We start from the raw sequence: 57276 nt of genomic DNA, 5'->3' as shown, positions 1-57276 counted from the left end.
ACAGCGCGAGAAACTGTTGAAACCAAAAGTCATTATTCCCATTTCCGGCGTCAGCAAAGTGGTCGCCCAATCCGTTCAGTACGCCCGCAGCATTTCCGACGACATTACGGCACTGTCGATTATTTTCGACGAAAAAGACGAACAAAAGCTGCGGCAAAAGTGGGAGAAGTTTTATCCGGACATTCCGTTGAAAGTCATCTATTCACCGTACCGAACCATTTTGTCGCCATTGTTAGAATACATCACGAAAGCGGAAAAAGAAGCAGACCGCGCACCGGTGACGGTGCTCTTGCCTCAATTTATCGTGAAAAAATGGTGGCATACATTTTTGCATAACCAAACAGCCATCATTTTGCGCTTTTTCTTGATCATGAAAAAAGATGTTGTCATTGCGACGCTGCCGTATCATTTGCGGGAATAATGTCGAGAAAAGGGGAAACATTTCCCCGGAAATCGATGCGTGTCGAATGGCAAGAAAGTCCCCTCTCCGTACGGAATTGCATATTGTACGGCAGGGGGGATTCATATGTGGTTATGGGTGTCCATGATTTTGCTCGCTTTCAGCGTGAGCATGGACAGCTTGAGCGTAGGCATTACGTATGGAATGGGTGGTGTCCGTTTCTCCTTTGTTTCGTTGGCGCTGATCGCATCCATGTCCGGGGCGGTGGTGTTTGCATCCATGAACATCGGCCGCCTGTTGGCGCTTTTTTTGCCGTTGCAAGTCGAGCGAGGGCTTGCTTCGGTCATTCTCATGGCGCTTGGCGGTTGGGCGATTTATAACGTCTATAAACCAAAGGGAGACGGAAGCGAGTTTTCGATGGAGCCTGATCGAGCAGGGGAGGCTAACCGATTCAGCGGCGCTGTTCAAGTATTGAAGCGCCCCGAACTTGGCGATCTTGATCGTTCAGGCACGATCAGTCAAAAAGAAGCGTTATTAATCGGCATTGCTCTTTCGATGGATTCATTTGGCGCCGGGGTCAGTTCGTCGCTTTTGCATTTTCCGCCGCTTTCGTTTGCCCTGCTGGTTGGCGTGTTTAATCTTGTGTTCATCCGGCTCGGCTTATCGTTGGGGTATATGGTGTCGAAAACGGGAATCATGAAAAGGGCGACCATGCTGCCTGGGGTTGTGTTGATCGTCTTGGGGTTGATCAAATTATTTCGGTGACACCATTTTGGCGGCTTGTTCGTAATTCAAGTGTGAATAGGATGAAAAAAGGAGAGAGGTCCGATGTGGAAAAAGTTTTTATCGAGACTCGGCATTGGCGCTGCAAAAGTGGATCTCGTGCTGCATCGCCCGCATGTGCGCCTTGGCGAAACGTTGGAAGGGGAATTTTTGCTGGAAGGTGGTTCAGTCGCCCAACACATTCGGAACCTAGATGTCGTATTGCAATTTGGAAGTGCACGCGGAAGGAAAGGCATATCGCAAAACCGCGGCGGTGATCCCGGTCGCATCCTCGTTTGCGATTCAGCCTGGCGAGCGGAAAGTGCTGCCGTTTTCGTACACACTGCCGCACCATTTGCCGATCAGCCGCCCCACGGTCCGTTATACGTTCGTCACCCGGCTCGATATTGCCGATGGGGCGGATGCATATGACCAAGACGCCATTCACATTTTGCCGCCGACCGCCTTGGAGCAAGTGTTTTCCGCATTGGCAGCCTTGGGTTTTCGTGAGAAACCGGCATCTGGGAGCATTACACCGTACGGACAAGAATTTTCATTCTTCCCAACGGGTGAGTTTCAAGGGATCGTCCAGGAGGTTGAGTTTTTTGCCCTTGTCGAGGGAGAAGGGGTGCGTTTGTATATGGAGGTCGACGTCCGCCACGGCTTTGGCGGGGAACGCGAAATGAAACGGGAGCTGTTGATGACTCACGAACAGCTTCGCGATTCGGCGACGGCAGCCCGTCTGCTTCGAGAAGCCATCGAAGAGGCGGTGCAGGCGGCTGGGGCGTTCGCCCAGCTGAGCGGGCATCCGTTGGCAACGCCGCATTCGCCAATCTATAGCCATCCCGTAGGCCATGATTCACCCGTCCATCATTCGCGCCATGGCGGACATGGGTGGGCTGGCGCCATTGGCGGATTTGCGGCCGGGATGTTGGCGGGAATGGTGGCAGAGGAGCTGCTCGATGATGTCATTGATGATGTGGCTGACGGTCTGGATGTCGATGACTGGTTTGACGGCGGCGATGGATTTGATGGCGGGGATTGGCTGTAAACAGGATGGAAGAAGGCGTTTCGCCTGAGGCGGGACGCCTTTTTTGCTGGTGCAGAAAGCTCGGACATTGCAGCGGGGAGGAGCGGATGGACCGACGGCGAATACATAAAAGCGGAGAAACAGCTAAGCCGAATGGAGCTAGAAGAGAGGAAAGATAAAAAACGAAGGAGGCGTCATCGGTGCGTTACTATATCGTTTTTGATATTGGCGGCACATATGTCAAACATGCCGTCATGAACGAGCATGGCGACTTTTTCGAAAAAGGGCGTTACCGTTCGGAGCGGCATGACTTTCATCAATTTCGCGATGACTTGCTTAACGTCGTCCGCCAGGCGCAGGCCAACTATCCACTTTCCGGCATTGCGATCAGTTCCGCAGGAAGCGTGGATAGCGACATCGGCGTCATCGGCGGAAGCAGCGCCTTGCCTTGTATTCACGGTCCCAACTTTAAAGACGTATTCGGCGGGGCAACGGGCCTGCCGGTAGAGATGGAAAATGACGCGAATTGCGCGGCGCTTGGCGAGTTATGGAAGGGGGCGGGCCGGGGCTGCCGCGACATCGCCTTTGTCATTGTCGGCACCGGCATTGGCGGGGCGATCGTGAAAGACGGACGTATCCATAAAGGGGCGCATTTGCACGGCGGGGAATTTGGCTATATGGTGATGGATGTCCGCTATGAGAACGGAAGGATCGAATGCAAAACATGGAGCGAACTGGCGGCGACAAGCGCGTTGATCCGGATGGCGGCTGAGGAAAAGGGGATGCCGGAGAGGGAGTTGGACGGAGAAAAAGTATTTGCGCTGGCCGAGAGCGGCGATGAAGCCGCGCAAAAGGCCATTGACCGGTTTTATTTTTCATTGGCCCAAGGGATTTTTAACTTGCAGTACGGATATGACCCGGAAAAAATCATTTTAGGCGGAGCCATTAGCAGCCGCCCCGATTTCGTCGACGAAATCAACAAGCGGCTTTCGGTGTTATTGTCGCTTGTTCCCATTGCCAAAGTCCAGCCGGTGGTGGAGACGTGCCAATTCAAAAACGATGCGAACTTGCTCGGTGCTTTGTATCATTACTTAGAGCGGCGTGGGGAGTTAGGGGAAGCGTCCGGTCCGTCCCATTAAGCAGCAACGGGAAGTCGACTGTTCTGTCTTGAAAAAAAGGTCGCTGACTATATACATGCTCATTGAAAAATTAACATTTGCTTTCTCCTTCAACTAACTTCCTCCCCCCATAGCTCAGCTTGTAAATTGAGCCCACAGGATCTTTGAAGGAAGTGCTGCAGCGCTTAGGGTGTGCAGGATAACGGAGAGGTTAACTCTTCATGTTGCATGTATGTAGAAAAAGCGCGGGTAGTACAAGACAAAGATTTGTAGTACAATAGAGCAGGCGCGGCCAAAAGCGGAGTGCTATTCCACCCGCTTGGCCCATATGTATAGAAAGGACGACCTCGCGCAGAAAGGATGGAAGGACATGCACTGGATGGAATTATGGAAGGCGATTATTTTAGGGATGGTCGAAGGGCTGACCGAGTTCGCTCCTGTTTCCTCGACCGGCCATATGATTATGGTCGACGATCTTTGGCTGAAATCCACAGAGTTTTTAGGCAAGTACGCGGCGAATACGTTTAAAGTCGTCATCCAGCTCGGCTCGATTTTAGCCGCTGTGGTCGTGTTTAAAGACCGATTTCTCGACTTGCTTGGCGTTCGCGGCCGTCATCCGGGCGGACATCCGCGCCTTAACCTCATTCACGTCATCATTGGCCTGGCGCCGGCTGGGGTGCTCGGCGTCTTGTTTGAAGATTACATCGATGAACATTTGTTTTCGACCAAAACGGTGCTGATCGGCCTTGTGCTCGGCGCGTTGCTTATGATTGCCGCCGACCAATTCGCCAAAAAAGCCGCGCGGACGCAGACGGTCGACCAAATTACGTACAAGCAGGCGTTTTTTGTTGGTTTGATGCAATGTTTATCCCTGTGGCCTGGCTTTTCCCGCTCCGGCTCGACGATTTCTGGCGGGGTGCTTGTCGGCATGAGCCATCGCGCCGCCGCCGATTTCACGTTTATTATGGCTGTTCCGATCATGGCGGGGGCGAGTGGGCTGTCGCTGTTGAAAAACTGGCAATACGTCACGGCCGCCGACATCCCGTTTTTCATTGCCGGCTTTTTGAGCGCCTTTGTCTTCGCCTTGCTCGCAATCCGCTTTTTCCTTGAGCTCATCAACCGCATCCGCCTCGTGCCGTTTGCGTTGTATCGGATCGTGCTGGCCGTTGTCATTTATTTCTTATACTTTTAGTCGCGCCGCCTGGTGGGGTTGTTCCGCCGGGCGGTTGTTTATCATCCTCCTTCACTCTGTTGGCTTGTGTACATTCCGCCTAGGAGGATAAAAGATAACGGATGGATTGTAAGGAAAAATATGCTTAGATTGGGAATAGCAAGTTGTTGAGAAAAGTAGAAAAAATGGTTGTTGCTTATCTGTACTATGAGTTATAATACAGATAAGCAGTTTAGGTGAGCCGTTTATTGGTCATTCCCATGCAAAACAAGGCGATGCCGAAAAACGGCCGTGGTTGGCCGCATCGGGCATCGCTTGTTTTTACCGGCGGGCGGTGTCTTGAATGATCGCAAGCAACGTTTGGAGCGGATCGCTTGCGCCGGCTTTCTCCATGTTTTTTCGGTAGCGGTCTTTGTTTTCATATAGGCGGTGAATGGCGGCTTGCAGCGATTCGTTCGTCAAGTCCTCTTCCATCAGCACTTCCGCATAGCCTGCTTTTTCAAACGAGCGGGCGTTTAGGATTTGGTCGCCGCGGCTTGCCGCTTTCGAGAGCGGGATGAGCAGCATCGGCTTGCGCAAGGCGAGCAGTTCGAAAATGGCGTTCGCCCCGGCGCGGGAGACGACGATGTCGGCTAAGGCGAGTAAGTGGGGCAGCTCTTCGTTGACGTATTCGAACTGTTTGTATCCGTTTTGGCCTTCGAGGTTTCGGTCGATGTTCCCTTTGCCGCAAATGTGGATGATGTCAAATTCGGCAAGAAGCGTCGATAGGTTGGCGCGCAAGGCATCGTTGATTGTTTTTGAGCCCAAGCTGCCGCCCATCGCCAGCAAGACCGGTTTTTTTCCGTCGAACTGGCACATCTTCCTCCCTTGCTCGGCGTTGCCATCCTTCAACTCTTCGCGGACAACGGCGCCGACATAGACGGCTTTATCGGCATTGACGTATTGTTTCGTTTCCGGGAAGGTGAGGCAGATTTTGGTCGCAAACGGCATGGCGATTTTATTCGCAAGCCCTGGGGTTAAGTCAGATTCATGGATCACTGAAGGCACGCCGTTCAGCCAAGCGCCGAGAATGACGGGAACGGAGACGAACCCTCCTTTGGAGAAAACGACGTCCGGTTTTTCTTTTTGGATTAGGCGGTACGCCTGCCAAACGCCTTTCAGCACGTTGAATGGATCTTTAAAGTTTTTCCAGTCAAAATAGCGGCGCAGTTTTCCGGTCGAAACCGAATAGTACGGGACGCCGTCGATGCGGCCGATAATCTCCCGTTCAATCCCTTGATGAGATCCGATGTAAACGATATCCCATCCAAGCTCTTTCAATTTTGGGATGAGGGCGACGTTGACCATCACGTGGCCGGCTGTGCCGCCGCCGGTTAAGATGATTTTTTTTGCCAATGCGGATCACCTGTCTTTTTTAATGGCTCATGTATCGTTTATGTATTATAGCAGATTCCACTTCGCTTTGGGAGGAAACCAAGCGATGGCGGTTTTCGTATAGGAAATAAAAAGACTGGACGGTCTGCATGAAATTTTCATGATTTTCTTTTCGGTTTCTCATTTGTTTGTTATATGATAAAACACCTATATCGTGATGATCGCGAATATAGAAAGTTCATTTTTCTATTTTCAGAGAGAAGAAATATTGGTAAAGTACAATCAAGAGGTGAATGCCATGTGGGCTTGGCTGTTTGTCTGCTTCATAGGGGGAATTGTCATTTATGGGATTGTACCGACGATCATTATTCGCAAAAAGCGGGTGCGTTTGTTTCGGGAGGGAACGGCATCCGATTGTCTGGCGCTGACGTTTGATGACGGCCCCGACCCGTATTATACGCCAAAGTTGCTTGATTTATTAAAGAAATATGGCGTGAAGGCGACGTTTTTCGTTGTCGGCCGCAAAGTCGAGCGCTATCCGGATATTGTGCGGCGGATGGCCGAAGAAGGCCATGAAATTGGGATTCATAATTACCGCCACATCAGCAATTGGCTGTTGCCGCCGCTTTGGTTGGATTGGGGGGTGCGCCGCGCCGCTAAGGCGATTGAGCGGGCGACAGGGAAACAGCCGATGTATTATCGCCCGCCGTGGGGGCATTTTAACGCTTGGACACCAATCGTGCAAAAGCGGTATACAACGGTGTTATGGTCGCATATTCTTGGCGATTGGAACGAAAAAATTGGTACAATGGAATTGTTCCGCCGCTTGCGTTCGTCCATACGCGGCGGGGCGGTGATTGTGCTTCATGACAATGGGGATGCGCTAGGTGCTGACAAACGCGCGCCAGAGCAAATGTTGTCAGCGCTCGAGCTGCTGTTTAAGGATGAAGCAGCGAAAAAGATGCGTTGGGTGACGATTACGGAATTGAGAAATGTGCAAACTAATACACAAATCTCGGCAATGTAGCGGGGGAGCTATGGATACAAGCGTATGGTTGCCGTATGTCCAGTCATACGGATATGTGATGCTGTTTTTCTTTTTGTTTTGCGGCATTGTCGGCATTCCGGCGCCGGAGGAAAGTTTGCTGTTTTTGGTCGGCGTGATGGTTGCCAAGGAGCAGTTGCTGCTTGGACCGTCGCTCGCTTCATGCTGGGGCGGGGCGATGGCCGGCATGGTGACGGCATACGGTGCCGGCCGGTGGTGGGGGGCGCCGTTTGTGCAAAAGTACGGCAAGTGCGTTGGAATTACGGCTGAACGTTGGGAGCGGGCTCGCCGATGGTTTGGCCGCTATGGCAAATGGGGGATTTTGTTCGGCTGTTATGCTCCCGGGGTGCGGCAAATTTGCCCGTATATGGCGGGAGTGAGCCGGTTTCCGTTCGGGCCGTTTTTGTTGCTGTCGGCGCTTGGAACGGCAGGTTGGGCCGTTCCGTTGACCGCGGCGGGGCTTTGGCTCGGCCAGCGCATCCATATCCCCCTGATTTCTTTTCCGCTTGCTGGTTTGGCGTTGTTTTTGCTTTTTTTGCTTGCGGCATGGGTTGGGCAGCGGAGGCGCAAAAAATCTTTCGAAAGCTAAAGGGTGCGATCGATGATGAAAGTATTGTTTTTGCCGCTGTTTCAAATGAATACGGGACACCATAAAGTAGCCGATACGTTGATGGATTTTTTGCGCCGCCAGTTTCCGGCGGTCGAAAGCAAAAAGATCGATTTTTTGAGCTATTGCAATGAACTGATGGAAAAAATGGTGTCAGAGGCCTACTTGCGCTGGATTCGCTCGCATCCTGCTTCGTACCACCGTGTGTACAAAACGCTGATGTACCAAGATCCGCCCCGGTTTGAGTTCATTTCGTTTGAGCCATGGCTGCCTTATTTTGAAAGCAAAATGAAAAAGATGGTGGAAGAAGAACAGCCGGATTTAATCGTCTGCACCCATTCGTTTCCGTCGCGCATTTTGCAGCGGCTGAAGCGAAAACGGGTGTTGACGGTTCCAGTTGTCAATGTCTACACCGACTTTTTTATGAACAGCATCTGGGGGAAACGGTTTATTGACTATCATTTTGTTCCCCATCAAGAGGCGAAATGGGAGCTGATCACAAAGTACGGGGTTGACAAAGGACGCATCATCGTCACTGGCATCCCAGTGCACGATGTGTTTATGAATCGGTCGGAAGCGAGACGCAAACGGCAGCCTGCTCATGTGCTTGTCGCCGGTGGAAACCAAGGGCTTGGCAATATGCTGGCGTTTTTGCGGGCGGCCCGCACGTCAACGTTGTTCCGCTATTCGGTGCTGTGCGGCGCCAATCGCCAGCTGTACGAGGAAATCGCCAGCTGGCAGCTGCCTCATATTCAGCCGCTTCCATACATCGCTGACCCGGAAGAGATGAATCGGCTGTATGAAGAGGCGGATGCCGTCATTACGAAACCAGGCGGGGTGACGGTCAGCGAGTTGCTTCATAAGCGCATTCCGATTTTTACGATCGATTGCTTGCCTGGGCAGGAGCGCATCAATTTGCAATATTTGCAGCAAAATGGTCTCATTTATCATTTGGTCGGGCCAGAAAGCAGCGAGCAGCACATGCTTCGCTTGTTGATGGATGACGTGGAGAAAAACCGGTTTTTCCGCCGTGTGTCCGATTATTTTGCCGGTGTGGAAAAAACGGCGCAAGAAGCGCTCGCCGAAGTGGTAGCGGCCATGCCGCAACGCATGGCTTGGCGCGTGTTGCATCCGTAGCGACAGAAGGTGTCCCAAAACGGTCGGGGCACCTTTTCTTATTCCTGTATATACGTGTAAAACAAATGCTGGAAAACGATATGTTGTGCTTTGTTGAAAGAAGAACCACCTTTTTAGACACCCTCACTTTTTTGTTCCTTATCGCTTATGGGGGGTGGCGAAACAACCTGCATCGTACATATAAAATATCAGACCGTTGGGCGCGAAACGTGTTACAATAGGAACGATGGCCAAGGAAAGAGGAGGAACGATGATGAAAACGAGAGTTGGCGTGTTATACGGCGGCAAATCACCGGAGCACCAAGTATCGTTGTCGACGGCGATGGCGGTGATGAACGCCATTGATCCTCATAAATTCGATGTCATTCCGATTTATATTACACCGGAAGGTCAATGGATCAAGGGCGAACAACTGACCGGACCGATCGAGGAAATCAAGCAGCTGCAATTCACTTCGGCGGCGACCGCCTTGATACCGGTTTCCTTGAACCAAGTTCCGGCTGCCGATTCGGCTGCGGCAGGAAACGAGGAAATGATCGATGTCATTTTCCCGCTTTTGCATGGGCCGAACGGCGAAGACGGAACGGTGCAAGGGTTGCTTGAGATATTGAACATTCCGTATGTCGGCAACGGGGTGCTTGCTTCCGCGGTCGGCATGGATAAGGTGATGATGAAAAACTTGTTTGCGCAGGCCGGGTTGCGCCAAGCAAAATATATCGCCGTGACGAAGTACGATTGGCAAAAAAGCGGCGAAACGGTGTATGACCGGATCGAACAAGAGCTTGGCTACCCGTGCTTTGTCAAGCCAGCCAACGCCGGTTCGAGCGTCGGCATTTCCAAATGCAAGCAGCGCGGCGATTTAAAAGCCGCATTTATCGAGGCATTTCAGTATGACCGAAAAATTATTATTGAAGAGGCGATTGTCGGCCGCGAAATTGAAATCGGCGTGATCGGAAATGATGAGCCGATTTGTTCGGTCGTTGGCGAAATTGTTCCCAAAAAGGAATTTTATGACTATGAAGCGAAATACGAAGACGGGCAAACCGAATTGATCATCCCAGCGGACGTAACGAAAGAACAGTATGAGACGATCAAACAAATGGCCATTACGGCGTTTCAGGCGCTGGATTTGTCTGGACTTGCGCGCGTCGATTTTTTCCTCGCCGAAGATTGCGCTGTTTATATCAACGAAGTGAACACGATGCCAGGCTTTACGCCATACAGCATGTTCCCGCTTCTTTGGCAGCACAGCGGTGTGCCGTACCCGGAGCTGATTGAACGGCTTATCGCGCTCGCATTGGAACGACATCAAGAAAAGCAGACGATCACGTACACGTTCAAAAAAGAAAAGAGGTGAGAGCCGATGATCAAACGGACAGTGCGGCAAATCGCCGAAATGGCTGACGGACAGTGTTTAAAGCCGGAATGGGAGAATATAGTCGTAAGCGGTGTGTCAACCGACACAAGGACGATCCAAGCCGGCAACTTGTACATTCCGTTGCGTGGTGCGACCTTTAACGGCCACGATTTCGTGCAAGAAGCGGCGCAAAAAGGAGCCGCCGCCGTACTCTGGGCGGAACGAGAAGGAACGCCGCCGGAAGGTGTGCCAGTGGTCGTTGTGGATGATACGCTTTTGGCATTGCAGCGGCTCGCCGCCCGCTACCGCGAGCAGCTTGGACTGAAGGTGATCGGCGTCACTGGCAGCAACGGCAAAACGACGACGAAAGATATGATTGCCGCGCTGCTTTCGACCCGCTATCGGGTGCAAAAGACCGAAGGGAACTTGAACAATCACATCGGCGTGCCGTTGACGCTTCTGTCGCTTGAGGAAGATACGGAGATGGCTGTCGTGGAAATGGGAATGAGCGGGTTTGGCGAAATCGAGCGGCTGACCATGATCGCCCGTCCGGACGCAGCGGTCATCACGAATATCGGAGAAGCACACTTGCAGGAGCTCGGGTCGCGGGAAGGCATCGCCAAGGCGAAGTTGGAAATTTTGGCGGGTTTGCACCATGATGGTTTATTCGTCTACCATGGTGATGAGCCGCTCTTGACGGAGCGCGTGCCGAAGCTGCCGCTTCCCCGCCATGTCGTGACGTTCGGGGCGGGCGAACAGAACGATTACTATCCGACCGATGTGCGCATTGAAACTGGAGGAACATCGTTTGTCATCAATGCGCTCCCTGACCGGACGTTGTTTATGCCGGTATTAGGCAAACATCATGTATACAACGCGCTCGCCGCCATTGCGGTCGCCCGCTTTTTTGGCATCGATTGGGAAGGCATTGATGCGTCTCTCTCCCGCCTGCAAGTGACGCGCATGCGTACGGAAGTCGTCAAGACGAAATATGGCTTTACCGTCATTAATGACGCCTACAATGCCAGCCCGACATCGATGCGCGCCGCTTTGACGCTGCTTGGGGAATTAGGCGGCTACCGGCAAAAAATCGCCGTATTGGGCGATATGCTGGAGCTTGGCGACGAAGAAGTGGCGTTTCATCGAGAGATCGGGGAGGTGTTGCGGCCGGGAATGGTGGACTATGTGTTCACTTACGGGCCGCTTTCGCACCATATCGCCGCGGCGGCCGCCCCATTTTTTGATGATGGACGGGTGAGGGAGTTTGACGATAAAGCAGCGTTGGCCGAGGCCGTGCGTTCCGTCGCAACTTCGGATGACATTGTTTTATTGAAAGCATCGCGCGGCATGAAATTGGAAGAACTGCTCCGCTATTGGGTGTAAAATTAGGCCAACCGCGAAAAACGAAAAGCGGCGTCATGGGCGCCGCTTTTCATTCCAGCGGGGGTGGGGGGATCATGATTGGCTGCTTATGCATTCATGGCTTTACCGGCAGTCCGGAGGAAGTGGCGCCGCTGGCCGACTATTTGCGGGAACGGACCGATTGGGTCATTGAAACGCCGACATTGCCGGGCCACGCATGCCCATCATTGCAAATCACCGCATAACATGGTATGATAACTGTCAAACCTTTCTCTCGGATAAAGGGACGATTTTTTATAAGGAGTTTGGATAACATTGACGACATTTCAAGAATTAGGATTAAGCCAAGAAGTGATGAAAGCGATCGAGCGGATGGGGTTTGAAGAGACGACTCCGATTCAAGCGAAGACGATTCCGCTCAGTCTGCAAAATAAAGACGTAATCGGTCAAGCGCAAACCGGAACGGGGAAAACGGCGGCGTTTGGCATTCCAATCGTAGAAAAAGTGGATGTGAAAAACGGCGCCATTCAGGCGCTTGTGGTCGCGCCGACGCGTGAGCTCGCCATTCAAGTATCAGAAGAGCTGTACAAAATCGGCGCCGTCAAGCGCGTGCGCGTCTTGCCGATTTACGGCGGCCAAGATATCGAGCGGCAAATCCGCGCTTTGAAAAAACATCCGCACGTGATCGTCGGCACGCCTGGCCGCATTATCGACCATATTAACCGTGGGACGCTCCGCCTTGACCATGTGCATACGGTTGTGCTCGATGAGGCGGATGAAATGCTCAATATGGGCTTTATCGAAGATATTGAGGCGATTTTAAGCCATGTGCCGGTCAAGCGGCAGACGTTGCTGTTCTCGGCGACGATGCCCGATCCGATTCGCCGCATCGCCGAGCGGTTCATGAATGAGCCGGAGCTTGTTAAGGTCAAGGCAAAGGAGATGACCGTGCCGAATATCCAACAATATTATTTGGAAGTGCATGAGAAAAAGAAATTTGACATTTTGACGCGGCTCCTTGATATTCAGGCGCCGGAGCTCGCGATCGTGTTCGGCCGCACGAAGCGTCGTGTCGACGAGCTGGCGGAGGCGCTCAACTTGCGCGGCTATGCAGCGGAAGGCATTCACGGCGATTTAAGCCAAGCGAAACGGCTGTCGGTGTTGCGCAAGTTTAAGGAAGGTGCGATTGAAATTTTAGTGGCGACGGATGTTGCGGCGCGCGGCTTGGATATTTCTGGCGTAACGCACGTGTACAACTTTGATATTCCGCAAGACCCGGAAAGCTATGTCCACCGGATTGGGCGCACCGGCCGCGCCGGGAAAACGGGTGTGGCGATGACGTTTGTCACTCCAAGGGAGATCGGCCAGCTTCACCATATTGAGCGGACGACGAAGCGGAAAATGGAGCGGATGAAGCCGCCGACACTTGATGAGGCGCTCGAAGGCCAACAGCGTATCGCGATCGAAAAGCTTCTCAACGTCGTGGAGACCGAAAACCTGTCATTTTACAAACGGGCGGCGGAAGAATTGCTTGAAGAGCATGATTCGGTGACGATTGTCGCCGCCTGCTTGAAAATGTTGACACGCGAGCCAGATACAACGCCGGTGCAATTGACGGAAGAGCCGCCTTTAGCGGTCAAGCGGGAGAAAAAACGGGGCGGCCGCCCGGACGGCTCAGCCCGCAGCCGGACGAAAAAACGGCGGATTACGGCGCATTAAGCGCCGTTTTTTCATAGTCGAGGCATGTAAAACGACGGTCGCTTCGGGCGAATGGACAAAAAAGGGGCAAGCAGGCCGCCGACAGCGAAGCCAAATAGATGGGCCAATAAATTCCCATCTGGTGTCATGATGCCAAGCAGCAAATGAACCGCCATGACCGAAAGCAGCAACTGGGCGTGGCGGGGGGCGACTAAGTCGCGGCGGAATAGGGCGAGGTAGCTGTACATGCCAAACAAGGCAAAAATGGCGCCCGACGCCCCGACATGGGTGTACAGCGGCGGCAGAAGGAATAAAGTGGCGACATTGGCGCCGATCCCGCCTCCGATATACAGAAACAAAAACTTTCTTTTCCCAAGTGCGCGCTCTAGCCAGGGGCCAAACAGCCATAAGGACAAACTGTTGGCGGCCATATGGTGGAAATCGCGATGCAGCACGATGGGGCTGACAAGCCGCCAGCACTCTCCATGGCGGATCGCGCCGTTCGTCCCGACGGCGTATTGCCAAATGGGTTCAAGCGCTGTCAAGGAAAGAGAAAACAACAGCCATGCGGCGATATGGACCAATAATAAGGCGGCCACGACGGGATAAAGGCGGACAAATGAGCGGACATCGCTTGCATGTTGAAACACGGGTTGGTCTCCCTTCTTCGCGGAAATGGGGCGTTTTTTATAAGCTATCTTATGCGGGTCTCTCATAAAAAATTTGTCCGACCATCAGGGCGGATAGGATAGGTGAGGAAGCAGTGATCGTCGGCATTGGCATTGATATTGTCGAGTTGGAACGGATCCGCTCCCTTCTTGAGCGGAGCCGCAAATTTCCAGAGCGAATTTTGACGCCGCGTGAAAAAGTGCAGTTTGGCGAGTTGCCGCCCGCAAGACAGGCAGAGTTTCTCGCTGGGCGATTTGCGGCGAAAGAAGCGTACGCCAAAGCGCTCGGAACGGGGATCGGGCGGCATCTATCGTTTCAAGACATCGAGATCGTTTCCGATGAGCACGGAAAGCCGAGCATTGCTGCCCGCCGCGATGGCGAGACGGTTCATCTGTCCATTTCCCATAGCCGCGATTACGCCGTCGCCCAAGTCGTCATTGAGCGCCTTGGACCGATCACGCCGGCTGATGCTTGCCACAGCTAGTCTGCATATTCCCGAAAGTTGTCTCATATATTGTAGTGCATGGGTAGAAATCGATATATGAGGCAAAGGGGTTGAAGCGATGGGCAGAAACGTGCTGATGGCGTTAGTCGGCATCATTTTTCTGTTTGCTTTGGCTGGCTGCGGGTCGAAATCGCAGGAAGAGGTATTAAAGGCGCTTGATGAAAAGGTCGATGAGATGACGGGTTACCAGGCGGAGGCGAAAATGACGTTCCGCACCGGGGAGAAGCCGCAAGTGTATCATGTCGAAGTGTGGCACAAGCAGCCGTCCTACTATCGCGTCAGCTTGAAAAACGCTGACAAAAGGCAAAGCCAAATGATTTTGCGCAATGACGAAGGGGTGTTCGTCTTCACGCCGGCGCTCAACAAAACCTTCAAATTTGTGAGCGACTGGCCGAAAAACAGCAGCCAAGCGTATTTGTACGAATCGCTCGTCAAAGACATTTTGAGCGATTCGAAGGCGAAGTTTAAGGCGACGGACGATTACTATGTGTTTGAGACGAAAACGAACTACCCGAACAGCGAAGTCGTTCCCACCCAAGAGATTACACTGCGCAAAAAAGATTTGGCGCCCGTCTCGGTCAAAGTGATGGATACGGACCGGAAAGCGCTGTTGACGGTCGAGTTTTCCAACATCGAGTTTAACAAAAAGTTTGATGATGACGCGTTTGATACAAAGAAAAATATGACTGGCGCCCGTCTTGAGGTGCCGACGATGGCCGAAGGAAAAGAGCAAGTGATGGCCGTCATGTACCCGAGTCAGCTTCCGAAAGGGGTTCAAGCGCTTGAGGAAAAAGAAGTGAAAGGTGAAAACGGCACGCGCGTCATTATGACATTTGGCGGCAAAAAATCGTTTACGCTCGTGCAAGAAAAAGCGGATGTGCTTCCGGCGACAAGCATGCCAGTTCTTGTCAACGGCGACCCGGTTGATTTAGGATTCACCATTGGCGCCCTCACCGACCGAACGTTGACATGGTGGTACAACGGGGCGGAGTTTACGCTCGCCTCAGACGATTTGACGCCGGAAGAAATGGTGATGGTCGCCAGCTCCGTGCAAGAAAAAGCGGCAAAATGACAGTGCGGTTTTGCAAACAGGCGGCTCTCCGCGTTGAAGCGGAGAAGCTGCTTTTTGTTTTTGTGCAGAAGCAGTGAAGGCAGGCCAGTGGACGAATCGTGGCGATCTCCAATGTTTTCCGCCGTTTTTCTCATTTTTCCGCCGCTCATCCTATTCCTTCTTCCCTAGGAACATGGTAAACTAAAAAAGGAATCCAATCGATTCAAGCGCTTTCAAACTGGCTATGACTAGAAAGGCAGCGAGAGAGGATGGACGAGTTTCACCGCGATACGTGGGTGGAAATTGATTTGGATGCCATTTACGACAACGTCGTGAATTTGCGCCGCTTTTTGCCGGAGGGTACGCAAATTATGGCCGTTGTCAAGGCGAACGCCTACGGGCACGGCGATGTCCAAGTGGCGGCAACGGCGCTTGAAGCGGGCGCTTCCCGCTTGGCCGTCGCCTTTTTGGACGAGGCGCTTGCCTTACGAAAAAAAGGCATCGATGCCCCGATTTTAGTGCTTGGAGCGTCTCGTCCCGAGGATGTGGCGTTGGCCGCCGAACACCGCATCGCCTTAACCGTATTTCGCTCTGATTGGCTCGAGAAGGCGTCATCGCTGTATAACGGTTCGACCCCGATTCATTTCCATTTAAAGATGGACACAGGAATGGGACGGCTTGGGGTGAAAGACGAAGAGGAGACAAAGCGAATAGCGGCCTTGATCGATCGCCATCCGCCCTTTGTGCTTGAAGGGGTGTATACGCATTTTGCGACCGCTGATGAAGTAAATACGGATTACTTTTCTTATCAATACGCCCGCTTTTTGCATATGCTTGACTGGCTGCCGTCGCGGCCGCCGCTCGTTCATTGCGCCAACAGCGCGGCGGCCCTTCGTTTTTCCGATCGAGCGTTTAACATGGTTCGCTTTGGCATTTCGATGTACGGGCTCGCCCCATCGCCGGACATCAAGCCGCTCCTCCCATACGAATTGAAAGAGGCATTTTCGCTCCATAGCCGCCTCGTACACATCAAAAAACTGCGACCAGGGGAAAAGGTGAGCTACGGTGCGACGTACACCGCGCAGACGGAAGAGTGGATCGGCACGATCCCAATCGGTTATGCGGACGGCTGGCTGCGAAGGTTGCAGCACTTTCATGTGCTTGTTGGCGGGCAGCGGGCGCCGATCGTCGGCCGCATTTGCATGGACCAATGCATGATCCGCCTGCCTGGGCCGCTGCCTGTCGGGACGAAGGTGACATTAATTGGCCGCCAAGGGGACGAAGTCATTTCCATTGATGATGTCGCCCGCCATTTGGACACAATCAATTATGAAGTGCCGTGCACGATCAGCTACCGGGTGCCCCGTATTTTTTTCCGAAATAAGCGTATAATGGAAGTGAGAAACGCCGTTGGCCGCGGATGAAGCGATGCATAATTTGCTTCGGAAGACAAAGGATAGAAAATGGAGAAATGACTTTGCAGCGCCGTTGTTTAATGGTATCATGAAGTGGAAGCAATCGGTTGCAGTTCGTGGAGGTGTATATTTGTGTCGGAATCTGGCGCAACAACGGAAATCGTCGTTCGTTTGCCGCAGTCGCTGCTGACAGAACTGGACGTGCTCGTAAAGCAGGAAAATGGCAACCGCAATGAACTCATTTATCAGGCGACGAAAATGTACATTCGCGAGCGGAAAAAGCGGCAAATTCGCGAGGCGATGAGACGAGGCTACATGGAAATGGCGAAAATCAATTTATCTATCGCTTCTGAAGCGTTTCATGCTGAATACGAGGCCGACCACACCGTTGAACGCTTAGTTAGCGGGGGGTAATGCTTTGATTGTCAAACGTGGCGACGTGTATTTTGCGGACCTTTCCCCGGTTGTTGGCTCGGAGCAGGGCGGCGTGCGCCCCGTGTTGGTGATCCAAAACGATATCGGCAATCGTTTTAGCCCGACGGTGATTGTCGCGGCGATTACGGCGCAAATCCAAAAAGCGAAGCTGCCGACGCATGTCGAGATTGACGCGAAACGCTACGGGTTTGAACGCGATTCGGTCATTTTGCTTGAGCAAATTCGCACGATCGACAAGCAACGGCTGACCGATAAAATCACTCATTTGGACGATGAAATGATGGATAAAGTCGATGAGGCGCTGCAAATTAGCTTAGGACTGATCGACTTTTGATAGAGCGAAAAACCTTTGCTTTTGGCATAACAGCGAACAGGAGAAACGGCGTTTTCGGTTGCCAACGGGCGGGCCGAGCGGATGGGGAAAGCGGCGTTGACGTGCGGCATCGGTCTTGATTATCGAGTGTTCACGTTGGTGAGACGGGCAGATCGGCCTTTCCGGAACGGTCTGTCCTTCCATTTTCATCTATGTATACTGTTTCACAAAGCAGCTGCGTACAGGTAGCGCTTTTTTATTTTCCATGTCATTAAGGAGGGAATCGCTTGGCTAACGAACAGCGGCTCATTGAAGTCATTGCCGCCGAGCAGCAGCTGGCAGCGAAGCAAGTCGAAAACGTCATTGCGCTCCATCGAGAAGGAAACACGATCCCGTTTATCGCCCGCTACCGGAAAGAAATGACTGGGGCGCTCGATGAAGTGCAAATTCGTGAAGTACTGGAGAGATGGGAGTATTTGCAGCATTTAGAGCAACGGAAAGAGGAAGTGATTCGCCTCATTGATGAGCAAGGGAAGTTGACGGAAGAGTTAAAGCGCGACATTCTTGAGGCCACGAAGTTGCAACAAGTCGAAGATTTATACCGCCCATATCGGCAAAAGCGGCGCACGAAAGCAACAATCGCAAAAGAGAGAGGGCTTGAACCCCTTGCCGAATGGCTCCTTTCGTGTCCACCGGCCCCAACTCCGGAACAACAGGCCGAAATGTTTGTCAACGAAGATAAAGGAGTCGCAACCGTTGAAGAGGCGCTTCAAGGTGCGAAAGATATCATCGCCGAAAAAGTGGCCGATGACGCTGCTCTTCGTCAATGGGTGCGCGATGAGACGCGGCGGAAAGGAACGATTGCTTCGGTTGCCAAAGCGCCGGAAAAGGACGAAAAGAGTGTGTACGAAATGTACTACGACTACGAGGAACCCCTCGCTAAAATCGTTCCGCACCGCGTGTTGGCGTTAAACCGCGGTGAAAAGGAAGAGGTGCTGCGCGTCTCGATCAAGGCGCCTGTTGAGGACATCATTCGCTATTTGCGGCGAAAAACAGTCGCTGATGAATCGTCCCCGGCCGCTCCCATCGTGGCAGAAGCGATCGAGGACGGATACAAGCGGTTGATGGAGCCTGCCATTGAACGCGACATCCGCAACGAGTTGACGGAGAAAGCGGAGGAGCGGGCCATCCATATTTTCGCTGAAAACTTGCGCAAACTGCTTCTCCAGCCGCCGCTCAAAGGAAAAACGGTGCTCGGCATCGACCCAGCCTATCGGACTGGGTGCAAGCTCGCCGTTGTCGACGAAACGGGGAAACTGCTTCGCATTGATGTGATCTATCCGCATCCGCCGCAAGAGCGAAAAGAAGAGGCGCGCGCGAAACTTCTTCGCCTGCTTGATGACGATCACGTTGATATGATCGCGATTGGCAACGGAACAGCCTCTCGGGAAACCGAACAGTTTGTCGCCGACACGCTGAAGCATGTGCAACGCGATATCTTTTATTTGATTGTCAATGAAGCAGGAGCGAGCGTCTACTCTGCTTCCGACCTTGCACGCGCTGAGTTTCCCGACCTGCAAGTCGAAGAGCGGAGCGCCGTCTCGATCGCCCGCCGCGTCCAAGACCCGCTCGCCGAGCTTGTCAAAATCGATCCAAAATCGGTCGGCGTCGGCCAATACCAGCACGATGTGTCGCAAAAAAAGCTTGCCGAGTCGCTTCGTTTCGTCGTCGAGACGGTCGTCAATCAAGTCGGTGTCAACGTCAACACTGCCTCCGTCTCCCTGCTTCAGTACGTGTCCGGGCTCACGAAAACCGTTGCAGAAAACATCGTCAAGCGTCGCGAAGAGCAAGGGAAATTCCGCAACCGCGAAGAGCTGAAAACGATTCCTCGGCTCGGAGCGAAAACGTACGAGCAGTGCATCGGTTTTTTGCGCATCGTTGATGGCGACGAACCGCTTGACCGCACGCCGATTCACCCCGAGCGGTACGCGGAAGTGAAGCAACTGTTGCGTAAGTTAGGATTTACGACCGCCGCCATTGGCAGTGATGAACTGCGCCAGGCGCTGCAAGCCATCGAGGTCGAGACGGTGGCTGCCGAGCTCGGCATCGGAGAACTGACGTTGCGCGACATCATTGACGCGTTGTGCCGCCCAGAGCGCGACCCGCGCGACGAGCTGCCCAAGCCGCTATTACGCAAAGATGTGTTGAAGATGGAAGATTTGAAGCCAGGCATGGAGCTGGAAGGAACCGTGCGCAACGTCGTTGACTTCGGCGCCTTTGTCGACATTGGGGTCAAACAGGACGGGCTCGTGCACATTTCCAAACTAAGCAAACAATACGTGCGCCATCCGCTCGATGTCGTTTCGGTCGGCGACGTCGTCAAAGTATGGGTCGAGCATGTCGATGTGGCGAAGGGAAGAATATCGCTGTCGATGGTGCCGCCGAAAGAGTGAAATGGAGAAAGCACTGCCTTAGGAGCAGTGTTTTCTCCGATAAAAAAACCAGCATTGGTTCAACAGTTTAATTTGCTCACGGTTTTTCTCATAGTAGGCTCGTCTCATCTGATTTTTCAGCCATGTAGGCAAAATCAGTCACCTCCCTGACAGTGGAAAGGTAATATATTGTATGTAGTGGTGAATTGTCCTGTGCCAAAAGATGAAGGAGAGACCCGCCATGGACCAAAAGCAGCTGCAAGCCCTTGTCGAACAAATTTCCATTCGCGTGTTCGGCAAGCCGTTCCGCCATACCGCTTTCTTCAACCCTCGTTTGCGCACCACCGGCGGGCGCTACATGTTGCAAACGCACAACATTGAGCTCAATCAAAAACATTACGAGCAGTTCGGCGAGGAAGAATTGATCGCCATCATCAAACACGAGCTTTGCCATTACCACTTGCACCTTGAGGGAAAAGGCTACCGCCACCGCGACCGCGACTTCCGCGAACTGCTGCAAAAAGTGGGGGCGCCCCGCTATTGTCGTCCAATCGGCCAAAAAACAGACAGGTCGAAAACGATCTATACATACATTTGCACGTCATGCGGCTTGACGTACACTCGAAAAAAGCGCATGAACACCGCCCGCTACGTCTGCGGGAACTGCCGCGGGCGGCTTACCCTAACAGGATCGAAGCAGGGGGATCAACAACTTTTGCAAAGTGTGAGTAAAAGATTTGTGGATGACATTCTGGAATGATCCCCGATGAGAGGAGCGAACTTTTGTCCGTTGTACTCGTCAGGGCCACCAAGTGAAGTGCGGTAGAAAAAAGCAAATGTCATGCCAAAAGGACTCTCTCCCTGCTCTGAAAATGGTTTCACTAACCGGTGATTGACGACGTCCGAGTGAGCCGGAAACATGTTCTCCACAAAGTCTTGACTGACTCCATCCGAAACAAGTTTTTCCATCAAATTCGGGAGGGTGGTATGCTTGTTTATAGAGAGCATCTCCTAGGGTTGTTTGTGTCGTTACTCACATTCTACAGGAAAGCATTCCTGTTAGGACCTTTTCCGTGAAAATCCCCACCACTTGGTGAGTGCGGTATACGCTCCTGATCCGGGTGGGTATACTGAAAATGGCCAAAAAAGGCAATAGGAAAGCAGAGGTGCCCAATTTTTCGGCATCTCGTATAACCTGTCTGCCTTTTGGCTAGACTAAATCAGTTGTGGTTGGCGGAACGGCTCTTTGCGGGAGATCATGCAAAAGATGATCACCAACATTCGTCGAGCCGTGGCGATGAGGGCTTTTTTCTTCCCGCACCGGGCCGCCAACGACCAAAATTTTCGGGACAAAGGATGCGTCTTGGATCGAGCTGCTGACCATGCCGCCTCGCATAACGCCGATCGGAGATGGGGATTGCCTTTTGTCGTGCGCGTGCTCTTTCGCTTTCCGGCGCTTTCATGGTTGCCGGGGGACAACCCCGTCCATGAAGCCGCCCGTTCCGGCGTTTCAAAGACGCTCATATCGGTTCCCATCTCGGCGATGATGACGGCGGCGGTTTGTTTTTTCACTCCGGGCATGGTCATCAGCAGGTCCACTTCCTCGCGATACGGCTCGAGCAGGCGGTCGATGTGCTGGTCGACTTCTTCGATGAGCCGCTCCAATTCCTCAACGTGTTTCCACAAGAGGCGAAGGAGACGGAGCTCGTGTTCGGTCAAGGTGCCCAGCAGCGAATCGTACACCGCCTGCTTTTTCGTTTTGAGCCTGCCGCGCAGGCATTCATCCAACTCGTCCTTGTCCACGCATCCCTTCTCCAGCAGCCGGGCAAGGATGTTTCTTCCGGAAACGCCGAAGAGATCGGAGAGGACCGAGCCGAGTTTGACATTGGAAGACTCGAGCACTTTTTGAATCCGGTTTTTCTCCGACGTCAGCTGTCCGACCCATTTTTTGCGGAGGCGGGTAAAATCCCGCAATTCGCGAATATCCGCCGGGGGGGACGAAACTTTTTTCAACGAGTCCATGGCGAAGCAGCTTGGCGATCCACTCGGCGTCCGAGACATCGGTTTTTCTTCCCGGGACATTTTTGATCCGCTGCGGATTGGCCAGTGTCAAGTCGACATCACCCTCGAGGAAGGCGAAGAACGGTTTCCAATACACGACGGTGGATTCCATGGCGACATGGGTGACGCCATGTTCTTCGAGCCATTCGAGCAGGTCGCCAAGCCCCTTCGAGAACGTGGAGAAGGTTTGAATGTCCTTTTGAATCTTTCCCTCTTCTTCCCATAGCGCGCAGGCGACGATGGTTTCGGCATGAACGTCCAATCCTGCGCAGCGGGGATAGATGACATCCATGATGAAAATCCACCTTTTCGATGATGGAGTGCGCAAACAGTGAATCCACGGGAGACATGCGGCAGTTTTCCGTTCGTCGTCACCTTTCCTGTGCATCGGGAAAGGTCGGACAATGGGTGGTGCACCCAGTGGATTCAAACACTTTTCCGTACAGGGTCCAAGCCACCATTAAGCACAACGTCCTATTGAGCTGTTTGCGCCTACTCTTCATTATGGGAAGAAAAGGGGGATTTTCATCCCCGGGTGGAGGGCAAAGCGTGCTGCCCATGGACCTTTTCCGGGGACTTGATCAAAAAAAGCCCTCTTTTTTCTATCCCTTTTGGATTTTTATTGGATAATTAATACTCTTGAAACAGGAGAGTACTGCAATATGCGAAAAATGTCGAATATTTATACATAAAAAATACTTGTTTTTTTTTTGTTTTTTTTTAGAATAGAACTGAATTTTTACCACAAAGTATTTATAGTGGAAAGGAAATCCTTCTGCTATCCTTTTTAGCCTAAGCGCTACATCACCTACTGAGAAATATAGTGGTGATGGCAATCGGTAGTTGGATATAGAAGAAAGAGTTAGTTGTGAGAGAAGGCAAATGTTAATTTTTTAGTGATTTTGCACTAAGAAGAGTAGAAGGAGGGAAGCGCTTTGTACAAAGTTTCACAATTTAATGTCCCGTTTAAGCGGGGAGGTATTTACTTTTTGTACAATAGTCATACGGGTGCTTTTGTTAAGCTCTCTGAAGAGTATAGGGAATCTATTAGAAAAATAAATCAAGGTCGGTTTAATGAGGTGCCAGATAAACATCTAGATGATTTAAAAGCAGCTGGATTTGTGGTTGAAAAGTCTAAAGATGAGATAGGTTTGTATAAATATTTAATAAATTTATATAGATTTGGTAATAGCTCTTTTGGACTAACAATTGCAACTACTTTACAATGTAATTTTCGATGTCCTTATTGTTATGAAAAACACGAGGACGAATATTTATATACATGCAACATGAAGAGTTAACTTCTCAGTCATCCTGCACACCCTAAGCGTTGCAGCACTTCCTCCGGACGTTCGTGGATGTCGTCCACAAACCGAGCAATGGCCTGGACGATATCGTTTCGATTTTTGTGAAACACATTGGCGATCACGGTGTCTTTCAGCCATTTCCACAAGCGTTCGATCGGGTTCAGCTGTGGCGAATAGGGAGGAAGGGAAAGAAAGTGAAAACACGGCCCTTCTTCCCGCCAAAACTCCTTGACCATGTTGGCATGGTGAATGCGGGCGTGATCCAACACCAAGACCATGAGACGGTCTGGATACGCTCTTTGAGCATTCTCCCAAAATCCAAGAACGTCGCAGCATGGACAGCGGTCGTTGGATGAAGCACCGTTTCGCCATCGTGGATGTTGACCGCGCCAAACAGCGATACGTGGGTATGATGGCCGAACGTCGGCACTTGTTTTTGGCGGCCGACTTCCGACCATGTGGACCGCAAGACATGGTAAGAGCGGATATGGGTTTCATCGATGTACAGAAGAACGGCATCTTCTGTCTCCTTGGTGATCAAGTTTTTTGATCAGATCCATTTGCTTTTCCAATTGCTTTTGTCGATCCGGATTTCCTTTCGCCAGTGTGTACGTCGGGCGAGTCCATGACAGACCTTGACGGTGCAGGAGTTTTCGCAGCGCTTCACGGGAAATGGAAACGCCGAAGTGCTGTTCCACATAGGACTGCAGAAGTTTGGTGTTCCACGCCGAAGCGACGTCCCAGCCCAGTTCCGCGGGAGTGGTGGTCAACACAAGCTGTTTGATCTTTTCCTGCTGTTCTTCGGTGAGAAACGGCTCCCGCCCGGGGGCGAAATCCCGATGAAGCAAGAGCTCCAGACCGCCTTCGTTGAACAGCGACACATAATGGGAAACGGTTTGTCGGCACACGTTGACCATGGAGGCCACCTCTTTGCCCAAATAGCCTTCCATGACCAGGCGAACGGCCATCACCCGTTGACGAAGAAGGGCATTTTTGATTTTCCGTTCCTGTTTGCGAAGTGTCCGAGGTGTCCATCCGTGATCGTTGGTGATGCGCGGACGTTTCATAAATGATCCCGCTTCTTTTCCATGGGTTTCCTTCGAAACAGGATAACCGGAGTGGGCACTGGTTATACGAAGGTTAATCTTTTAATGAGCATGTATATAGAAGGAGTGTTTAGCAATGATTCATTATCAAAGAAAAATAGATATAAAGAACTTTACTATTTTTTTTATTATTTTTTTATTCGTAGTGTTAGTATGTTCATTTTCCTTTACACGTATTGCGTACCGCTCAGTAGGATTGTTCTCAGAGATTCGAAAAATGCTCGTACTCAAAGATGAATTCACATTTGTAATTTTACTAATGATATTAATTGTTATGTTGAATATAGAAAAAAGGGGATTTTATTCTCGTCAAAGGAATCTAATTTTTTATAGTTTAGTAGGCGCTTGCTGTGCCTTTTTCTTCATTGGTTCCTATATTTTTAAATTCATTACTGTATATCGTACGGATATTATCATTGATGCTTTGGTATTATTACAGATCATTTTTATGGTATTGGCTATTTGGGAGCTCCCGATCGGTAAACCATTAGAGAAATCTTCTTTCATTGGCTTGCTTGCTATCGCTATGGTAGATTTTTTTTTCACAATGGCAATTGTCATGTATAAAGAAGAAATTTCCTTAACAATCGAATACTTGAAAAACAAAACTTTTTATTTTGTTCAACCCATTTTGGTAATCGGTATTATTCACTTTGTTATACTTTTAATAAGCATAAAGTTGTGTGGTAAGTTAAATATTAGAAGTTTAGGACTATTTAATACATTGAATTTTATGAATGGCGTCGCCATATTTCTTTTTGTTTGGGTTTTGATTCAGTTCACTCAATTTGTTGTTGTTTATTTGTTGACGAATAGAGTTGTTTGGGTATTTACCCATCATGATATCATACCTGTGGAATGGCTTGGAAATTATTTTGCGTATATTTTGGGGGTGGGACTACCTGAGGAACTTTTGATGCGTGGAGTTATGTTCACTCAACTTTATGCACTTTTCTTAATTAAATTTCCATTTAAGAAAAAGCAGAGTATTTTAATGTCTTTAATAACATCACAGGTTCTTTTTGGGATGAATCACTTGCCTAAACTGGAGTTTGAAATGGGATGGGATTATTTGATTCGAACTTTTATGCTTGGTATATTTTTTGTGCTTGTTTATCTCAGAACAGGTAGCATATATGTGTCTATTTTCGTCCATGGTTTGATGGATTATCATGTTCCGCTCTTTTATTCAAAAGAAATGATTCCGTATACTGAAGATATTGCGACGTTAGTACAATTTTATACTTTAATAGCATTAATAGGTTGGCCGTGTATTACAAAAAAAATAGTATTTTGTCAAAAACCTGAACCCGTGGCAGGAGCATATTGAAAATGCTGGAGAACCCAATCATGCCGTTCAACTCAATTTCAAATCTTCACCTACACTTAGGCGAAGAACCCCAAGGGCAATATTTGTTCATTCGGAAAAGTTCTCTTAACAATTTTGAACGCATCTTTATCGCCCGAGTTTCGACAGTCACTAGGCAAACCAAATGCTTCTCGACCCTTGACACAAAAGGGATGAGAGGCATTTGAGCACACTTTGGGCGTGTATCTAGGCGCGAGGATGGATGCCTAGGATCTTCAGAGGAGGATCCAGCCCTAGAGCCGCAAAGAATGGAGCCTGTTTCGCCGTCAGTTCGGTTCGTTGATCAAAATGTCCAAGCATGAGACGCTCGCTTTCGTCTCTTACTGTCGACCACGATTCATGAGTCAGGAGAAAGGAATTAGGGAGAAAATGGTCGAATGGTACCGTTTCTTTTGAAAAAACAACATCGCAAAAACTATCTTTGCAAAAGAAGGTTGACAATCAAGATGATTGTGTGCTAAATTATAGAAGCCGTCGCTGAACGGTGGAAACAGCAAAGCAAGTTGCGGAAAAACGTATTGACAAACGACAAGTTGCTCAATATAATAAACAATGTCAATTGTCGAACATCATTCCGCAATAGCTCAGCGGTAGAGCAACCGGCTGTTAACCGGTAGGTCGTAGGTTCGAATCCTACTTGCGGAGCCATTTCTTTGGAGAAGTACCCAAGCGGCTGAAGGGGACGGTTTGCTAAACCGTTAGGTCGTGTCTTTACGGCGCGCGGGTTCAAATCCCGCCTTCTCCGCCACTTCAATACGTATATGCGTGGCCCGTTGGTCAAGTGGTTAAGACACCGCCCTTTCACGGCGGTAACACGGGTTCGAATCCCGTACGGGTCACTGAATAGCGCGGGGTGATCCCCGCGATTTGTGGTCCCGTAGTGTAGTGGTTAACATGCCTGCCTGTCACGCAGGAGATCGCGGGTTCGAGTCCCGTCGGGACCGCCATTGCACTAAATCGCTGGGCCATAGCCAAGCGGTAAGGCAACGGACTTTGACTCCGTGATGCGCTGGTTCGAATCCAGCTGGCCCAGCCATTTTTATATGTTAAATAGCCATTAGCTCAGTAACGAGCGTTACATCTTCGAGTTTGCTTCGAGTTGTCCCGACGCATCCTGCATATTCGAATATGCTAGTAGAGGAAGGGACATCGTTCACTGTGAGTGTATACCCAACCATGAGCCATTCGCTCAGTAACGAGCGTTGCATCTTCGAGTTCACTGCGAGTTGCCCCGACGCATCTCGCTTCCTTGAACAGACTGGCAGAGGAAGGGGCAGGTAGAGCTAGGTAGTACCTAGAGTGTATACCCAACCATGAGCCATTAGCTCAGTAGGTAGAGCATCTGACTTTTAATCAGAGGGTCGGAGGTTCGAGTCCTCCATGGCTCACCATATTAGCGGGTGTGGCGGAATTGGCAGACGCACCAGACTTAGGATCTGGCGCCTCACGGCGTGGGGGTTCAAGTCCCTCCACCCGCACTGATTAGTCCATATGCGGTCGTGGCGGAATGGCAGACGCGCTAGGTTGAGGGCCTAGTGGGGGCGACCCCGTGGAGGTTCAAGTCCTCTCGACCGCATTTTTTAAATAAACTATTGACACCAGCGCAGCAAGTCGCTAAAATGAAATTCGTCTTTATAGTGCAATAATGTATTGCGCTCGTAGCTCAATTGGATAGAGCATCTGACTACGGATCAGAAGGTTAGGGGTTCGAATCCTCTCGAGCGCGCCATCATCGGGAAGTAGCTCAGCTTGGTAGAGCACATGGTTTGGGACCATGGGGTCGCAGGTTCAAATCCTGTCTTCCCGATTTTGTTAAACTAAATATTATGCGGGTGTAGTTTAGTGGTAAAACCTCAGCCACGAGCCGTCACTTCGCCGAATACGCTTCGAGTTGCCCCGACGCATTCAGCTTCTTTGGAATGGGCTGGCAGAGGAAGGGGCATGAAAGATTGTGATAGGTGTTTCGTCAAAAATTATGCGGGTGTAGTTTAGTGGTAAAACCTCAGCCTTCCAAGCTGATGTCGTGGGTTCGATTCCCATCACCCGCTCCATGAAGAGTCCATAGGATTATTTCGTTCCTTGAAAACTGAACGAAACGAAGCGCGACGAAAAGCGGAGGCCGCATGGGCCAAAGCAAAAGCCAATCAACTTTCTTTTGGAGAGTTTGATCCTGGCTCAGGACGAACGCTGGCGGCGTGCCTAATACATGCAAGTCGAGCGGACCGAACGGGAGCTTGCTCTCGTTTGGTCAGCGGCGGACGGGTGAGTAACACGTGGGCAATAATGAGTTAAAGAGTGACGGGTTGGAACAGCCAAGATGGTATGGATTTCATCGATATGTACTGCATGTGTTATGTTGCATCCTTATGCATAACTTCGAGTTTTTACTCTAGTTTTGCAACACCATCCATAAACTTAAAACGGATGCATCTATAATTTTAAACACTGAATTAAACAGAATATATATAGAAAAGTGGGAATATATAGACGAGATTTCACAAAAAGTTAACGGGAGGAGTTATGTAGATTTTTATAAAGAGTATTTTGGAGAAATAATGAATTTTGTTTACTCTAAGAAAAAAGAAATACTTGAAACATTAAGAAGAAAGTTAAATGAACAGTCGAAAAACTATCTTCATTCTGATTTGAATTTAAACTCCATTATTAGGGATATAGAAGTAACCACTAAAGAAATGAGGTTGAATTGCAACTTTAACCAGATTCAAATCCTATATAATTCAAATCGTTTTTCAATGTATTTTAATTATAAAGAACAAAAATCGTTCATATTGTTAAAAACACCCAAAGATTATATAGATGTGCTAAAAATTTGGCATGAATTTGGGCATGCTATTCATTATCAGAATATGGATAACTCTCTCTCTTTTGTATTTACTAAATTACATAACCTACACAATATGGAAGGGATAGCAATACTATATCAATTATTAGGAAATAAATATTACAACCATCCATTAGATTATAAAATATACAATATGATGTGGTGGGCATTTGTTGAGTTTTTTTCCTTATTCGAATGGCTAAATGCAATCAAACAAAAGAACATATCCGACATATTTATGCGTAATTTACAATTTATTTTTGAAAAGGTTCCTACTTATCCTTGTCCTATAAGATATTTCAATAGAGGGTTTAAGTCTTTCAGATATATATTGGGATTGTTTCTTGCTCTTGGTATAAGTGATTATTTACATGAAAACCCTCGCATTTCAGGAGAATACATTAAAGAAATAATGTATAGTGGGGGAATCAATAAAAATAATGAACTCATTATAAAAGGTTATCAAAATATGGTGAATTCGTAATACTTACCCATAATAATGGTGTTTCTAAATACCCGAGTTCGACAGTTTTGAGGCCATTTTAGGCAAATGAAAATGGTTAAAATGCTGTGATATCAAGGATTTTACGATGCGGATCCTAGAAAAAAACGCTGAATTCCATAGGCACACGAATCATTTATTTTAACTTTTAAAAAAACTGAATATCGGTTATAATATAGGCATGTACATACGGCGAGTCACACGCAAAAACAAAGATGGAACGACCGTGGCGTATCTCCAGCTTGCTCACAACGAATGGGATCCGAAGGCCAAATATGCGAAAGGAACGTGTTGCAAAACGCATAACAAATGCATAAATGCACATAAAAATCCACCACCTTGGAAATCATATACAGTGACCAAAAAAACAACTCTCCAAGGGGTGGACACTATTATGATTTCCAATTGGAACAGCGAACATGCATGGACTTATGAAATTGACCCAATTTTAGAAGCATTATTTCGGTATATTGACTCGCTATCATTGCCGGAAACACCGTATGTGACAGGAAGACCGCCGGTGTCGAAAAAATCGTTGTTGAAATGTTTCTTTTTGAAAACCTATTTTTCCATTGATTCCTTGCGAAAATTAGTGCGCATCCTGCATCGTTTTCGCTGTTTTCAACGGGCCTGTGGGCTTGGTGAAGTCCCTCACCTTTCTACGTTTTCCCGTGCGGCGAAGTGGTTCCGGGAACAAGGATTTCCTGTTTTTCATGCACAGCTGCTCAAAGATCTAGAAGTACGTTATCCGCAAATCGTGCTGATCGACAGCACGGCCCTTCGAAGCAGTCTTTACGATTCACAGGCGAAGTGGGGAGTGTCCACCCGATATCACTGGTTTAAAGGATATAAACTCCATCTCTGCACCACCGCCGAGGGAATCATTTTATCTCATGTGTTGACCACAGCGAATCGAAATGATGCGGCAGTAGCACCAGAATTGCTTGTTTCTTTAAAGCAGTGGGATATCGAATTTGTATTGGGCGATGCCGCGTATGACAGTGAAAAGGTTCGTCAAACAGCAGAGCAGTCAGGAATCCTATTCATTTCCCCTATCAACCGCCGCAATAGCGAGGAACGAAAAGATGCCTATGGCCGGGTTCTTCCTGTCTTTTTGAAAACGAGATTTGGCCAATGGCTGTTTGGACTTCGTCGTGAGATTGAACGAGTATTTAATGAGTTAAAGAGTGACGGGTTGGAACAGCCAAGATGGTATGGATTTCATCGATATGTACTGCATGTGTTATGTTGCATCCTTATGCATAACTTCGAGTTTTTACTCTAGTTTTGCAACACCATCTCCAAGATGATCACCATTGCCTAGTGGCTATGGCGGAGGGGAAACACCCGTTCCCATCCCGAACACGGAAGTTAAGCCCTCCAGCGCCGATGGTAGTTGGGGCCAGCGCCCCTGCAAGAGTAGGTCGCTGCTAGGCAGCTTCATTCACCAGGGAGTTTCGACACGCCTCATTCCCTTTTCTTTTTTAGGGGCGATTACGCAACAGGGCGATCTGTCAGCGAGCCAAATGGCTATGCGGGATCGTCCTTTTTGTTTTCCCTTTTCTCCTATGCCTATTTTTCGTTTTGGAAGTGGCGGCAAGATGTTCGAATATGATACAATTTCAAAAGCAAGAGTGAAGATGATAAAAGGGGATAAGGTAGAACAAAATGAAAAAAATTGAAATTTTGGTGCATTCTCCGGAAGAAACGAAAACGGTGGCCCGCCGGTTGGCGGAACATCTTGAGCCGGGAATGGTCATCGCATTAGAAGGTGATCTCGGGGCGGGAAAGACAACGTTTACGAAAGGTCTTGCTGAAGGACTGGGCATTACGCAAACGGTCAATAGCCCGACGTTTACGATTATTAAGCAATATGATGGTCGGCTTCCGCTTTATCATATGGATGTATACCGACTTGAAGATGAATGGGAAGATCTTGGATTTGACGAATATTTTGCTGGCGATGGCGTTACGGTTGTTGAATGGGCGCATTTGATCGCCGGCCAGTTGCCTGAGGAACGGCTGACTGTTTTCTTGTTTCATCGAGGCGGTGATGAGCGGTTGCTTCGCTTTGAGCCGTCGGGGGAGCGTTATGAACAGTTGTGCAAGGAGATTTTTCCGTCATGAAAGTATTGGGAATTGATACATCGAATATGCCGCTTGGCATTGCGTTGGTAGATGGTGATGTCGTGAAAGGGGAATTCATCACCAATGTGAAAAAAGACCATTCATCTCGGGCGATGCCAGCCATTGAGTTGTTGCTTCGACGATGTGACGTTGCTCCAAAAGATCTCGATTTAATCGTTGTAGCGAAAGGGCCGGGGTCGTATACCGGGGTGCGGATCGGCGTGACGATTGCGAAAACGCTTGCTTGGTCGCTCGGTATTCCGATCGCCGGGGTGTCGAGCCTTGAGGTGCTCGCCGCCAATGGCCGTTATTTTCCTGGGGTGATCGTTCCGCTGTTTGACGCACGGCGCGGACAAATTTACACCGGTCTTTATCGCTACGAAGGCGGCGCGCTCCGCTGTCTTGAGGAGGACAGGATTGTGGCGGCGGATGAGTGGGCGCGTTGGTTGAGCAAGCAGGAAGAGGATGTATTGTTCATTGGTGCGGATGCACCGCTATATCGTGATTTGTTTCGAAGTCATTTAGGCGAACGGGTTCACGTGGCCCCGCCGTCTTTGGCGTTGCCGCGTCCGAGCGAGTTGGTGATGCTAGGCAAACAAAAAGAGCGCGAGAACGCCCATCTGTTTGTGCCGAACTACCTCCGCCTTGCCGAGGCGGAGGTGAAATGGCTCGCGAAACAAAAAGGGGAACAGAACGATGGGGATCAATGTTCAATTTCGGCCAATGACCATTCATGACATTGATGAAGTCGTGCGAGTCGAGCAGGCATCGTTTACTGCGCCTTGGAGTCGTGAATCGTTTTATAACGAGCTCATGTACAACCGCTACGCCAAATATATCGTCATGGTGTACAACGGGCGGATCATTGGGTATGGTGGGATGTGGCTTGTCATCGATGAGGCGCATGTGACGAATGTAGCCGTGTTGCCGCAGTTTCGTGGGCAAAAGCTTGGTGAAGCGCTCATGCGATGCTTGATGGACATGGCCAGGCAGCGCGGGGCGGCGACGATGACGCTTGAGGTGCGTGTGTCCAATCATGTGGCTCAGTCGCTGTACCGAAAGCTTGGGTTTCGCAACGGAGGCATTCGCAAACGGTATTATCCGGATAACTTTGAAGACGCGTTAGTCATGTGGGTGAAGCTGATATGAATGAAGATGTATATATGTTAGGTATTGAAACGAGCTGCGATGAAACGGCCGCAGCAGTCGTGAAAAACGGAAGAGAGGCTTTATCGAATGTAGTGGCGTCGCAAATGGAAAGCCATCGGCGGTTTGGCGGCGTCGTGCCGGAAATTGCTTCCCGCCATCATGTGGAGCAAATTACGCTTGTGATTGAAGAAGCGATGCAGCAGGCCGGCGTATCGTTTGCGGACCTTGATGCGGTGGCGGTGACGGCCGGACCGGGGCTTGTTGGAGCGCTTCTTGTCGGGGTCAACGCGGCGAAAGCGTTAGCGTTTGCCCATGGATTGCCGCTTATTGGGGTGCATCATATCGCCGGTCATATTTACGCCAATCAATTAGTGACCGAAATGAAGTTCCCGCTGTTGGCGCTCGTCGTTTCCGGTGGTCATACGGAACTCGTGTTCATGAAGGAGCACGGGAATTTTGTGGTGATCGGTGAAACGCGCGATGACGCTGCCGGTGAGGCGTATGACAAGGTGGCGCGGGCTTTAGGCCTTCCGTACCCAGGAGGACCGCACATCGACCGGCTGGCTCATGAGGGCGAGCCCGTGATGGATTTGCCGCGAGCGTGGCTTGAGGAAGGTTCGTATGATTTCAGCTTCAGTGGTTTAAAATCGGCGGTTCTCAATGCGCTCCACAATGCGAAGCAGCGCGGTGAGGAGATCGATCCGAGACAGATGGCCGCGAGCTTTCAGGCCAGCGTGATCGATGTGCTGGTGACGAAAACGGCGCAGGCCGCCAAAGAATACGGCGTACGGCAAGTGCTGCTCGCCGGCGGGGTGGCGGCCAACCGTGGGCTGCGGGCTGCACTGCAGGAGAAAATGAAAGAGCTTCCCGACGTGGAGCTTGTCATCCCGCCGTTATCGCTATGCACCGATAATGCGGCGATGATTGCCGTTGCGGGAACCGTGTTATATCAACAAGGAAAGCGGGCTGATTTGGCGCTCAACGCCAATCCAAGCTTGCCGCTTGTCTAGGCAGTTGAGCTGAAACGAGAAAGACACAAAAGGGCGATCCGTTTGCCTGCCGCAAACGGATCGCCCTTTTTGTTTTCGTGTGAAAAAAGGTTGTGTATATTTTTATCCACAAATCTGTGGACAATGTGGAAAAAGAGGTAAAACACGATCAACATAAGAAAAACAATACACAGCGATTTTTGTGCAAAAGGAAGATGCTTTTTGTGGATAGTGTGGAAAAGTTGGTGAATAACTTATATTCCATGGTGGAAATTGTGGATTCTTTTGTGGATAATGTGACTAACTAAAGAACAACCCGCCTCTAGTTTCGGCGGGTTGTCGTTTATAGTGAAGTATAAAGTTGTTCCCATTCGGCCAATAACATTTCGACTCGTTGCTTTCGCTCGTCGTTTTCTTGCGTCAATCGTTGCATCGTCTCATAGTCGCTGTAAACGGATGGATCACAAAGTTGCTGTTCGATCTCCGCGATTTGTGCTTCAAGCGCTGCAATCTCGGCTTCGATTTCATCCAAGCGGCGCTGCCGTTGGCGCCGTCGTTTTTTTTCCTCTTTTTCTTGCTCGTACGTTGTTTTGACAGAATCGCTTGCCGTTTCTGCCGGGCGGACGTTCAGGAGCGCCAGTTCGCGCATTTCTTCTTTTTTGGCGATGTAGTAATCATAGTCGCCTAAGTATTCCGTTAGGCCTCTGCTGGAAAGTTCAAACACCTTTGTTGCGATTCGGTTGATGAAATAGCGGTCATGGGAAACGAACAAAATCGTTCCCGGGTAGTCGATGAGTGCTTGCTCGAGCACCTCTTTGCTGTCGAGGTCGAGATGGTTTGTCGGTTCGTCCAAAAGAAGGACATTTGCTTTTTGCAACATCAGCTTGGCGAGCGAAAGGCGTGCTTTCTCCCCGCCGCTTAAAGCGGAGACCGGTTTTAAAACGTCATCGCCGGAAAACAGGAAGTTGCCGAGCACGGTGCGAATTTCTTTTTCCGTCTTTTCGGGGTAGGCGTCCCACAGCTCGTCAAGCACCCGTTTGTTCGATGACAAATCAGCTTGGTCTTGATCGTAATAGCCGATTTGGACGTTTGCGCCGTAGCGGAGCTCTCCTGTTTGGATAGGGAGTTTTCGGGCGATCGCCTTCAGCAATGTCGACTTGCCGATGCCGTTTGGCCCGACTAGAGCGACGCTTTCGCCGCGCGTGATGCGGAAGCTGATTTGGCGGATGATGGGTGCACCGTCGCCATAGCCAACGGCTATGTCTTCAGCGGTGAGCACTTCATAGCCGCTCGGCCGATCGATCGAGAACGAAAAGGAGGCTGATTTTTCATCGCCGACAGGCCGTTCGAGCCGTTCTATTTTTTCCAGTTGCTTTCGCCGGCTTTGCGCCCGTTTGGCCGTCGAGGCACGGGCGATGTTGCGCTGGATGAAGTCTTGGAGTCGGGCGATTTCTTCTTGCTGTTTCTCGTATCGTTTTAGCTCTTGTTCGTATTGCTCGGCCCGCAACTCCAAATAGCGGCTGTAGTTGCCGGCATAGTGTTTGAGCGTGGCATTCGACAGTTCGTATACGTCGGTGACGATTTTGTCTAAAAAGTAGCGGTCGTGGGAAACAACCAGGACGGCACCGGGATAGGCTTGCAAGTACTGCTCCAGCCAGGCGAGCGTCTCAAGATCCAAATGGTTCGTGGGCTCGTCCAAAATCAATAAATCCGGCTTGGACAACAGCAATTTCCCAAGGGCAAGCCGCGTCCGCTGTCCGCCGCTTAACGACGAGATCGGCGTTGTTTTATAATCATAGGAGGAAAACTGCAGCCCGTGCAAAACGGAGCGGATGTCGGCTTCGTATTGGTAGCCGCCTTGTTCTTTATATTGTTCTTGCAGTTCGTCATACGTTTTCAACGTTTTTTCATAGCGAGCGGGATCGGCGAGTACGTCTGGGTCGCCGAGTTGCATGCTGAGTTCGGCAAGCTGTTTTTCGAGTCCTAGAAGCGGGGTGAATACCTCAAGCATTTCGTCCCAAATGGAACGCGGCGAGTCGAGCCCGCTGTTTTGCGCGCTGTTTTGCGCCAAATAGCCAATTTTGATATGGTTTGGTTTGATGATGTTGCCGCTGTCGAAAGAGAGTTCACCGGCGATGATTTTCAACAATGTCGATTTTCCCGCTCCGTTGCGGCCGACAAGGGCCATTCGGTCGCGGGACTGTATTTCTAGTTTTATATTCGATAAAATAAGGTCAGCGCCGAAATATTTCGTGAGCCCGTGCACTTGCAAAATGATCATGTCAGTTCACCTCGCGAATAGTTTAACGTAAGTCGCAAAAACGGTCAAAGACGAATGATGAAAAATCGTGTATAGTGTATAAATGGAGGAGATTGTCTTGTCGTCATTCACTCATTTCAATGAACAAGGGCGCGCGAAAATGGTTGATATTACGCACAAAGAAGATACCGTGCGAGTGGCTGTGGCGCAAACGAGCGTGACGGTCAGCCGGGAAATTTACGAAAAAATGACGAGCAATGCGATCGAGAAAGGGGATGTGCTTGCCGTCGCTCAAGTGGCGGGGGTGATGGCAGCGAAGAAGACAGCTGACCTTATTCCAATGTGCCACCCGCTCATGTTAAAGGGGGTGGACATTGCTTTTGCTTGGGAAAACGATGGAGGAGCGCATAAGCTCGTCATCACGGCAACGGTGAAAACGAAAGGGAGCACAGGGGTGGAAATGGAAGCGCTGACGGCTGCTTCGGTCTGTGCGTTGACGGTATATGATATGTGCAAGGCGCTTGATAAAGGAATGGTCATCGGTCCGACGTATTTGATCGAAAAAACGGGCGGGAAGTCTGGCCATTACCGACGAAAAACCGATTAGCTAGGGGATGAGATCATGAGCAACGAACAACCGAAAATTCCGCAGGCAACCGCCAAACGGCTGCCGCTTTACTATCGGTTTTTGAAAAACTTGCACGCTTCCGGCAAGCAACGCGTCTCCTCTGCCGAGTTGAGCGAGGCGGTGAAAGTCGATCCGGCGACGATCCGCCGTGATTTCTCCTATTTTGGGGCGCTTGGCAAAAAAGGATACGGGTATAATGTCCATTATTTGTTGTCGTTTTTCCGCCGGACGCTTGAAGAGGATGAGGTGACCGAAGTCGCCTTGTTTGGCGTCGGCAATTTAGGCACCGCCTTTTTAAACTATAATTTTTCGAAAAATAACAATACGAAAATTGTGATGGCGTTTGATGTTGATGAGCGGAAAGTCGGGACGACAGTCGGCGGAGTGCCGGTCTATCATCTCGATGAGTTGGAGGAACGGCTTCACGAAAACATCCCGGTCGCCATTTTAACTGTGCCGGCCGCCGCGGCTCAAGCGCTGACCGACCGCCTTGTCGCGCAAGGAATTAAAGGCATTTTAAACTTTACTCCGGCGCGGTTGAACGTCCCTAACCATATTCGCGTCCATCATATCGATTTAGCCATTGAGCTGCAGTCGCTCGTTTATTTTTTGAAAAATTATCCATCGTCATCGTCAAAAGGAGAGAACCATACATGAAATATTTATTGCTCGTTCTTGTCATTTTGTTGCTGTTTGGCACGAAAAAGCTGCCGGAGTTGGGGCGGTCGCTCGGCCAGTCGCTTCGCGAGTTTAAAGATGCCACAAAAGGGCTTGCTGATGAAGAAAAAACGAAAACCGACCGATGACAAGGCAGGATGAGGAAACAATGAATGACAAAGAAATGTCGGTGTATGAGCATCTGGGCGAACTGCGGAAACGGCTCATCATCGTGCTCGTCTTTTTTGCTGCGGCGCTTGTCGTTAGTTTCTTTTTTGTCGATGATGTCATTTTGTATTTGCAGCGAACGGCCGAGGCGAAGCATTTGACTATGAACGCCTTCCGCCTCACCGATCCGATTAAAGTGTATTTTCAGTTTGCCTTTGTCATCGCAGCTGTGCTGTCGGCTCCGGTGCTGTTGTATCAAATTTGGGCGTTTGTCAGCCCTGGTCTGTATGAAAAAGAGCGGAAAGTGACGTTAAGCTATATCCCAGCGTCGATCGTTCTTTTTTTAGCAGGCGTCAGCTTCGCTTATTTCGTCTTGTTTCCGTTTGTCGTTCGATTTATGAGCCAGCTGGCTGACCAATTAGGGGTTCAACAAATGATCGGCATTAATGAATATTTTCAGTTTTTGCTTCAGCTCGTGCTGCCGTTTGGCATCGTATTTCAGCTTCCGATTGTTGTGCTGTTTTTCACTCGCTTAGGGCTTATTACGCCGCAGCTTCTTGTTCGCATCCGCAAGTATGCGTATTTAGCGCTGCTTATTTTAGCAGCGGTCATTACGCCGCCGGATGTGCTATCGCAAGTGATCGTCATGATTCCGCTCACCATTTTGTATGAAGGAAGCATTTGGGTGGCGCGCATCGGCTATCGGAAAGCGCAGCGAGCAACTGAACAGGAAGGCAATGAGTGAGGCGGAACGAAAAACATGGAGGGGAAAGCGAGCAAGGCCGGGCCAAACGAAGGGGCTGTCTCAAAAGCCACAAAACAGGGCTTTGGGGCCGGCCTCTTGTTTTTTGTTTCCATATATGATCGCCGCCATGAGATCGATGTTCTGGCCCCCTCCCGTGCGAATCACGAGAAGGGGGTCAGCGTTTTGAGGCGAAAAGAAGACGAAGGGCGGTGCCGAAATCAAAGGCAGCGAGCGCCGCCAACGCGATGGTGGAGACGTTCCAAATCGTTTCATGAACGCTTTCGATCGCCAAATACGTAAACAGGAAGCCCAAGATGAAATACGGAAGAGAAAACAGCCGCGGATGGCGCGTCATAGCCAAACCCTCCAAACGGCCAGCGGCAGTTCGGCCTGGCGCATCATTTTCTCAAGCTCGTCGGCCAATAGCGTCTGGATGGCGACGACGAACGTATTCATGGCGACATGGGCGAAAATCGGCACGAAAATGCGTCCGGTTTTGGCATATAAAAACGCGAAGACCATTCCCATAGATGTGTACAGAAGCAAATGTTCCGGTTCCATATGGACAATGGCAAACAGAAGCGAACTGACAACTGCAGCAGGCCAAAAGTTGTATTTTTCATAAAGTGAGCCGAAAATGATTTTGCGGAAGATGAGCTCTTCCAAAATCGGGCCGATGATGGACGTGACGACGATAAGCAACGGCGTCAGGCGGATGATATCGATGATTTGCCTTGTATTGTCCGACCCTGGTTTGATGCCGAGCAGCCGCCATTCGATGTTGGCGGCGATGCTTTGGGCAGCGAGTGCCAAAAAGACGCCTAAGACCGCCCACATCCATGACGAGGCGAGCGGCAGCCGCCGCATCGTTCGTTCGTCGCGGTCACCGCGGAGCAGCCATAGGATCATAACAAAAGCGAGCAGGAAACTAATGATCGCCCAATACCCAGAAGCCAGTTTGGCGGCTTCGACACGGTTTTCCGCTCCTTGGCCGACGCCGAGGGCGCGAAGAAGCGGCACGCCGACAAAGGCGGACAGCTGCATGACGATATACGTGATGATGACGTACCAGTAGTTGCGTTTCAAACCTTCTACCCCTTTTATTTCAACATTATATTCGTATTGTAGCACATGTAGGGAGGAAATAGTAAGGAAAGTGCGCCTCGAAGCCCCCTGCCGCCGTTGTCAAAAAATTGGCCGAAGCTGTTTATCGACTTTGGAAATGTGCAATAATGAAAAAGGGCTCCGCAAGACAAGAAGCTTAAGACAAAGCCGGCCGGCTTAATGTTGCCCGTTCTTCTCTTGAAAGAGAAAAATAGTTATTTTTTTGCATTTCCTACTTGCAAAACGGAAAGAAGTTCATTAATATTATAAGTGTGTTAGCACTCAATAAAGATGAGTGCTAATAAGAACGGCGAAAACTATCGTTAAGGAGGTCGTTTCCCGTGTTGAAGCCATTAGGCGATCGCATTGTCATTGAAGTCGTGGAAACAGAAGAAAAAACGGCTAGCGGCATCGTGCTGCCGGATACGGCGAAAGAAAAACCGCAAGAAGGCCGCGTTGTCGCTGTCGGTGCAGGCCGCGTGCTCGATAACGGCCAACGCATCGCGCCGGAAGTCGAAGTCGGCGACCGCATCATCTTCTCGAAATATGCGGGCACAGAAGTGAAATATGACGGCAAAGAATACTTAATCTTGCGCGAAAGCGACATTTTGGCTGTTGTTCGCTAATATATGCGCTGATCACATAAATATTCCAAAAACATACTTTGATGCTTATTCTTCATACTTAATCTGATTTGTGGCGTTGCAATTCAATTCATAAGGAGGTAACGGGGTATGGCAAAACAAATCAAGTTCAGCGAAGAAGCGCGCCGTGCGATGTTGCGCGGGGTGGACAAACTTGCAGACGCAGTGAAAGTCACATTAGGTCCGAAAGGCCGCAACGTCGTATTGGAGAAAAAATTCGGTTCGCCGCTGATCACAAACGACGGGGTAACGATCGCGAAAGAAATCGAACTCGAAGACCCGTTTGAAAACATGGGCGCGAAACTGGTCGCTGAAGTCGCCAGCAAAACGAACGACATCGCTGGGGACGGTACAACAACCGCTACCGTATTGGCTCAAGCGATGATCCGTGAAGGCTTGAAAAACGTCGCAGCCGGCGCCAATCCGATGGGCATCCGCCGCGGGATTGAAAAAGCGGTTGCGGTTGCTGTTGAAGAATTAAAAGCCATCTCCAAACCGATCAAAGGGAAAGAGTCGATCGCCCAAGTGGCTGCGATTTCGGCTGCTGATGAAGAAGTCGGTCAATTGATCGCTGAAGCGATGGAACGCGTCGGCAACGACGGCGTCATCACGCTCGAAGAATCGAAAGGCTTCACGACAGAACTCGACGTTGTCGAAGGGATGCAATTCGACCGCGGTTACGTTTCGCCGTACATGATTACGGATACGGAAAAAATGGAAGCCGTTCTCGAAAATCCGTACATCTTGATTACGGACAAAAAAGTATCGAGCATCCAAGAGCTGTTGCCTGTTCTTGAGCAAGTCGTGCAACAAGGCCGTCCGCTCTTGATCATTGCGGAAGATGTTGAAGGCGAAGCATTGGCGACGCTTGTTGTCAACAAACTGCGCGGCACGTTCAATGCGGTAGCTGTCAAAGCGCCTGGCTTCGGCGACCGCCGCAAAGCGATGCTCGAAGACATCGCGATTTTGACAGGCGGCGAAGTCATCTCCGAAGAGCTCGGCCGCGAACTGAAATCGACAACGATCGCTTCGCTCGGCCGTGCGTCGAAAGTTGTTGTGACGAAAGAAACGACGACGATCGTCGAAGGCGCTGGCGATTCGGACCGCATCAAAGCGCGCATCAACCAAATCCGTGCGCAGCTTGAAGAAACGACGTCTGAATTCGACCGCGAAAAACTGCAAGAACGCTTGGCGAAACTCGCTGGCGGCGTAGCCGTCATCAAAGTCGGCGCAGCGACAGAAACGGAATTGAAAGAACGCAAACTGCGCATTGAAGATGCGCTCAACTCGACTCGTGCGGCGGTTGAAGAAGGCATTGTCGCTGGCGGCGGCACGGCTCTCATGAACGTTTACAACAAAGTTGCTGCCATCGAAGCGGAAGGCGATGAAGCAACCGGCGTGAAAATCGTCTTGCGCGCGATCGAAGAACCGGTTCGTCAAATCGCGCAAAACGCTGGTCTGGAAGGCTCGATCATCGTTGAGCGCCTGAAAAACGAAAAACCGGGCATCGGTTTCAACGCAGCAACAGGCGAATGGGTCGACATGATCGAAGCTGGCATCGTGGACCCGACGAAAGTCACTCGTTCGGCGCTGCAAAACGCTGCATCTGTCGCCGCCATGGTCTTGACGACAGAAGCGGTCGTTGCCGACAAACCGGAAGAAAACAAAGGCAACAACAATATGCCAGATATGGGCGGCATGATGTAATCTCGCCGCAAAAGCCTTGGAACACTGGGGGTTTCCCCGGTGTTCTTTTTGTTTTGACCACATGTAGACCACGAAATCATAAGTTAAGGTGGCATCCATACTTCGATGAACACAACGACTTGTTTTGCCTGCTCATTTGTTTCATTGCTGATTCTGGTTTTGGGTAAAATTAGAAATGGAAAGGCGATATCCAAAGGAGGAGAATAGAATGAACGTGCGGATTGAACGCGATTCGCTCGGCGAGGTGCAGGTGCCGGCCGATAAATACTGGGGGGCGCAGACGGAACGGAGCCGGCAAAACTTCCGCATCGGTACGGAAACAATGCCGTTGGAATTGATCTATGCGTATGCGGAGTTGAAAAAAGCGGCGGCGATCGTGAATCATCAGGCTGGAAAGCTGAGCGAAGCGAAGCAGCGGGCGATTGTGGCCGCGTGCGAGGAAATTTTGCAAGGCCGCTGGGATGAGCATTTTCCGCTCGTCGTCTGGCAGACCGGAAGCGGGACGCAGACGAATATGAACGTCAATGAAGTCGTGGCGAGGAGGGCGAATGAGCTGCTAGGTGACGGGGAAGGGCGCATTCACCCGAACGATGATGTCAACATGTCGCAAAGCTCGAACGACACATTCCCGACGGTGATGCATATCGCGATCTACACGAAAATCCAAACGCACCTCCTGCCGGCGCTTGATGGCTTGATCGAAACGTTCGCTGCGAAAGAACGACAATATGAGAAGACGATCAAAATCGGGCGCACCCACTTGCAAGACGCGACGCCGCTCACATTTGGGCAGGAGATTTCCGGCTGGCGGACGATGCTGGAGAAAAGCAAAACGATGATCATCGAATCGGCCGACAAGCTGCTCGATTTGGCGATCGGCGGCACGGCGGTCGGCACCGGAATCAATGCGCCGCCGGGATTTGGCGAGCAAGTGGCTGAGCGGCTGAAGGCGCAAACGGGTTATCCATTCCGCTCGGCCGCAAACAAATTCCACGCGTTGACCAGCCATGACGAGATTGTTTACGTCCACGGGGCGTTGAAGGCGCTCGCCGCCGATTTGATGAAAATCGCCAACGATATCCGCTGGCTGGCGAGCGGACCGCGCTCCGGGCTCGGGGAGATCACGATTCCAGCCAATGAACCGGGAAGCTCGATCATGCCGGGCAAAGTGAATCCGACGCAAAGCGAAGCGATGACGATGGTCGCTGTGCAAGTGTTCGGCAATGACGCTACGATCGGCTTTGCGGCGAGCCAAGGCAACTTCCAATTAAATGTGTTCAAGCCGGTCATCGCCTATAACGCCATCCAATCAGTGCAGCTGCTCGGCGATGCGATTCGTTCGTTTGATGAACGGTGCGCCAAAGGGTTGGAAGTGAACGAAGTGAAGATGAGGGAATACGTAGAGCGGTCGCTCATGCTCGTGACGGCGCTAAGCCCGCATATCGGCTATGACCGGGCGGCGGAAATCGCGAAGCTCGCCCATCGCGAAGGGTTGACGCTCAAGGAAGCGGCGTTGAAAACGGGCTATGTGACGGCGGCGCAGTACGAGGAATGGGTGAGGCCGGAGAAGATGATTTAGCGGCACAAAACGACGGGGAGATCAGCCGTGAGTGAATAGGCGGGCCAAAAACGCTCATCCCGATTCAAGGGATGAGCGTTTTTCCATTGAGACAGCCTCCTGCCGCCAGCTGGCTGCTTTGCACCGGGCAAATGTTAAGCAAACAGGCGCATGAGTTCATTAATCGACAAGACGGCAAACAGCGCTAGGCACAGGGTGAGCAGCACATTCGAGAGCCAATGGTTGCGCCCTTCGTCCGGAAGCGCTTTTTTCGAGTTGAGCAAGTAAAGCAACGTGACAGCCAAAAACGGCATAAACAGCGCGCCGAGCGCCCCGTAGGCGATAATGAGTCCGACCGGCTTGCCGATGAAATGCAAGAGCATCGGTGGGAACGTGAGCCAAAAGACATAGAATCGGAACGCTTTTGACTGGTTGAGCGATTGGGCGCCAACCGGCGTTTTCCGCATGTTGCGGACAAAATCGGCGAACAAATACGAAACGCCGTTCCAAACGCCGATGACCGATGTAAACGATGCCGACCAAAAGCCGAGCAAAAAGAGCCAGCGGGCGGCCGGGTGCAGCTCGTTGCCCATGATCGAAGCGAATGACACAAGCCCCTGCTCACCGCTGATCGTCGTGTCAGTGCCGTACAACAAGGCGGCCCCAAGCACGAGAAGCGACAACGTAAAGATGGCGGTGACAATATAGGCGACAGCGGAATCATAGCGCATCGGCGACACGTAAGCGCGCCCTTTCCAGCCGTTTTCCTGCAGCCAGTAGCCGTACGACGCCATGGTGATGGAGCCGCCGACGCCGCCAATTAACCCGAGAGCATACAAAAGCGAACCTTTCGGCAAATCTGGAACGGCCGTTTTCCAAAGATCATCGAGCTGCGGCAGGACAAGGAGCGCTGAGCCGACCACGGTAATGAACATGAGCCCGACGAGCACGTTCATCACCCGCTCAAACAATTGAAATCGTCCTGACCAAGTAATCGCAAAGCCAGCCACCCCATGGATGACGGCCCACGCCCAAAGCGGAATGGACGGGATCATCGCTGACATCGCCAAGGCGCATGATGACGTGCCGGCCGCCCCGTATACGAATCCCCAAATGATGGCGTACACGCCAAAATAAATTGAGGCCCATTTCCCCATTGACTGCCAGCCCTCGAAAATGGTTTTGCCGCTGAGCAAATGCCAACGGCCGACCCCTTCATTCAATACAAATTTGAACAATGCGCCGACGATGATCGCCCACATAAAGACAAGGCCGTAGTTCGTTCCGGCGACAAGGGCGGCCACCAAATCCCCGGCCCCGACTCCGGTCGCCGCGACGATCAGCCCCGGGCCGATCATTGTCCACTTCGATTTCCCCATATTTTCTCTTCCCCCTTGTTGCAAATGGATTCCAAAAGTTCCGTATATTCGATATTATAGTAGTAGTATAAACTGCGTCTTGTCTACCGCTGAAAGACCCATTCATTACTATAAAAGGAGTTTGATGTCATGACGATTCACGAGCCGCTGCTTCCCCCTTTTGAAAAGGTGGTCCGCAACATCGAGCAAGTCATCGTCGGAAAACGCGAAGTCATCATCCTTAGCTTAACAGCGTTATTGGCCAAAGGCCATGTGCTGCTTGAGGATGTGCCCGGCGTCGGTAAGACGATGCTCGTGCGTGCGCTGGCGAAATCGTTCAACGTGGAGCTCAAGCGCATCCAGTTTACGCCGGATTTGCTGCCGAGCGATGTGATCGGCGTTTCCGTCTACAACCCGAAAACACAGCAGTTTGAGTACAAGCCTGGGCCGATTGTCGCCCACATCGTGCTCGCGGACGAGATTAACCGGACGTCTCCGAAAACGCAATCGGCGCTCCTAGAAGCCATGGAAGAAGGGAGTGTAACTGTTGATGGCGTCACCCGGGCGCTGCCGCAGCCGTTTTTGGTGATGGCGACGCAAAATCCGATTGAATATGAAGGAACGTATCCGCTCCCCGAGGCCCAGCTTGATCGGTTTTTGGTGAAACTGCACATGGGCTATCCGTCTCCCGATGAGGAAATCGAAATGTTAAACCGGCTGGAAAAAGCGGCTCCGCTGTCGGAGATCGGACCGGTGATGCTGCTTGATGAACTGCTCGCCCTGCAGCGAAAGGTGATGGACGTGCATGTGAGCCACACAGTGAAACGGTATATCGTTGAGCTTGTCCAGCAAAGCCGTCAGCACGAAGCGGTCTATTTGGGCGTCAGCCCGCGCGGGTCAGTCGCCTTGATGAAGGCGGCGCAGGCGTACGCATGCATTCATGGCCGCGATTTTGTCATCCCCGATGATGTGCAGCAGCTCGCTCCATATGTGCTCGCCCACCGTCTCTTGATTCGTCCTGAAGCGCAATGGGACAAGCTTGACGCCGACGCCGTCATCAGACAACTCCTAGCCCGTACGCCGGTGCCGGTGCAAGGACGGCGATAAAAGCGATGAACGCGACGAGAATGAAGAAGGGGAGGCGTTGGCTCCCGCTTGTTGGATTGTTGCTGTTGACCGCCATCTTGTTTTCCTACGCCATGTTTCAAGGCGGATTTGTCAGCTGGTTTTTGTTTTACAGCTTTTTGCCGTTTGGACTGCATGCGTTTGCCGTCGCCTTGTATCCGCTCAGACGCGTCGCGGTGAGCCGGACGGTGCCAGCGAAGCGCTATCATGCAGGAGAGCCGATCCCGGTGACGGTCCGCATGGAGCTGCCTTGGGCGATTCCGCCCGCTGCCCTCACCGTTTCGGGCGAGGAGCCGCGGCATGGAGGGGCGATGGCCGCGTGGCCGTTTCGGCGCCGCCTTTCTTGTGCGTGGCCGCTCTCGTTGCCGCGCGGCCGCCATCAATTGGACATCGTGCGCCTCGAGGTTTCTGACGCCCTCGGCTTTGTGAACAAAGCGGAATCGTTTTCGGCGCCGTGCACGATCATCGTGTATCCCCGCTATTGGCCTTGGCCGGTGGAAATGGTGCGTGAATGGTTCGCCTATGGAAAAGCGGCCCGCCCGCTTGCTTACCGCCGCGATCTGGCGGTGGCGGCCGGCGCCCGCGAGTACGCGCCCGGTGACAAAATGTCGTGGGTGCATTGGAAGGCGTCAGCGCGAAGGCAAGAGTTGATGACAAAAGAGTTCGATGAGCCGCGCAATGACGATTGGGTCGTGGTGCTCGACGGCGCTGCATCGCCATGGTTTGAGGAGCTTGTCACGCTGGCGGCGTCCATCGCGAAAGCGTTGATCGATGAAGGAGTCCCAGTCGGCCTGCTCGTGACTGGAAAAGCCCGTTCTTATTTAGCGCCGCGGCGAAGCGAGGAGCAGTGGCCGTCGCTCCTTCTCCGTCTGGCGGAAGCGGAGGCGAACGGCTCAGCGCCGCTTGCGTCTCAATTGGCGGAGGAGGGGAACTGGAGAACAGCGGCCGGTTGCGTGGTCGTGACGTCGAGGTTATCCGCCGAGTTGGCTGCGCAGCTGCGAGCGATGGCGTCAAAACGCTGCATAGTGTTGTATGTGGTCAACCGTGAATGGGGAGAGGACGAGCGGAGGTGGGCGGACGGACTCCGCCATGCGGGGGTGCACGTATCCCACATGCCCCCCCAATCATGGCAAACCGTCCGGCAAGGAGGAGAAGACGGATGAGGCGGTTAGGGACAAGGATGTTGTCTGCTATGCTGCCCAACGCCCTAGCGGCTTGGCTGCTCACGGAATGGCTTTGGCCGTTGGAAGACGTGACGGATACAGCGCATATTAGAGTGTTTGCGGCCTTTGTCGCCCTTTGCTTCGGGATGTATTGGCTCCGTCTTCCGATCTGGCTGGCCGCCTTGGGGAAAGCGGGGTATATATGGTGGGCGCTCGCTTGGCTGTTTTCGTTCCATTCGGCCCCCTCGCTGCCGTATGCCTTATGGCGGGATGGCGTGGCTTGGCTGCAGGGGGGGCGCTTGTCCATGCCGAGCGATGCCATGCGCACCTTTGCCTTTTTTCTGCTGTTATGGGCCATCTCATTTCTGTTTCATTGGCTGATTGTCCAGAAAAAACGGTGGTTTGTGCCATACGCGTTGACAGTTGGGTATATCGCGGTGCTTGATACGTTTTTTCCGTATAGCGGGAACGACGCGATCGTTCGCCTTGTGGCGCTTGGCTTTTTCGCCTTCGTTTGGCTGCATGGAGAGCGGTTGCAGGCAAAAGCGCCGTCTTTTCGCATCGGAGCGTGGCGGGCGGCCGCTCTATTCATTCCGGCCGCTGCCTTGGCAGCTGGATATGCGGGCCCGAAGCTGCCGCCGCAATGGCCGGATCCGGTCGCGTTTATCCGCAGCGATCATGCCCAGCCGGAAGAAACGAACGACGACTCGCCTTCTCCTGACGTGGCAAAAGTGGGATATGGGCAAAATGATTCCCGCCTCGGCGGGCCGTTTATCGCGGATGATACCGTCGTCTTTACGGCGAAAGATCGAGGGCTTCATTACTGGCGGATTGAGACGAAAGATATTTACACCGGCAAGGGATGGGAAGTGTTTCCGAGCGAGCAAGTCCGCTCGTTTGCCAACGGGGAAGAGCTCAAGTATGAATGGTGGAGCGATCAAGTTGAGACAGTGGAGCAAAAGGCCGAGATCGAGCGGCGCGATCAAGGGTTTCATCTCGTTTATCCGCTTGGTTTGCGGCAGGTGGAAGCCGCCGAACCGGTCGTTTACCGCATGGATGTGGCAGCAGAGAAAATTTATACGACCGATGACAGGGCGAATGCGTTCCCGATTGGCAAGTATTCATTGACCTATTGGGAGCCGGACTTTCCGATTGCGGCGTTGCGCGCCGCGCCTCCGGTTCGAGACCCTCTTCTGTTGAAACGATATACGCAGTTGCCAAAGACGCTTCCGCAAAGGGTGCGCGATTTGGCGAAGCAAATTGCCGCCGGAGAACAGACGGCTTACGACAAAGTGAGAGCCATTGAGCAGTATTTTCAACTTGGGCAATATACGTATGAAACAAAGGATGTCGCCGTTCCAAAAGAGAACGAAGATTATGTTGATCAATTTTTATTTGAAACAAAACGGGGGTATTGCGACAATTTTTCGACCTCTATGGTCGTGCTCGTGCGTTCGCTCGGCATTCCTGCGCGCTGGGTGAAAGGCTATACGTCCGGAAGGCTGGTCAGCGAGCAAGATGGGCAAAATCTTTACGAGATCCGCAACCATGACGCTCATGCGTGGGTTGAAGTGTATTTTGAAGGCATCGGCTGGGTGCCGTTTGAGCCAACGCGAGGGTTTGTCAACCCGTATGCGTTTTCGCTTTCTCAACAGAATGAGGAGCAGCAAGCGCAGCCTTCGCAGCCGGAACCACAGGAACAGCCGCGCGTGCCGCTCGAACAATTGATCAAACGATCATCGCCAGAGCAAGACCGCCATTGGTGGGAGAAGCTGGCCGACAGTTGGTCATGGAAAATGGCGCTGAGCGTGTTCGCGATGTTGGCTGCATTGGGCGGAACGATTTACACGACAAGACGAAAATGGTGGCCCCGTCTTACGCTCCTTCGATTCCGCCGCCGCCAAGTTGACAGTCCGGAATGGCTTGTCCCCGCTTACTTGGCATTGTTGCGTCAGCTGCATGACTACGGGCTGAAACGAAAAGAAGAGGAAACGTTGCGTCAATATGCCATCCAAGTGGATCGTTTATTCGAAACCGATGAAATGGAACGGCTGACCAAATCGTATGAACAAGCGGTCTACGGCGCAAACAGCAGCCGGATCAACTTCCGTGAGGCGCGTCAATTGTGGGAAAATTTAATAAAAAGGACGATCTCTTGACCGCCTGCCGACAAGTTGATAGAATGAATTCAAATTTGCATACGGATAGACGGAAGCCCTTCATATAAGCGCAAGAATATGGCTTGCGCGTCTCTACCGGGCCGCCGTAAACGGCCCGACTATGAAGGCAGAAGACGTTGCTATTCTGCCTTCATCCATGTTTTGGGCAATGGCAGCGTTTATTTTTTGGACGGGGTGGATAAGATGAACCAAGAAATGATCATCGTCTTGGACTTTGGCAGTCAATATAACCAACTGATTACCCGCCGCATCCGTGAATTTGGCGTGTATAGCGAATTGCATCCGCATACGATTCGCGCCGACGAGATTCGCGCGTTGAACGCCAAGGGGATCATTTTTTCCGGCGGCCCGAACAGCGTATATGATGAGCAGGCGTTTCGGTGCGACCCGGCGATTTTTGAGCTCGGGCTGCCGATTTTAGGGATTTGCTACGGGATGCAGCTCATGGCGCATCATCTAGGCGGCAAAGTGGAAAAGGCGTCGCACCGTGAGTACGGGAAGGCGCTCATTCAAGTGAAAAACGACTCCCTGTTGTTCCACGGTTTGCCGGACGAGCAAGTCGTCTGGATGAGCCATGGCGATTTGGTGACCGCTCCGCCTGACGGCTTTGTCGTAGATGCAACAAGCCCTTCGTGCCCGATCGCCGCGATGAGCGATGAACGGCGGAAGTGGTATGGAGTGCAGTTTCATCCTGAAGTGCGCCACTCCGTTTACGGAAATGACGTGTTGAAACGGTTTGTCTTCGACGTGTGCGGCTGCCGCGGCGACTGGACGATGGAAAACTTCATCGATGAGCAGGTGCGCCGCATTCGCGAACAAGTGGGCGGCAAAAAAGTGTTGTGCGCCTTAAGCGGCGGGGTTGACTCGTCGGTTGCGGCGGTATTGGTGCATCGCGCCATCGGCGACCAGCTCACCTGCATTTTTGTTGACCACGGCCTTCTTCGCAAAGGCGAAGCGGAAAGCGTCATGAAGACGTTCCGTGAGCAATTCCAGATGAACGTCATCAAAGTCGATGCGAAAGAGCGCTTTTTGTCGAAACTAAAAGGGATCACAGACCCGGAACAAAAGCGGAAAATCATCGGCAACGAATTTATTTACGTGTTTGACGATGAGGCAGCCAAGCTTGAAGGCATTGAATTTTTAGTGCAAGGCACGCTCTATACTGACATTATCGAAAGCGGCACGGCGACGGCGCAAACGATCAAATCGCATCATAATGTCGGCGGTTTGCCGGAAGATATGAAATTCGAACTGATCGAACCGCTCAATACGCTGTTTAAAGACGAAGTGCGTGCACTTGGCACGCAACTAGGAATCCCAGACGAAATCGTTTGGCGGCAGCCGTTCCCGGGGCCAGGGCTTGGCATCCGCGTCCTTGGCGAAGTGACGGAAGAAAAGCTGGAAATCGTCCGCGAATCGGATGCGATTTTGCGCGAAGAAGTGAAAAAAGCGGGGCTGGACCGCGACATTTGGCAATATTTCACCGTGCTTCCCGACATCCGCAGCGTCGGGGTGATGGGCGATGCCCGCACGTATGATTATACGGTCGCCATCCGCGCCGTGACCTCGATCGACGGGATGACCGCCGATTGGGCCCGCATTCCGTGGGATGTGCTTGAACGTATTTCAACGCGCATCGTGAACGAAGTGCCGCACGTCAACCGCGTCGTCTACGATATCACAAGCAAACCGCCGGCAACGATCGAGTGGGAATAAAAAACGAACGAAAGACGGGCATTTCCAAAGAAATGTTCGTCTTTTTTCTTGACAAGCAACCGACAGGCTGATACAATAGCCGTGGAATCATGAATATTGTCGAATTCCGTCGTATAATCCCGGGAATATGGCTCGGGAGTTTCTACCAAGCTACCGTAAATAGCTTGACTACGAGGGAAGTGGATGGAGAGCGCCTGTTTGTCCTCTCTCTGTTCGCCATTCTCTCCTAGTCAACGCTTCTGGTAGCAGCAGAAGCGTTTTTATTCTTTTTAATAGGGGGGACAGACGTGAAAAAGTATTTTCAGTTTGATGAGCTCGGCACGAATTATCGGACGGAGATCATCGCCGGGCTGACGACATTTTTGTCGATGGCGTACATTTTGTTCGTCAATCCGTTTACGTTGTCGCTCGGTGCGGTGAAAGATTTTCCGGACGAACTGCGCATTGACCAAGGAGCCGTCTTTGTCGCCACGGCCTTGGCGGCGGCATACGGGTCGATTTTGATGGGAGTGCTGGCTCGCTACCCGATCGCCTTGGCGCCGGGGATGGGGCTGAACGCTTTCTTCGCCTTCACGGTCGTCTTGCATATGGGCATTCCGTGGCAAACGGCCTTGGCGGGAGTGTTTGTTTCCGGCATCATTTTTACGATTTTATCGCTCACTGGCATTCGAGAAAAAATCATCGATGCCATTCCCGTTGAACTGAAATATGCCGTCAGCGCCGGAATTGGGCTGTTCATCACGTTCATCGGCCTGCAAAACGCCGGCATTATTGTGAATAACGACGCCACGCTGGTCGGATTGAGCGATTTGAAAGACGGCAATACGCTGCTCGCCATTTTCGGATTGTTCATCACCGTTGTTTTAATGGTGAAAAAGGTAAACGGCGGCGTCTTTTACGGCATGGTCATTACGGCTGTCGTCGGTATGATTTTCGGATTGATCAAAGTGCCGCATCAAATTGTCGGCGCGATCCCGGACATTTCCCCGACGTTCGGCGTCGCGATTGAACACTTGCCGGACATTTTCTCGTGGAAAATGCTTGGCGTCGTTTTGACATTCTTTATCGTTGACTTTTTCGATGCGACTGGCACCCTTCTAGCTGTCGCCAACCAAGCCGGGCTGCTGAAAAACAACAAACTGCCGCGCGCCGGCAAAGCGTTGCTTGTCGATGCGACAGCGGTGATGGTCGGGGCGGTGTTTGGCACATCGACGACGACATCGTATATCGAATCGTCGGCCGGCGTCGCTGCTGGAGGACGCTCCGGGTTTTCCGCGGTCGTGACGGGGATTTTGTTCTTGCTGGCGCTGTTCTTCTCCCCGCTCCTGAGCGTCATTACCGCACCGGTCACCGCACCAGCGCTCATCATCGTCGGGGTGTTGATGGCTTCGTCGATCGGCGAAATTGACTGGAAAAAGTTCGAAGTCGCCGTGCCGGCGTTCTTCACCTTGATCACGATGCCGCTCTCCTATAGCATTGCCACCGGTATCGCCGTCGGCTTCATCTTCTATCCGATCACGATGATTTTAAAAGGCCGCGGCAAAGATGTTCATCCACTGTTGTATGTGTTGTTTCTCGTCTTTATCTGCTACTTCGTCTTTTTGCGGGAATAGAGAGGAATAGAGGGCTGTTCCTAAAGCGGATTTGCCGCCGTGGGAACAGCCTTTTTTTGACAAGAGCGTAGCGGGGACGACAGAGTGTGGAAGGTGATGTGCTATAATGGAAAAAATGATGAAAGGGGAATGAATGATGTTTATCCATCGCTTAGAGGAACATTCATGGCTAAAGTTGCTCACAATGGAAGATGCGGAATCGCTTTTTGCGTTGATTGATTCATGCCGCCCGCATTTGCGTCAATGGCTTCCTTGGGTGGATTCGACAAAAACGGCAGCGGATTCGAAGGCGTTTATCTTTCAAGGATTGCAGAAGTTTGCCGCCGGAAACGGCTTTGAGGCCGGGATTTGGCATCGCGGCCAATTGGCTGGTGTCATTGGAATTCATTATATGGATCGAGCGAATCGAAAAACGAGCATTGGCTATTGGCTTGGCGAATTGTTTCAAGGAATGGGGCTGATGACGAAAGCATGCAAGGCGTGCATCGACTATTTGTTTACACAGCAAGGGATGAATCGCGTTGAAATCCGCTGTGCAACAGAAAATCACCGGAGCAGAGCGATTCCAGAACGGCTGGGATTTACAAATGAAGGAACGATTCGAGATGCGGAGTGGCTTTACGACCATTTTGTCGACCATGTTGTGTACGGGATGCTAGCGAGAGAATGGAAGAAATGTGAATAAGGGAGTTTGGGGCCGAAAGAAAAAAATCTTGAAGTGTGAGTAAAATATTTGTGGGTGACATTCCGAAATGATCCCCGACGAGGGTTGAGAACTTTTGTTCGCGACGCTCGTCGGGGCCACCAAGCGAAGCGCGGTAGAAAAAAGCAAAAGTCATGCAAAAAGGACTCTCTCCCTGCTATGATGGTGATTGACCACATCAACCGAAAACAGGAGGGAGAGAGTCCATGAAACATCTTACCACAGAATAGCCTTTATTAAAAGAGCTAGAGGAGCAATTCGTCAGAACTCTTCAAAAGGTGTTCGCTGTCTTGTTGGCGGCCCTTTTGGAGGAGATCGATCAACAACTGGCGGAAGCACGGGACAAGCGCCGGTATCAGCTGAAAGACATGAGAGTCCGAAAGCGCTTGCGATATCCATTCTTGAAAATGGTTTACTAACCAGTCATTGACAACGCCCGTAGTGAACCGAAAAAACGTTCTCCACAAAGTCTTGACTGACTCCGATGCATATTGTTTTTGAATCTTCGCTCGATCTGTAGTAAAATGAAAGTGCTCTTACATGGTGATCTCTCCTTTATAAATGTTGGGTGACACTTTCATTCTAGTAGGGGGTTCACCAGCAATGGCTATTTTATGCTTGTTTGAGTTTATCTAGCGCCGCGGGTTGTGATTTAATACTTGGAAATAAGTTATTATAGCTGTTGCAGTACACAAAGAGCCACTCACTAACCAAATATAAAAAAAGATTTTTCCACCTGTTGTGGTAGAATCCATAAAAAAGCAACCAAGCAGGAATAGGCCTCCTCCTAAAATGAATAGAAAACAAGCAAATTTCTTATTCTGTGGTTTTAAGAAATAGTATCCAATAAGAATTAATAAGTATAAACTGCTTATTGCCATGATAATTGGAAAAAAGGGGTGAAATTTAGCAGAGTATACAAAGTAGTCAAGTTGTGAAATATGACTTTTACTATGTACTTGACCATACATCATTTGGGAAAACGGTGTTGAATGCTTCCATTCCAAAGGATTATCTAATATTGCACTGCCTTCATACCAAGCAGCTAGAGTAGAAAATAAAAGTAAAATAGCGGCTAATCCAAATTGAATAATAATCCACAAAACAACAATACCTCCCTTTATCAAGCTAGGCGTGTTGATTATCCAATAAAATCTAAAAGACAGAAGAGTGCCTTTGCTGTAGAAGATGAATAACCATTCAAACAAACCCAGGCGGTGCTCTATAAAAAAGCATAGCACACCTCCAAGTTTGATGCAAAAACTTGTTTCTGATGAAGAAATTCAACGGATGGCTGAAGCGGTTAGGGATCGTGATTTGGCCCGAAATTTTGCGTTGCGCAAGTTGATTTATTTGTTCTTGTTGGTTACGCATTAATGGTTTTGCCTACCCTCCTGTAGGAAATTGCATTGCTTGTCAAGCATATGTTCCTGGTGAAGAGTCAATTTTTATATGTAATAAATGCTAATGTTGTGGAGATAAATGTTCAAAGATGCATGAAAGGATGAGAAAAATATGAGAATGATGAAAAAGATTCATCATATTATAATTACATTGGCGACTATTCTTTTGTTTATATTCGAATCAAACACCGTAAATGCTCAAGTAAATGATCAAGCAATTAACCGAGATAAAGCTCCAAGAGTTGAAATTTATGATGAAAATAATAATCTTATCAAAACGATTAATCTTGAAGAGAAATCCATCGAAACAGATGACCCTAAAACAAAATCTATTATAGCAGAACAAACAGTAACTGCTCAGAGCGTTAAAAAATACTCTTTTGGCAATACCACCTTTTCAAATTACGTTTGGATTAATGGTGGATACTATTTTTATAATCCTGGGATTTTTGAATTTGAACTAATTAATAGACCTGAGGCAGTTGCAGTAGAAGTTTATAAACTAGGTCAAGTATATACTGGTAAAGTTGTATGGAGAGATGTGGCTGGCTGGGCTGCACTTGATTGGAGAGACACTACACTGGTAAAGCATCCCGGTAGTTATGCATTTAGATTTAAAAATGACGGTTCTGGTACAGTACAAATTAAACATGGTAATTTAAAATATAATTATTAGCCCGTGGTTCTACTATATACATGCTCATTAAAAGATGTAACTTTCGTATAACCAGTGTCCACTCCGGTCATCCTGTTGCTAAGGAAAATAACGGAAAAAGGAGTGAGGTCATTCATGAAACGTCTGCGCATCACCAATGATTACTGATCAGCGAGCGAGAAAGCCCACTCCTTGAGGGGTGGGATGAAAGCGAGCCGTTTTCTTCATAATTGAATGATGATGAAAAAAACGATATCATGTAATCGTCGCAAGGAGGTGAATCCATGCCGACGATCACACTAAAGCTGGAGCTGCACAACCCGACGAAAGTGAAACAAGATATGTATGAACGGATGACAGAAGTGAATACCGCGTTTGCGAATTGGCTGTTGAATCATCCCAAGCTGAATCAAGCGACGAGCAAATTATTTAAAGCGTTTTCGTCGCGCGTTAGGCGGGTAAGATCCCTCGAAGATGACGAGGTCGATAGGTCCGAGGTGGAAGCGTGGCGACACGTGGAGCTGACGGATACTAATCGATCGAGGGCTTAACCTAGAAAAGCGCAGGCGAGCGGTTCGCCGCGACGGGCAAATGTTCTTCACCTCGAGGGGTGCTGGCACCCCGAGGGGGAAGGTGATTTGACCCCGAGCGGCGGCGAGCCGGAGCTGGACAGCAGAAAAGTGGAGGCCGCCCGCTGATCGGCGAAACGCGCTGGAGGCCTGCGAGCGGGCTTAGCCCGCCGCAGCAGGACCGAAGCGTCGCGAGCCGATGGCGGCTGGAACTAGACACCGCGAAAAAGTGGAAGCGCCGCGGCTTCTTCCAACGGTTATCTAGTTTTGAAGGAATGAATTTCCTTCTTGACATTGTTTGTTTTCCAAGTATAATAAATGATGTCAAAACTGAATCGCTTGCCTAGTGGCAATGGCGGAGGGGAAACACCCGTTCCCATCCCGAACACGGAAGTTAAGCCCTCCAGCGCCGATGGTAGTTGGGGCCAGCGCCCCTGCAAGAGTAGGTCGCTGCTAGGCAGGCAAAAAAATGAGGGAGCTGAATGGTTCTCTCATTATTTTTGCCTAATGGGAAATGAGTCATTTTGAATGACGCCATTTTCAATCCTCTCCCCCAAAATGTAAAGCGTGATCATCGTTTCCTAGACCCCCTTTTTCATAAAAGTGATAGGAAACGGAAACTCGCGTAAGGGTGTCCTGTACGGCATGGACACCCTCTTTTTTTTATTTTTTTCGGAAAGGCAGATATCTCCTTTTTTGGACTCGTGGGGGAGAAGATTATTCGCTTTTTTTGATGACAATTTTCTTTTTCAGCTCGTTAGGGATGAGTCGATGCAGGTGGATGAACAACAGGCCATTATGGTATGTTGCTTCGATGCGGTCCTCTTTGACGGCGAACGGCAGTGGGATTGTTTTTTGGAATTGGCCTTGGAAAAGGCCTTCTTCTACTAGCTCAAACCCTTTGAAGTTTAGATTAATGGTTGCCTTCACTTCCAACGTTTTGTATGATACATACACTTCTGCATCTTCGATTTTTTCGAGCCCAGGGAGGCTGATGACAACGAGCAGCTCGTTGTCTTTTTTGTAAATGTTCATGCCGGATGATGGTTTGTTTGCCGGCGGCAGCAACGGTTGAATGCTCCCCCAAAAATCGTTTTGGAAAAACTGTTGCCAATGCTTTGTCCAATCGGAAAACGGTGTGAACGGGTTTTGATCAGCCATGGCGTTTCCCTCCTCTGCTCATTCATCATATGCCGTCCCGTCTGTTTGGTGATTTATAAAATACGAACATTTCCTTTTCAAAAACATTAAATGTTCGATTTTGCCTTGACACTTTGTTTCAAAACTTGCTAATATAAAAGTAACTTCATAGTGTATCGCAATGTCCCTCATATAATTTTGGGAATATGGCCCAAAAGTCTCTACCCAATCACCGTAAATGATTGGACTATGAGGGAAAGGATCGGTTTTGGCTTTTTTGCTCCTCGGTGGATGTGAAAGCCCGGAACGATGCTTTCCCTCGTTTATAAGAAGGAATGTATGTTCTGGGTTTTATTGTTTTGGATTAAAGGAGTGGAACATATGAGCCCGATCGTCGGGGTTGTGATGGGAAGCCATTCGGATTGGGAAACGATGCGGCATGCTTGCGCAGTTCTTGAGGAATTGGGGGTTCCGTTTGAGAAAAAAGTCGTATCGGCGCACCGGACGCCGGACGAGATGTTTCGGTATGCAGAAACGGCGGAGGAGCGGGGCATCAAAGTCATTATTGCCGGGGCCGGCGGTGCGGCTCATTTGCCGGGGATGATTGCGGCGAAAACGACGCTGCCGGTGATTGGGGTTCCTGTGCAGTCGAAGGCGTTGAACGGTTTGGATTCATTATTGTCGATCGTGCAAATGCCGGGCGGGGTGCCGGTGGCGACGGTGGCGATCGGCCAAGCGGGGGCGACGAACGCCGGGCTGCTCGCGGTGTCGATCGTTGGACTGTTTGAGCCGCGCTATATGGAGGCGCTCAAAGCGCGGCGGGAAGCGATTCGAAAACAAATCGTAG

The 57276-nt window shown here is 50.6% G+C and carries 50 protein-coding genes, 11 tRNA genes, 2 rRNA genes, 8 pseudogenes, 3 riboswitches and 1 other annotated feature (2 of these 75 cut by a window edge); of the genes and pseudogenes, 59 read left to right on the top strand and 12 right to left on the bottom strand.

The window, feature by feature from the left end; genetic code table 11:
- The 5 genes and pseudogenes from B9L19_RS17430 to B9L19_RS17410 all read left to right on the top strand — a co-directional run.
- Positions 1 to 421: the 3' end of an APC family permease gene (locus tag B9L19_RS17430; protein WP_025950342.1), read on the top strand. 1415 nt of this gene lie to the left of the window's left edge; only the last 421 of its 1836 coding nucleotides appear in the window; its start codon lies off the left edge, out of view; the stop codon is at positions 419 to 421.
- A gap of 105 nt (positions 422 to 526) precedes the next feature.
- Positions 527 to 1165: a sporulation membrane protein YtaF gene (gene ytaF / locus B9L19_RS17425; RefSeq protein ID WP_025950341.1), complete on the top strand. Its 639-nt coding sequence runs from the start codon at positions 527 to 529 to the stop codon at positions 1163 to 1165.
- A 63-nt stretch (positions 1166 to 1228) separates the two neighbouring features.
- Positions 1229 to 2213 (top strand): annotated as a pseudogene (locus tag B9L19_RS17420) (sporulation protein).
- Positions 2214 to 2392: 179 nt separating this feature from the next.
- On the top strand, positions 2393 to 3331 hold the full coding sequence (locus tag B9L19_RS17415) for an ROK family protein (protein WP_025950339.1): 939 nt from the start codon (positions 2393 to 2395) through the stop codon (positions 3329 to 3331).
- Between the two features lie 349 nt (positions 3332 to 3680).
- Positions 3681 to 4502, top strand: a complete 822-nt coding sequence (locus B9L19_RS17410) for an undecaprenyl-diphosphate phosphatase (protein WP_025950338.1) — start codon at positions 3681 to 3683, stop codon at positions 4500 to 4502.
- 300 nt (positions 4503 to 4802) lie between these two features.
- Here B9L19_RS17410 and B9L19_RS17405 read toward each other — a convergent pair whose 3' ends face one another.
- Positions 4803 to 5876, bottom strand: a complete 1074-nt coding sequence (locus B9L19_RS17405; RefSeq protein WP_047752398.1) for an undecaprenyldiphospho-muramoylpentapeptide beta-N-acetylglucosaminyltransferase — start codon at positions 5874 to 5876, stop codon at positions 4803 to 4805.
- Between the two features lie 277 nt (positions 5877 to 6153).
- Here B9L19_RS17405 and B9L19_RS17400 point away from each other — a divergent pair, with 277 nt between their 5' ends.
- From B9L19_RS17400 to cshA, 7 genes and pseudogenes are all read left to right on the top strand, one after another.
- Positions 6154 to 6882, top strand: coding sequence for a polysaccharide deacetylase family protein (locus tag B9L19_RS17400; protein ID WP_025950336.1), 729 nt, complete (start codon positions 6154 to 6156; stop codon positions 6880 to 6882).
- A 10-nt stretch (positions 6883 to 6892) separates the two neighbouring features.
- Complete coding sequence (locus B9L19_RS17395) at positions 6893 to 7489, top strand: DedA family protein (protein ID WP_011229731.1); 597 nt, start codon at positions 6893 to 6895, stop codon at positions 7487 to 7489.
- A 12-nt stretch (positions 7490 to 7501) separates the two neighbouring features.
- Positions 7502 to 8644 (top strand): MGDG synthase family glycosyltransferase, encoded by a 1143-nt coding sequence (locus B9L19_RS17390; protein ID WP_025950335.1) that lies wholly within the window; start codon positions 7502 to 7504, stop codon positions 8642 to 8644.
- A 253-nt stretch (positions 8645 to 8897) separates the two neighbouring features.
- Positions 8898 to 10001 (top strand): D-alanine--D-alanine ligase, encoded by a 1104-nt coding sequence (locus B9L19_RS17385; RefSeq protein WP_047752397.1) that lies wholly within the window; start codon positions 8898 to 8900, stop codon positions 9999 to 10001.
- 6 nt (positions 10002 to 10007) lie between these two features.
- Complete coding sequence (locus B9L19_RS17380; RefSeq protein ID WP_089114000.1) at positions 10008 to 11384, top strand: UDP-N-acetylmuramoyl-tripeptide--D-alanyl-D-alanine ligase; 1377 nt, start codon at positions 10008 to 10010, stop codon at positions 11382 to 11384.
- Positions 11385 to 11458: 74 nt separating this feature from the next.
- A pseudogene (locus B9L19_RS18860) lies at positions 11459 to 11578 on the top strand (carboxylesterase); the annotation flags it as partial.
- A gap of 100 nt (positions 11579 to 11678) precedes the next feature.
- Positions 11679 to 13082, top strand: coding sequence for a degradosome RNA helicase CshA (gene cshA / locus B9L19_RS17370; RefSeq protein ID WP_025950331.1), 1404 nt, complete (start codon positions 11679 to 11681; stop codon positions 13080 to 13082).
- An 11-nt stretch (positions 13083 to 13093) separates the two neighbouring features.
- On the opposite strand, the gene B9L19_RS17365 is transcribed toward cshA, so the two are convergent.
- Positions 13094 to 13711 carry a rhomboid family intramembrane serine protease gene (locus B9L19_RS17365; RefSeq protein ID WP_089113999.1) on the bottom strand — a complete coding sequence of 206 codons (618 nt, stop codon included), beginning with the start codon at positions 13709 to 13711 and terminating at the stop codon, positions 13094 to 13096.
- Between the two features lie 113 nt (positions 13712 to 13824).
- Here B9L19_RS17365 and acpS point away from each other — a divergent pair, with 113 nt between their 5' ends.
- The 6 genes from acpS (at position 13825) to B9L19_RS17335 (ending at position 19902) form a co-directional block, all read left to right on the top strand.
- Positions 13825 to 14214, top strand: coding sequence for a holo-ACP synthase (gene acpS / locus B9L19_RS17360; RefSeq protein WP_025950329.1), 390 nt, complete (start codon positions 13825 to 13827; stop codon positions 14212 to 14214).
- Positions 14215 to 14293: 79 nt separating this feature from the next.
- Entirely contained in the window at positions 14294 to 15307 is a 1014-nt protein-coding gene (locus tag B9L19_RS17355) for a LolA family protein (RefSeq protein ID WP_025950328.1), read from the top strand.
- Positions 15308 to 15555: 248 nt separating this feature from the next.
- Positions 15556 to 16710 carry an alanine racemase gene (alr, locus tag B9L19_RS17350; protein ID WP_025950327.1) on the top strand — a complete coding sequence of 385 codons (1155 nt, stop codon included), beginning with the start codon at positions 15556 to 15558 and terminating at the stop codon, positions 16708 to 16710.
- Between the two features lie 123 nt (positions 16711 to 16833).
- A complete protein-coding gene (locus B9L19_RS17345; protein ID WP_013144044.1) occupies positions 16834 to 17115 on the top strand; it encodes a CopG family ribbon-helix-helix protein in 282 nt (93 codons plus the stop codon).
- A gap of 4 nt (positions 17116 to 17119) precedes the next feature.
- Positions 17120 to 17470: a type II toxin-antitoxin system endoribonuclease NdoA gene (ndoA, locus tag B9L19_RS17340; RefSeq protein WP_003253417.1), complete on the top strand. Its 351-nt coding sequence runs from the start codon at positions 17120 to 17122 to the stop codon at positions 17468 to 17470.
- Between the two features lie 266 nt (positions 17471 to 17736).
- Entirely contained in the window at positions 17737 to 19902 is a 2166-nt protein-coding gene (locus B9L19_RS17335) for a Tex family protein (protein WP_047752393.1), read from the top strand.
- Positions 19903 to 19920: 18 nt separating this feature from the next.
- Here the strand turns inward: B9L19_RS17335 and cmpA are convergent, their stop codons facing one another.
- On the bottom strand, positions 19921 to 20034 hold the full coding sequence (gene cmpA / locus B9L19_RS17330) for a cortex morphogenetic protein CmpA (protein ID WP_013144046.1): 114 nt from the start codon (positions 20032 to 20034) through the stop codon (positions 19921 to 19923).
- A gap of 88 nt (positions 20035 to 20122) precedes the next feature.
- Between cmpA and B9L19_RS17325 the strand changes: the two genes are divergently transcribed.
- Complete coding sequence (locus tag B9L19_RS17325) at positions 20123 to 20641, top strand: SprT family protein (protein ID WP_025950325.1); 519 nt, start codon at positions 20123 to 20125, stop codon at positions 20639 to 20641.
- Positions 20642 to 21096: 455 nt separating this feature from the next.
- Here B9L19_RS17325 and B9L19_RS17320 read toward each other — a convergent pair.
- Positions 21097 to 22234: pseudogene (locus B9L19_RS17320) on the bottom strand (IS110 family RNA-guided transposase).
- 643 nt (positions 22235 to 22877) lie between these two features.
- On the opposite strand from B9L19_RS17320, the gene B9L19_RS17315 reads away from it, so the two are divergent.
- Entirely contained in the window at positions 22878 to 23243 is a 366-nt protein-coding gene (locus B9L19_RS17315; RefSeq protein ID WP_025950323.1) for a hypothetical protein, read from the top strand.
- Between the two features lie 8 nt (positions 23244 to 23251).
- Here B9L19_RS17315 and B9L19_RS19495 read toward each other — a convergent pair.
- Positions 23252 to 23718: pseudogene (locus tag B9L19_RS19495) on the bottom strand (IS630 family transposase).
- 25 nt (positions 23719 to 23743) lie between these two features.
- Positions 23744 to 24316: an IS630 family transposase gene (locus B9L19_RS19185; RefSeq protein ID WP_047752390.1), complete on the bottom strand. Its 573-nt coding sequence runs from the start codon at positions 24314 to 24316 to the stop codon at positions 23744 to 23746.
- A gap of 115 nt (positions 24317 to 24431) precedes the next feature.
- Here B9L19_RS19185 and B9L19_RS17305 point away from each other — a divergent pair, with 115 nt between their 5' ends.
- The 20 genes and pseudogenes from B9L19_RS17305 to tsaD all read left to right on the top strand — a co-directional run bounded on the left by B9L19_RS17305 (position 24432) and on the right by tsaD (position 33354).
- Positions 24432 to 25685: a CPBP family intramembrane glutamic endopeptidase gene (locus tag B9L19_RS17305; protein ID WP_089113998.1), complete on the top strand. Its 1254-nt coding sequence runs from the start codon at positions 24432 to 24434 to the stop codon at positions 25683 to 25685.
- Positions 25686 to 26297: 612 nt separating this feature from the next.
- Positions 26298 to 26372, top strand: a tRNA-Asn gene (locus tag B9L19_RS17290).
- Positions 26373 to 26379: 7 nt separating this feature from the next.
- Positions 26380 to 26472 (top strand) — tRNA-Ser (locus B9L19_RS17285).
- A 19-nt stretch (positions 26473 to 26491) separates the two neighbouring features.
- A tRNA-Glu gene (locus B9L19_RS17280) sits at positions 26492 to 26563 on the top strand.
- 32 nt (positions 26564 to 26595) lie between these two features.
- Positions 26596 to 26671 (top strand) — tRNA-Asp (locus B9L19_RS17275).
- Between the two features lie 14 nt (positions 26672 to 26685).
- Positions 26686 to 26760 (top strand) — tRNA-Gln (locus B9L19_RS17270).
- A gap of 279 nt (positions 26761 to 27039) precedes the next feature.
- Positions 27040 to 27115: transfer RNA gene (locus B9L19_RS17265), tRNA-Lys, on the top strand.
- Positions 27116 to 27120: 5 nt separating this feature from the next.
- Positions 27121 to 27202 (top strand) — tRNA-Leu (locus tag B9L19_RS17260).
- Positions 27203 to 27217: 15 nt separating this feature from the next.
- Positions 27218 to 27300 (top strand) — tRNA-Leu (locus tag B9L19_RS17255).
- Between the two features lie 76 nt (positions 27301 to 27376).
- A tRNA-Arg gene (locus B9L19_RS17250) sits at positions 27377 to 27453 on the top strand.
- 4 nt (positions 27454 to 27457) lie between these two features.
- Positions 27458 to 27531 (top strand) — tRNA-Pro (locus tag B9L19_RS17245).
- Between the two features lie 170 nt (positions 27532 to 27701).
- A tRNA-Gly gene (locus B9L19_RS17240) sits at positions 27702 to 27775 on the top strand.
- Positions 27776 to 28006: 231 nt separating this feature from the next.
- Positions 28007 to 28117 (top strand): annotated as a pseudogene (locus B9L19_RS19710) (ISNCY family transposase); the annotation flags it as partial.
- Positions 28118 to 28279: 162 nt separating this feature from the next.
- Entirely contained in the window at positions 28280 to 29050 is a 771-nt protein-coding gene (locus B9L19_RS17235; protein ID WP_089113997.1) for a hypothetical protein, read from the top strand.
- A gap of 412 nt (positions 29051 to 29462) precedes the next feature.
- A complete protein-coding gene (locus B9L19_RS17230; protein WP_025951019.1) occupies positions 29463 to 30353 on the top strand; it encodes an ISNCY family transposase in 891 nt (296 codons plus the stop codon).
- Positions 30354 to 30387: 34 nt separating this feature from the next.
- Positions 30388 to 30504, top strand: a 5S ribosomal RNA gene (gene rrf / locus B9L19_RS17225).
- 232 nt (positions 30505 to 30736) lie between these two features.
- Positions 30737 to 31195, top strand: coding sequence for a tRNA (adenosine(37)-N6)-threonylcarbamoyltransferase complex ATPase subunit type 1 TsaE (gene tsaE, locus B9L19_RS17220; protein ID WP_025948785.1), 459 nt, complete (start codon positions 30737 to 30739; stop codon positions 31193 to 31195).
- Positions 31192 to 31932 carry a tRNA (adenosine(37)-N6)-threonylcarbamoyltransferase complex dimerization subunit type 1 TsaB gene (gene tsaB, locus B9L19_RS17215; RefSeq protein WP_025948786.1) on the top strand — a complete coding sequence of 247 codons (741 nt, stop codon included), beginning with the start codon at positions 31192 to 31194 and terminating at the stop codon, positions 31930 to 31932. The genes tsaE and tsaB overlap by 4 nt, the downstream gene beginning before the upstream one ends.
- Positions 31892 to 32344 carry a ribosomal protein S18-alanine N-acetyltransferase gene (rimI, locus tag B9L19_RS17210; RefSeq protein WP_047752388.1) on the top strand — a complete coding sequence of 151 codons (453 nt, stop codon included), beginning with the start codon at positions 31892 to 31894 and terminating at the stop codon, positions 32342 to 32344. The genes tsaB and rimI overlap by 41 nt, the downstream gene beginning before the upstream one ends.
- Positions 32341 to 33354, top strand: a complete 1014-nt coding sequence (gene tsaD, locus B9L19_RS17205; protein ID WP_089113996.1) for a tRNA (adenosine(37)-N6)-threonylcarbamoyltransferase complex transferase subunit TsaD — start codon at positions 32341 to 32343, stop codon at positions 33352 to 33354. The genes rimI and tsaD overlap by 4 nt, the downstream gene beginning before the upstream one ends.
- Before the next feature lie 322 nt (positions 33355 to 33676).
- Here tsaD and B9L19_RS17195 read toward each other — a convergent pair whose 3' ends face one another.
- On the bottom strand, positions 33677 to 35614 hold the full coding sequence (locus B9L19_RS17195; protein ID WP_047752385.1) for an ABC-F family ATP-binding cassette domain-containing protein: 1938 nt from the start codon (positions 35612 to 35614) through the stop codon (positions 33677 to 33679).
- Between the two features lie 97 nt (positions 35615 to 35711).
- Between B9L19_RS17195 and moaC the strand changes: the two genes are divergently transcribed.
- Genes moaC through tatC form a run of 4 tightly spaced genes read left to right on the top strand, consistent with a single transcriptional unit; the run spans position 35712 to position 37791 of the window.
- A complete protein-coding gene (gene moaC, locus B9L19_RS17190; protein ID WP_025948790.1) occupies positions 35712 to 36200 on the top strand; it encodes a cyclic pyranopterin monophosphate synthase MoaC in 489 nt (162 codons plus the stop codon).
- A 15-nt stretch (positions 36201 to 36215) separates the two neighbouring features.
- Positions 36216 to 36878 (top strand): redox-sensing transcriptional repressor Rex, encoded by a 663-nt coding sequence (locus B9L19_RS17185; RefSeq protein ID WP_025948791.1) that lies wholly within the window; start codon positions 36216 to 36218, stop codon positions 36876 to 36878.
- On the top strand, positions 36875 to 37027 hold the full coding sequence (locus tag B9L19_RS17180) for a twin-arginine translocase TatA/TatE family subunit (RefSeq protein WP_025948792.1): 153 nt from the start codon (positions 36875 to 36877) through the stop codon (positions 37025 to 37027). Before B9L19_RS17185 ends, B9L19_RS17180 begins: the two co-directional genes overlap by 4 nt.
- 20 nt (positions 37028 to 37047) lie before the next feature.
- Complete coding sequence (gene tatC, locus B9L19_RS17175) at positions 37048 to 37791, top strand: twin-arginine translocase subunit TatC (protein ID WP_025948793.1); 744 nt, start codon at positions 37048 to 37050, stop codon at positions 37789 to 37791.
- 175 nt (positions 37792 to 37966) lie between these two features.
- Here tatC and B9L19_RS17170 read toward each other — a convergent pair whose 3' ends face one another.
- Both B9L19_RS17170 and B9L19_RS17165 read right to left on the bottom strand, forming a co-directional pair.
- Positions 37967 to 38146 carry a YdiK family protein gene (locus B9L19_RS17170; RefSeq protein ID WP_025948794.1) on the bottom strand — a complete coding sequence of 60 codons (180 nt, stop codon included), beginning with the start codon at positions 38144 to 38146 and terminating at the stop codon, positions 37967 to 37969.
- The gene (locus B9L19_RS17165; RefSeq protein WP_025948795.1) at positions 38143 to 38877 is read right to left on the bottom strand and encodes a CPBP family intramembrane glutamic endopeptidase; all 735 of its coding nucleotides are present in this window, start codon (positions 38875 to 38877) and stop codon (positions 38143 to 38145) included. The genes B9L19_RS17170 and B9L19_RS17165 overlap by 4 nt, the downstream gene beginning before the upstream one ends.
- 359 nt (positions 38878 to 39236) lie before the next feature.
- Here B9L19_RS17165 and groES point away from each other — a divergent pair, with 359 nt between their 5' ends.
- From groES to fumC, 3 genes are all read left to right on the top strand, one after another.
- Positions 39237 to 39521, top strand: coding sequence for a co-chaperone GroES (gene groES, locus B9L19_RS17160; protein ID WP_025948796.1), 285 nt, complete (start codon positions 39237 to 39239; stop codon positions 39519 to 39521).
- 108 nt (positions 39522 to 39629) lie between these two features.
- Entirely contained in the window at positions 39630 to 41246 is a 1617-nt protein-coding gene (gene groL / locus B9L19_RS17155; protein ID WP_025948797.1) for a chaperonin GroEL, read from the top strand.
- Between the two features lie 208 nt (positions 41247 to 41454).
- Positions 41455 to 42825: a class II fumarate hydratase gene (fumC, locus tag B9L19_RS17150; RefSeq protein WP_047752384.1), complete on the top strand. Its 1371-nt coding sequence runs from the start codon at positions 41455 to 41457 to the stop codon at positions 42823 to 42825.
- Between the two features lie 134 nt (positions 42826 to 42959).
- On the opposite strand, the gene B9L19_RS17145 is transcribed toward fumC, so the two are convergent.
- Positions 42960 to 44183 (bottom strand): Nramp family divalent metal transporter, encoded by a 1224-nt coding sequence (locus B9L19_RS17145; protein ID WP_047752383.1) that lies wholly within the window; start codon positions 44181 to 44183, stop codon positions 42960 to 42962.
- A gap of 129 nt (positions 44184 to 44312) precedes the next feature.
- Here B9L19_RS17145 and B9L19_RS17140 point away from each other — a divergent pair, with 129 nt between their 5' ends.
- From B9L19_RS17140 to B9L19_RS18835, 7 genes and pseudogenes are all read left to right on the top strand, one after another.
- The gene (locus tag B9L19_RS17140) at positions 44313 to 45269 is read left to right on the top strand and encodes an AAA family ATPase (RefSeq protein WP_047752382.1); all 957 of its coding nucleotides are present in this window, start codon (positions 44313 to 44315) and stop codon (positions 45267 to 45269) included.
- A 5-nt stretch (positions 45270 to 45274) separates the two neighbouring features.
- Positions 45275 to 46450, top strand: a complete 1176-nt coding sequence (locus tag B9L19_RS17135; RefSeq protein ID WP_047752381.1) for a DUF58 domain-containing protein — start codon at positions 45275 to 45277, stop codon at positions 46448 to 46450.
- Entirely contained in the window at positions 46447 to 48609 is a 2163-nt protein-coding gene (locus B9L19_RS17130; RefSeq protein ID WP_047752380.1) for a DUF4129 domain-containing transglutaminase family protein, read from the top strand. Before B9L19_RS17135 ends, B9L19_RS17130 begins: the two co-directional genes overlap by 4 nt.
- A gap of 40 nt (positions 48610 to 48649) precedes the next feature.
- A riboswitch (purine riboswitch) is annotated at positions 48650 to 48751 on the top strand.
- A gap of 62 nt (positions 48752 to 48813) precedes the next feature.
- Entirely contained in the window at positions 48814 to 50346 is a 1533-nt protein-coding gene (guaA, locus tag B9L19_RS17125; protein ID WP_025948803.1) for a glutamine-hydrolyzing GMP synthase, read from the top strand.
- 89 nt (positions 50347 to 50435) lie between these two features.
- A riboswitch (purine riboswitch) is annotated at positions 50436 to 50537 on the top strand.
- Between the two features lie 96 nt (positions 50538 to 50633).
- Positions 50634 to 51959: an NCS2 family permease gene (locus B9L19_RS17120; protein ID WP_089113995.1), complete on the top strand. Its 1326-nt coding sequence runs from the start codon at positions 50634 to 50636 to the stop codon at positions 51957 to 51959.
- Between the two features lie 136 nt (positions 51960 to 52095).
- Positions 52096 to 52644 (top strand): GNAT family N-acetyltransferase, encoded by a 549-nt coding sequence (locus tag B9L19_RS17115; protein WP_047752377.1) that lies wholly within the window; start codon positions 52096 to 52098, stop codon positions 52642 to 52644.
- A gap of 224 nt (positions 52645 to 52868) precedes the next feature.
- A pseudogene (locus B9L19_RS18835) lies at positions 52869 to 53036 on the top strand (UPF0236 family transposase-like protein); the annotation flags it as partial.
- Positions 53037 to 53294: 258 nt separating this feature from the next.
- Here the strand turns inward: B9L19_RS18835 and B9L19_RS17105 are convergent.
- On the bottom strand, positions 53295 to 53765 hold the full coding sequence (locus B9L19_RS17105) for a YjdJ family protein (protein ID WP_025948806.1): 471 nt from the start codon (positions 53763 to 53765) through the stop codon (positions 53295 to 53297).
- A gap of 121 nt (positions 53766 to 53886) precedes the next feature.
- Here B9L19_RS17105 and B9L19_RS19490 point away from each other — a divergent pair.
- The 4 genes and pseudogenes from B9L19_RS19490 to rrf (B9L19_RS17090) form a co-directional block, all read left to right on the top strand.
- A pseudogene (locus B9L19_RS19490) lies at positions 53887 to 54027 on the top strand (IS4 family transposase); the annotation flags it as partial.
- Between the two features lie 150 nt (positions 54028 to 54177).
- Positions 54178 to 54741, top strand: a complete 564-nt coding sequence (locus tag B9L19_RS17095; RefSeq protein ID WP_047752376.1) for a hypothetical protein — start codon at positions 54178 to 54180, stop codon at positions 54739 to 54741.
- A 263-nt stretch (positions 54742 to 55004) separates the two neighbouring features.
- Positions 55005 to 55163: pseudogene (locus tag B9L19_RS19705) on the top strand (RNA-guided endonuclease TnpB family protein); the annotation flags it as partial.
- Position 55164: 1 nt separating this feature from the next.
- Positions 55165 to 55263 (top strand) — a sequence feature (23S ribosomal RNA rRNA prediction is too short).
- 368 nt (positions 55264 to 55631) lie between these two features.
- A 5S ribosomal RNA gene (rrf, locus tag B9L19_RS17090) occupies positions 55632 to 55748 on the top strand.
- 258 nt (positions 55749 to 56006) lie between these two features.
- On the opposite strand, the gene B9L19_RS17085 is transcribed toward rrf (B9L19_RS17090), so the two are convergent.
- The gene (locus tag B9L19_RS17085; protein ID WP_025948698.1) at positions 56007 to 56450 is read right to left on the bottom strand and encodes an Hsp20/alpha crystallin family protein; all 444 of its coding nucleotides are present in this window, start codon (positions 56448 to 56450) and stop codon (positions 56007 to 56009) included.
- Between the two features lie 147 nt (positions 56451 to 56597).
- A riboswitch (purine riboswitch) is annotated at positions 56598 to 56699 on the top strand.
- Positions 56700 to 56810: 111 nt separating this feature from the next.
- Here B9L19_RS17085 and purE point away from each other — a divergent pair.
- Positions 56811 to 57276 carry the 5' portion of a 5-(carboxyamino)imidazole ribonucleotide mutase gene (gene purE, locus B9L19_RS17080; protein ID WP_025948699.1) on the top strand. It continues 23 nt past the right edge of the window, so only the first 466 of its 489 coding nucleotides appear in the window; its start codon is at positions 56811 to 56813; the stop codon falls past the right edge of the window.

It is taken from the genome of Geobacillus thermocatenulatus (genome assembly GCF_002217655.1).
GTDB lineage: Bacteria > Bacillota > Bacilli > Bacillales > Anoxybacillaceae > Geobacillus > Geobacillus thermocatenulatus.
This window is presented reverse-complemented; position numbering and strand designations above follow the sequence as displayed.

Excerpts from the sequence above, each read along its gene's own strand:
- B9L19_RS17400 (WP_025950336.1), top strand. The coding sequence starts at position 6,154 with ATGTGGGCTTGGCTGTTTGTCTGCTTCATAGGGGGAATTGTCATTTAT.
- B9L19_RS17130 (WP_047752380.1), top strand. The coding sequence starts at position 46,447 with ATGAGGCGGTTAGGGACAAGGATGTTGTCTGCTATGCTGCCCAACGCC.
- B9L19_RS17185 (WP_025948791.1), top strand. The coding sequence starts at position 36,216 with ATGAGCAACGAACAACCGAAAATTCCGCAGGCAACCGCCAAACGGCTG.
- B9L19_RS17145 (WP_047752383.1), bottom strand. The coding sequence starts at position 44,183 with ATGGGGAAATCGAAGTGGACAATGATCGGCCCGGGGCTGATCGTCGCG.
- alr (WP_025950327.1), top strand. The coding sequence starts at position 15,556 with ATGGACGAGTTTCACCGCGATACGTGGGTGGAAATTGATTTGGATGCC.
- B9L19_RS17230 (WP_025951019.1), top strand. The coding sequence starts at position 29,463 with ATGATTTCCAATTGGAACAGCGAACATGCATGGACTTATGAAATTGAC.
- B9L19_RS17115 (WP_047752377.1), top strand. The coding sequence starts at position 52,096 with ATGTTTATCCATCGCTTAGAGGAACATTCATGGCTAAAGTTGCTCACA.
- B9L19_RS17380 (WP_089114000.1), top strand. The coding sequence starts at position 10,008 with ATGATCAAACGGACAGTGCGGCAAATCGCCGAAATGGCTGACGGACAG.
- B9L19_RS17085 (WP_025948698.1), bottom strand. The coding sequence starts at position 56,450 with ATGGCTGATCAAAACCCGTTCACACCGTTTTCCGATTGGACAAAGCAT.
- guaA (WP_025948803.1), top strand. The coding sequence starts at position 48,814 with ATGAACCAAGAAATGATCATCGTCTTGGACTTTGGCAGTCAATATAAC.
- groL (WP_025948797.1), top strand. The coding sequence starts at position 39,630 with ATGGCAAAACAAATCAAGTTCAGCGAAGAAGCGCGCCGTGCGATGTTG.
- B9L19_RS17180 (WP_025948792.1), top strand. The coding sequence starts at position 36,875 with ATGAAATATTTATTGCTCGTTCTTGTCATTTTGTTGCTGTTTGGCACG.
- B9L19_RS17395 (WP_011229731.1), top strand. The coding sequence starts at position 6,893 with ATGGATACAAGCGTATGGTTGCCGTATGTCCAGTCATACGGATATGTG.
- B9L19_RS17325 (WP_025950325.1), top strand. The coding sequence starts at position 20,123 with ATGGACCAAAAGCAGCTGCAAGCCCTTGTCGAACAAATTTCCATTCGC.
- rimI (WP_047752388.1), top strand. The coding sequence starts at position 31,892 with ATGGGGATCAATGTTCAATTTCGGCCAATGACCATTCATGACATTGAT.
- B9L19_RS17305 (WP_089113998.1), top strand. The coding sequence starts at position 24,432 with ATGATTCATTATCAAAGAAAAATAGATATAAAGAACTTTACTATTTTT.
- B9L19_RS17140 (WP_047752382.1), top strand. The coding sequence starts at position 44,313 with ATGACGATTCACGAGCCGCTGCTTCCCCCTTTTGAAAAGGTGGTCCGC.
- fumC (WP_047752384.1), top strand. The coding sequence starts at position 41,455 with ATGAACGTGCGGATTGAACGCGATTCGCTCGGCGAGGTGCAGGTGCCG.
- tatC (WP_025948793.1), top strand. The coding sequence starts at position 37,048 with ATGAATGACAAAGAAATGTCGGTGTATGAGCATCTGGGCGAACTGCGG.
- tsaE (WP_025948785.1), top strand. The coding sequence starts at position 30,737 with ATGAAAAAAATTGAAATTTTGGTGCATTCTCCGGAAGAAACGAAAACG.
- tsaB (WP_025948786.1), top strand. The coding sequence starts at position 31,192 with ATGAAAGTATTGGGAATTGATACATCGAATATGCCGCTTGGCATTGCG.
- B9L19_RS17410 (WP_025950338.1), top strand. The coding sequence starts at position 3,681 with ATGCACTGGATGGAATTATGGAAGGCGATTATTTTAGGGATGGTCGAA.
- B9L19_RS17385 (WP_047752397.1), top strand. The coding sequence starts at position 8,898 with ATGAAAACGAGAGTTGGCGTGTTATACGGCGGCAAATCACCGGAGCAC.
- B9L19_RS17195 (WP_047752385.1), bottom strand. The coding sequence starts at position 35,614 with ATGATCATTTTGCAAGTGCACGGGCTCACGAAATATTTCGGCGCTGAC.
- tsaD (WP_089113996.1), top strand. The coding sequence starts at position 32,341 with ATGAATGAAGATGTATATATGTTAGGTATTGAAACGAGCTGCGATGAA.
- B9L19_RS17095 (WP_047752376.1), top strand. The coding sequence starts at position 54,178 with ATGAGAATGATGAAAAAGATTCATCATATTATAATTACATTGGCGACT.
- B9L19_RS17355 (WP_025950328.1), top strand. The coding sequence starts at position 14,294 with ATGGGCAGAAACGTGCTGATGGCGTTAGTCGGCATCATTTTTCTGTTT.
- B9L19_RS17170 (WP_025948794.1), bottom strand. The coding sequence starts at position 38,146 with ATGACGCGCCATCCGCGGCTGTTTTCTCTTCCGTATTTCATCTTGGGC.
- ytaF (WP_025950341.1), top strand. The coding sequence starts at position 527 with ATGTGGTTATGGGTGTCCATGATTTTGCTCGCTTTCAGCGTGAGCATG.
- B9L19_RS19185 (WP_047752390.1), bottom strand. The coding sequence starts at position 24,316 with ATGAAACGTCCGCGCATCACCAACGATCACGGATGGACACCTCGGACA.
- B9L19_RS17390 (WP_025950335.1), top strand. The coding sequence starts at position 7,502 with ATGATGAAAGTATTGTTTTTGCCGCTGTTTCAAATGAATACGGGACAC.
- B9L19_RS17235 (WP_089113997.1), top strand. The coding sequence starts at position 28,280 with ATGAATTTTGTTTACTCTAAGAAAAAAGAAATACTTGAAACATTAAGA.
- B9L19_RS17135 (WP_047752381.1), top strand. The coding sequence starts at position 45,275 with ATGAACGCGACGAGAATGAAGAAGGGGAGGCGTTGGCTCCCGCTTGTT.